This is a genomic window from [Pseudomonas] carboxydohydrogena, from assembly GCF_029030725.1.
Taxonomy (GTDB): Bacteria; Pseudomonadota; Alphaproteobacteria; order Rhizobiales; family Xanthobacteraceae; genus Afipia; species Afipia carboxydohydrogena.
In genome coordinates this window covers 1,698,935-1,756,605 of record NZ_CP113162.1, presented here as the reverse complement: position 1 = coordinate 1,756,605, position 57,671 = coordinate 1,698,935, and the positions used below count along the sequence as shown (strand labels likewise).

At 62.6% G+C, this 57,671-nt stretch carries 45 protein-coding genes and 1 tRNA gene (2 of these 46 running past the window's edge); 21 read left to right on the top strand and 25 right to left on the bottom strand.

All coding sequences use genetic code 11. The features are described 5' to 3' along the window. The 3 genes from AFIC_RS08625 to AFIC_RS08615 all read right to left on the bottom strand — a co-directional run. On the bottom strand, positions 1-603 hold the 5' portion of the coding sequence (locus tag AFIC_RS08625; RefSeq protein WP_275245844.1) for an MBL fold metallo-hydrolase. The gene continues 222 nt to the left of window position 1, outside the view; the window shows 603 of its 825 coding nt (coding positions 1-603); the start codon lies at positions 601-603; its stop codon lies beyond the left edge, outside the window. Between the two features lie 64 nt (positions 604-667). Further along, positions 668-2,905, bottom strand: a complete 2,238-nt coding sequence (locus AFIC_RS08620) for a CHASE2 domain-containing protein (RefSeq protein ID WP_275245843.1) — start codon at positions 2,903-2,905, stop codon at positions 668-670. A gap of 167 nt (positions 2,906-3,072) precedes the next feature. Beyond that, complete coding sequence (locus AFIC_RS08615; RefSeq protein WP_009339497.1) at positions 3,073-3,270, bottom strand: hypothetical protein; 198 nt, start codon at positions 3,268-3,270, stop codon at positions 3,073-3,075. Between the two features lie 153 nt (positions 3,271-3,423). On the opposite strand from AFIC_RS08615, the gene AFIC_RS08610 reads away from it, so the two are divergent. After that, positions 3,424-3,648: a hypothetical protein gene (locus AFIC_RS08610; RefSeq protein ID WP_275245842.1), complete on the top strand. Its 225-nt coding sequence runs from the start codon at positions 3,424-3,426 to the stop codon at positions 3,646-3,648. Between the two features lie 17 nt (positions 3,649-3,665). Here the strand turns inward: AFIC_RS08610 and AFIC_RS08605 are convergent, their stop codons facing one another. Beyond that, the gene (locus AFIC_RS08605; RefSeq protein ID WP_275245841.1) at positions 3,666-4,373 is read right to left on the bottom strand and encodes a ribonuclease activity regulator RraA; all 708 of its coding nucleotides are present in this window, start codon (positions 4,371-4,373) and stop codon (positions 3,666-3,668) included. A 131-nt stretch (positions 4,374-4,504) separates the two neighbouring features. Between AFIC_RS08605 and pxpB the strand changes: the two genes are divergently transcribed. From pxpB to AFIC_RS08590, 3 genes are read left to right on the top strand one after another with little or no spacing between them, the layout of a single operon-like run. Then, positions 4,505-5,242, top strand: a complete 738-nt coding sequence (gene pxpB, locus AFIC_RS08600) for a 5-oxoprolinase subunit PxpB (RefSeq protein ID WP_275245840.1) — start codon at positions 4,505-4,507, stop codon at positions 5,240-5,242. After that, on the top strand, positions 5,239-6,174 hold the full coding sequence (locus tag AFIC_RS08595; protein WP_275245839.1) for a 5-oxoprolinase subunit C family protein: 936 nt from the start codon (positions 5,239-5,241) through the stop codon (positions 6,172-6,174). The genes pxpB and AFIC_RS08595 overlap by 4 nt, the downstream gene beginning before the upstream one ends. A gap of 2 nt (positions 6,175-6,176) precedes the next feature. After that, on the top strand, positions 6,177-6,929 hold the full coding sequence (locus tag AFIC_RS08590) for a LamB/YcsF family protein (RefSeq protein WP_420833386.1): 753 nt from the start codon (positions 6,177-6,179) through the stop codon (positions 6,927-6,929). On the opposite strand, the gene AFIC_RS08585 is transcribed toward AFIC_RS08590, so the two are convergent. From AFIC_RS08585 to AFIC_RS08545, 9 genes are all read right to left on the bottom strand, one after another. Beyond that, on the bottom strand, positions 6,913-9,630 hold the full coding sequence (locus AFIC_RS08585; RefSeq protein WP_275245837.1) for a nitrate reductase: 2,718 nt from the start codon (positions 9,628-9,630) through the stop codon (positions 6,913-6,915). The genes AFIC_RS08590 and AFIC_RS08585 overlap by 17 nt on opposite strands. Positions 9,631-9,643: 13 nt before the next feature. Continuing rightward, positions 9,644-11,257, bottom strand: a complete 1,614-nt coding sequence (locus tag AFIC_RS08580) for a sulfite reductase subunit alpha (protein WP_275245836.1) — start codon at positions 11,255-11,257, stop codon at positions 9,644-9,646. After that, on the bottom strand, positions 11,257-13,011 hold the full coding sequence (locus AFIC_RS08575; RefSeq protein ID WP_275245835.1) for a NirA family protein: 1,755 nt from the start codon (positions 13,009-13,011) through the stop codon (positions 11,257-11,259). Before AFIC_RS08575 ends, AFIC_RS08580 begins: the two co-directional genes overlap by 1 nt. A gap of 3 nt (positions 13,012-13,014) precedes the next feature. Beyond that, a complete protein-coding gene (locus AFIC_RS08570; protein ID WP_275245834.1) occupies positions 13,015-14,229 on the bottom strand; it encodes an NAD(P)/FAD-dependent oxidoreductase in 1,215 nt (404 codons plus the stop codon). Positions 14,230-14,242: 13 nt separating this feature from the next. Continuing rightward, the gene (locus tag AFIC_RS08565) at positions 14,243-15,037 is read right to left on the bottom strand and encodes an ABC transporter ATP-binding protein (protein ID WP_275245833.1); all 795 of its coding nucleotides are present in this window, start codon (positions 15,035-15,037) and stop codon (positions 14,243-14,245) included. Positions 15,038-15,047: 10 nt separating this feature from the next. Further along, positions 15,048-15,947, bottom strand: coding sequence for a nitrate ABC transporter permease (ntrB, locus tag AFIC_RS08560; protein WP_275245832.1), 900 nt, complete (start codon positions 15,945-15,947; stop codon positions 15,048-15,050). Positions 15,948-16,005: 58 nt separating this feature from the next. Continuing rightward, positions 16,006-17,322: a CmpA/NrtA family ABC transporter substrate-binding protein gene (locus AFIC_RS08555; RefSeq protein ID WP_275245831.1), complete on the bottom strand. Its 1,317-nt coding sequence runs from the start codon at positions 17,320-17,322 to the stop codon at positions 16,006-16,008. Between the two features lie 231 nt (positions 17,323-17,553). Further along, positions 17,554-19,281, bottom strand: coding sequence for a bifunctional protein-serine/threonine kinase/phosphatase (locus AFIC_RS08550; RefSeq protein WP_275245830.1), 1,728 nt, complete (start codon positions 19,279-19,281; stop codon positions 17,554-17,556). Between the two features lie 61 nt (positions 19,282-19,342). Then, entirely contained in the window at positions 19,343-20,164 is an 822-nt protein-coding gene (locus AFIC_RS08545; RefSeq protein WP_275245829.1) for a formate/nitrite transporter family protein, read from the bottom strand. A gap of 360 nt (positions 20,165-20,524) precedes the next feature. On the opposite strand from AFIC_RS08545, the gene rimO reads away from it, so the two are divergent. After that, positions 20,525-21,847 (top strand): 30S ribosomal protein S12 methylthiotransferase RimO, encoded by a 1,323-nt coding sequence (gene rimO, locus AFIC_RS08540; protein ID WP_275245828.1) that lies wholly within the window; start codon positions 20,525-20,527, stop codon positions 21,845-21,847. Positions 21,848-21,935: 88 nt separating this feature from the next. Here the strand turns inward: rimO and AFIC_RS08535 are convergent, their stop codons facing one another. From AFIC_RS08535 to pcsA, 3 genes are read right to left on the bottom strand one after another with little or no spacing between them, the layout of a single operon-like run. Then, positions 21,936-22,910, bottom strand: coding sequence for a quinone oxidoreductase family protein (locus tag AFIC_RS08535; protein ID WP_275245827.1), 975 nt, complete (start codon positions 22,908-22,910; stop codon positions 21,936-21,938). Positions 22,911-22,962: 52 nt separating this feature from the next. After that, positions 22,963-23,718, bottom strand: a complete 756-nt coding sequence (locus AFIC_RS08530; RefSeq protein WP_275245826.1) for a TerC family protein — start codon at positions 23,716-23,718, stop codon at positions 22,963-22,965. Continuing rightward, entirely contained in the window at positions 23,715-24,446 is a 732-nt protein-coding gene (gene pcsA, locus AFIC_RS08525; RefSeq protein ID WP_275245825.1) for a phosphatidylcholine synthase, read from the bottom strand. Before pcsA ends, AFIC_RS08530 begins: the two co-directional genes overlap by 4 nt. 108 nt (positions 24,447-24,554) lie before the next feature. On the opposite strand from pcsA, the gene AFIC_RS08520 reads away from it, so the two are divergent. Together AFIC_RS08520 and hspQ are read left to right on the top strand one after the other, a co-directional pair. After that, on the top strand, positions 24,555-25,748 hold the full coding sequence (locus AFIC_RS08520) for a UbiH/UbiF family hydroxylase (RefSeq protein WP_275245824.1): 1,194 nt from the start codon (positions 24,555-24,557) through the stop codon (positions 25,746-25,748). Positions 25,749-25,821: 73 nt separating this feature from the next. Next, positions 25,822-26,151 carry a heat shock protein HspQ gene (gene hspQ / locus AFIC_RS08515; protein WP_009339517.1) on the top strand — a complete coding sequence of 110 codons (330 nt, stop codon included), beginning with the start codon at positions 25,822-25,824 and terminating at the stop codon, positions 26,149-26,151. 78 nt (positions 26,152-26,229) lie between these two features. On the opposite strand, the gene AFIC_RS08510 is transcribed toward hspQ, so the two are convergent. Further along, on the bottom strand, positions 26,230-26,988 hold the full coding sequence (locus tag AFIC_RS08510) for an invasion associated locus B family protein (RefSeq protein WP_275245823.1): 759 nt from the start codon (positions 26,986-26,988) through the stop codon (positions 26,230-26,232). Between the two features lie 290 nt (positions 26,989-27,278). Between AFIC_RS08510 and AFIC_RS08505 the strand changes: the two genes are divergently transcribed. The 4 genes from AFIC_RS08505 (at position 27,279) to AFIC_RS08490 (ending at position 32,414) form a co-directional block, all read left to right on the top strand. After that, positions 27,279-29,066, top strand: a complete 1,788-nt coding sequence (locus tag AFIC_RS08505; protein WP_420833385.1) for an extracellular solute-binding protein — start codon at positions 27,279-27,281, stop codon at positions 29,064-29,066. A 35-nt stretch (positions 29,067-29,101) separates the two neighbouring features. Further along, positions 29,102-30,574 (top strand): class I adenylate-forming enzyme family protein, encoded by a 1,473-nt coding sequence (locus AFIC_RS08500; protein WP_275248673.1) that lies wholly within the window; start codon positions 29,102-29,104, stop codon positions 30,572-30,574. 99 nt (positions 30,575-30,673) lie between these two features. After that, positions 30,674-31,915, top strand: coding sequence for a GGDEF domain-containing protein (locus AFIC_RS08495; protein ID WP_275245821.1), 1,242 nt, complete (start codon positions 30,674-30,676; stop codon positions 31,913-31,915). Positions 31,916-31,979: 64 nt separating this feature from the next. After that, positions 31,980-32,414 carry a PRC-barrel domain-containing protein gene (locus AFIC_RS08490; protein ID WP_275245820.1) on the top strand — a complete coding sequence of 145 codons (435 nt, stop codon included), beginning with the start codon at positions 31,980-31,982 and terminating at the stop codon, positions 32,412-32,414. An 89-nt stretch (positions 32,415-32,503) separates the two neighbouring features. On the opposite strand, the gene mfd is transcribed toward AFIC_RS08490, so the two are convergent. Together mfd and AFIC_RS08480 are read right to left on the bottom strand one after the other, a co-directional pair. Further along, positions 32,504-36,022, bottom strand: a complete 3,519-nt coding sequence (mfd, locus tag AFIC_RS08485; RefSeq protein ID WP_275245819.1) for a transcription-repair coupling factor — start codon at positions 36,020-36,022, stop codon at positions 32,504-32,506. Further along, complete coding sequence (locus AFIC_RS08480) at positions 36,019-36,306, bottom strand: FAD assembly factor SdhE (RefSeq protein WP_275245818.1); 288 nt, start codon at positions 36,304-36,306, stop codon at positions 36,019-36,021. The genes mfd and AFIC_RS08480 overlap by 4 nt, the downstream gene beginning before the upstream one ends. 212 nt (positions 36,307-36,518) lie before the next feature. On the opposite strand from AFIC_RS08480, the gene recG reads away from it, so the two are divergent. Further along, the gene (gene recG / locus AFIC_RS08475; protein ID WP_275245817.1) at positions 36,519-38,627 is read left to right on the top strand and encodes an ATP-dependent DNA helicase RecG; all 2,109 of its coding nucleotides are present in this window, start codon (positions 36,519-36,521) and stop codon (positions 38,625-38,627) included. Here the strand turns inward: recG and AFIC_RS08470 are convergent. The 4 genes from AFIC_RS08470 to glmU all read right to left on the bottom strand — a co-directional run bounded on the left by AFIC_RS08470 (position 38,624) and on the right by glmU (position 43,204). Further along, positions 38,624-38,968, bottom strand: a complete 345-nt coding sequence (locus AFIC_RS08470; protein ID WP_275245816.1) for a hypothetical protein — start codon at positions 38,966-38,968, stop codon at positions 38,624-38,626. The two genes, recG and AFIC_RS08470, sit on opposite strands and share 4 nt — an antisense overlap. After that, positions 38,969-39,739, bottom strand: coding sequence for a DUF502 domain-containing protein (locus tag AFIC_RS08465; RefSeq protein ID WP_275245815.1), 771 nt, complete (start codon positions 39,737-39,739; stop codon positions 38,969-38,971). 109 nt (positions 39,740-39,848) lie between these two features. Then, the gene (gene glmS / locus AFIC_RS08460) at positions 39,849-41,675 is read right to left on the bottom strand and encodes a glutamine--fructose-6-phosphate transaminase (isomerizing) (RefSeq protein ID WP_275245814.1); all 1,827 of its coding nucleotides are present in this window, start codon (positions 41,673-41,675) and stop codon (positions 39,849-39,851) included. Between the two features lie 176 nt (positions 41,676-41,851). Continuing rightward, entirely contained in the window at positions 41,852-43,204 is a 1,353-nt protein-coding gene (gene glmU / locus AFIC_RS08455) for a bifunctional UDP-N-acetylglucosamine diphosphorylase/glucosamine-1-phosphate N-acetyltransferase GlmU (protein ID WP_275245813.1), read from the bottom strand. Positions 43,205-43,408: 204 nt separating this feature from the next. On the opposite strand from glmU, the gene AFIC_RS08450 reads away from it, so the two are divergent. Next, positions 43,409-44,563, top strand: a complete 1,155-nt coding sequence (locus tag AFIC_RS08450; protein WP_275245812.1) for a hypothetical protein — start codon at positions 43,409-43,411, stop codon at positions 44,561-44,563. Between the two features lie 47 nt (positions 44,564-44,610). Next, the gene (locus AFIC_RS08445) at positions 44,611-45,039 is read left to right on the top strand and encodes a hypothetical protein (RefSeq protein ID WP_275245811.1); all 429 of its coding nucleotides are present in this window, start codon (positions 44,611-44,613) and stop codon (positions 45,037-45,039) included. Here AFIC_RS08445 and AFIC_RS08440 read toward each other — a convergent pair. Continuing rightward, complete coding sequence (locus AFIC_RS08440; RefSeq protein ID WP_275245810.1) at positions 44,987-46,615, bottom strand: glycoside hydrolase family 17 protein; 1,629 nt, start codon at positions 46,613-46,615, stop codon at positions 44,987-44,989. The genes AFIC_RS08445 and AFIC_RS08440 overlap by 53 nt on opposite strands. 278 nt (positions 46,616-46,893) lie before the next feature. Between AFIC_RS08440 and AFIC_RS08435 the strand changes: the two genes are divergently transcribed. The 7 genes from AFIC_RS08435 to AFIC_RS08405 all read left to right on the top strand — a co-directional run bounded on the left by AFIC_RS08435 (position 46,894) and on the right by AFIC_RS08405 (position 56,757). Then, positions 46,894-47,454, top strand: a complete 561-nt coding sequence (locus AFIC_RS08435) for a beta-1-3, beta-1-6-glucan biosynthesis protein (RefSeq protein ID WP_275245809.1) — start codon at positions 46,894-46,896, stop codon at positions 47,452-47,454. 183 nt (positions 47,455-47,637) lie between these two features. After that, on the top strand, positions 47,638-50,292 hold the full coding sequence (locus AFIC_RS08430) for a glycosyltransferase (RefSeq protein ID WP_275245808.1): 2,655 nt from the start codon (positions 47,638-47,640) through the stop codon (positions 50,290-50,292). 296 nt (positions 50,293-50,588) lie between these two features. Beyond that, on the top strand, positions 50,589-51,560 hold the full coding sequence (locus AFIC_RS08425) for an MFS transporter (RefSeq protein ID WP_275245807.1): 972 nt from the start codon (positions 50,589-50,591) through the stop codon (positions 51,558-51,560). Between the two features lie 256 nt (positions 51,561-51,816). Beyond that, the gene (locus tag AFIC_RS08420) at positions 51,817-52,089 is read left to right on the top strand and encodes a hypothetical protein (protein ID WP_275245806.1); all 273 of its coding nucleotides are present in this window, start codon (positions 51,817-51,819) and stop codon (positions 52,087-52,089) included. Between the two features lie 151 nt (positions 52,090-52,240). Next, positions 52,241-53,368 (top strand): efflux RND transporter periplasmic adaptor subunit, encoded by a 1,128-nt coding sequence (locus tag AFIC_RS08415; protein WP_275245805.1) that lies wholly within the window; start codon positions 52,241-52,243, stop codon positions 53,366-53,368. Positions 53,369-53,375: 7 nt separating this feature from the next. Beyond that, the gene (locus AFIC_RS08410; protein ID WP_275245804.1) at positions 53,376-56,579 is read left to right on the top strand and encodes an efflux RND transporter permease subunit; all 3,204 of its coding nucleotides are present in this window, start codon (positions 53,376-53,378) and stop codon (positions 56,577-56,579) included. Between the two features lie 102 nt (positions 56,580-56,681). Next, a tRNA-Lys gene (locus AFIC_RS08405) sits at positions 56,682-56,757 on the top strand. A 65-nt stretch (positions 56,758-56,822) separates the two neighbouring features. Here the strand turns inward: AFIC_RS08405 and AFIC_RS08400 are convergent. After that, positions 56,823-57,671, bottom strand: partial view of a methyl-accepting chemotaxis protein gene (locus AFIC_RS08400; protein WP_275245803.1) — the 3' portion only. 585 nt of this gene lie beyond the right edge of the window; only the last 849 of its 1,434 coding nucleotides appear in the window; its start codon lies off the right edge, out of view; it ends in the stop codon at positions 56,823-56,825.

Below are 57,671 nucleotides of genomic sequence, written 5' to 3'. Positions count from 1 at the left end.
GTCCATGACAAGACAATCGGCGCCTTTCGCCAGCGCAAGCATCGCAGGCGAGGCCCCGGCATCCATGGCCGTATCCGTCATGTAGCAAAACGAGCGTCCGGCGAACTCCAGCCGATAGCCGGTCGCGCCGCCCGGATGATCGAGCGCGGCCGTGCGAAGAACGATGCCCGGACGGGGCGTCAGCACATCGCCACGCGCGAAGTCATGAAACGTGACCTCGGCCTGGAATTGATCGAGGCCGATCGGAAACAACGGAAAGCTCATATACCTGTCGAGCGCAGCGCGAAGTCCGTCCGCCTCCTTCAGGCCCGCTGCCCATAACCGCAGACGATTGCCTTTCTCAAACGCCGGCAGAAAAAACGGCAGCCCGATCAGATGATCGATATGCAGATGGCTGAAGAACAGGTCGCTCTCGCCGGGCTGCCCCGCGAGCGCCTCACCAAGCCCGCGAAGGCCGGAGCCCGCATCGAAGATCAGCCGGTTCTCTCCGCAAAGCACCTCGACGCATGAGGTATTGCCGCCATAACGCACGGTGCCCGACCCCGGACAGGCGATGCTGCCGCGAACGCCCCAGAATTTGATCGTGATTGAATCTGACATCATCAACAGGCTCGAACGAAAGAACGGATCATATCGGAACGGTGCTGCATCGGCTCGCCGTTTCTGTCTATTTCATTGTCATCGCGTAAACGCCATTCCATTCGGGCGGCGGTGGTGCCGTCCGGAAGGCGTCGATCCGCCCCGCATAGAGGGCGAACAACGTCTTCAGACGATTGTCGTCGTCAAGCGCCCGCGCCTTTTCCATCGCATTCAGCGCGCCCTCCCAGTCCCGGCTGCGATAGCGCCAGATCATATCGATGGTGTGGTTGCGCAGCCTCTGAAAGCGTTCCGAGTTGGCGAGATCGGCCCGGCCGAGGATGGCGTAGATCACCTCCGGCTCCTGCTTGCCCTTCACGGTGACAAGGTCCATCTCAAGGATAGCCAGCCTGTCTTGCGCGGCCAGCGCGGTCTTCGAGCCGGCAATAATCGGCACGCCATAGGTCGCCGACTGGCTCTCCAGCCGCGAGGCAAGGTTCACGCTGTCGCCCAGCACCGAATAATCGAACCGCAGGCTGGACCCCATGTTGCCGACCACGCACAGGCCGGTATTGAGGCCGATACCGACATTCAGCGGCATGAACGGCTTGCCCTGCTCCGAAGCCTCCTTCGCCCGTGCGGCATTCAGATCGCCCACCTCGTCCAGCATGTCGAGCGCGGCCTCGCAGGCATTGATGGCATGCTCAGCATCGTCGAGCGGCGCGTTCCAGAATGCCATGATGGCATCGCCCATATACTTGTCGATGGTGCCCTTGCGTTCGATGATCGCATCGGTCAGCGGCGTCAGCAGGCGGTTCATCAGCGATGTCAGCCCCTGCGGATCGCGACGGAAGGATTCCGAGATCGCCGTGAAGCCGCGCACATCGCTGAACATCACCGTCATCTCGCGCTCCTCGCCGCCGAGCACCAGCCGCTCCGGCGCTTGCGCCAGTTGCTCCACCAGAGCCGGCGACAGATATTGCCCGAAGGCCGAGCGGATGCGGCGGCGCTGCGCCTGTTCGCGCACGTAACCGTTGAACACCAGCGTCAGATAGACGGCCGTGCTCGCAAGCAAGGGGAAGGTGAAATCGACCAGTAGCTTCTCGCGCACGAACAGATACCAGGACGTCCCCGCGAGCAACGCCGCGACCGCCCCGCCCAGCAGCAGCAGAGAGACGGGGGTGAGAATCGGCGCGAGCCAGACGATCAGAATCCCGAACAGGATGGCGGCAAGAATTTCCGCGCCGAATGCGTAATTCGGCTGCGACAGGACGGAATCCGTCAATACGTTCTCCAGCACCTGCGCATGAATTTCGACTCCGGGCATGACGCGATCCAGCGGCGTCGTCTTGGTATCGAGCAGCCCAATCGCCGACGTGCCGATAATCACCAGCTTGCGTGAAAACACATCGCTGCCGGCCTTGCCGTCGAGAACATCCGCCGCGGAGACATAGCGCGCCGGATCGTGCCTGCCGAAATAGACCCAGAGCTGGCCGTTGCGGTCGGTCGGAATCTCAAATCCCGGCACGCCCACGCTTTTCACGCCGGCCTCGTCCGACTTCACGAGGAGCGTGTCTGCCTTCACCGCCACCCGCAGCATGTCGAAGGTCAGCGACGGCATCAGGTCGCCCTGCGCCATCATGATGAGAGGAATGCGCCGGACGATGCCGTCGCGCTCCGTGCGGATCGTGAAAAGCCCGCGCCCCGGGGCCGCCTGCTCCAGAACCGGGACATTGCGTAGCCGTCCCGGGAAGTTCAGCAGATAGGGCGACGGATCGCCGCCGAGCGTGGCAAGACCGAGCGGCGGCGGAGCGGCGGCGGGGGCCGGCGTCACATATGGCAGCCCGGATTCGCCAAGTACCACGGGTGAGCGGCGCAGAACTTCAGCAAGAACCTGATCGTTATCCGGCAAGCCCTTGAGTTGCGTACGCATCGCCTCGTCGAGATCGCGGAAATTGTCTACCGCACGCGAGGGCGACAGCCGGTCGGGCTCGGCGAACACGACATCGAAGGCGATCACGGCCGCGCCCGCCTCTGTCAGGCGCGACACGAGATCGGCCACACGGGTGCGCGGCCATGGCCACTGGCCAAACCGCGCAAGGCTCGCCTCATCGAGATCGACAATCACGACAGGCCGCTCGACGGCCTTTCGCGGCTTAAGAATTTGATAGAAATCGAAAACCCTTAGGCGCAATTCTTCCAGCGGTACGGGATCAAGCGCCCGCAGGCCGACGGCAACCGCCAGCAGGCCAAGGCACAGAATTCGGGCGTAGCCAAACCGGCGGGCGAACCGAAGGGGGCGCCGGGGGAGGCTTCTTGAGAGGGACATGGCGGCGAACGTCAGGTTCCCGGTTGCTGAAAGCCCGCCGGCTGGCGCGCGGCCCGATATTGTCCGGTTCCCGCGACGAAATCCACCATCCCCGTGCCGCACGGCGCGGCAATACCTCGCTTCCGAGACCCGGAAGCCGGCCGGTCACCCAAGATCCAGACGCGACCTCACGCCTTCGACATATTGCGGACCATTTCGATCGCGATGGCGATACCGGCGGCGATCAGCACCCAATGGGGATTATCGCAAAGTATCGTGCCCTGCCGGCAGACCTCATATGACCAGGTCCAGCCCGAATTCTGCGTGGCACCCGCGAAGTAAAACAGGCCGCTTGCACCTAACAAACCAAGGATCAGCACAAACATCGGGATTTCTCCGGGTTGTTGCTGGTAGTCTCGGTGCGGGGATGTAAATCAAGGCTTGCGGCGATCTCCGAAACAAAGGGGCATCTTCTATTTTAACGGCCCGGTTCCGGAACCGAACCCGCCCGGCTCCGTTCCTTTCCGGGGAGATGACCCATGGCAACCCGTGCACAACGCTTGGCGGAGTTCGGCGAACACGGCACTCCGCCCTCAGGTGTGCCGGTGCAAGTCCTGTGCGAGGATAAAAGCGGGACCTATCAGCTTCCGTTTCCCTGCCGCTGGATCGGGAGCGGCTGGGAAAACTGCGAGTCAGGCGATCCCGTCGAGGCCCATGTCGTTGGATGGCGCTGGCCCGCGGACGCCGGCAACCGCCAGCATTGAAGGCAGATATTCCGGCCTTACTTTTGCGTCGCCTTCCACGCCTCATAGCGCGCCTTGGTATCGGCGTTCATCGGGTAAAGCCCCGGAAGCGATGCGCCCTGCTGGACCTCGTTGACGATCCACGCCTCGACCCGCTCCTGTTCCTCGCCCTGCTCCAGAATGAGCGGCAGGAATGCCTGCGGAATGACCACCGCGCCATCCTCATCGGCCACGATGATGTCGTCCGGAAACACCGCGACCCCGCCGCAGCCGATCGGCTCGCCCCAGTTCACAAAGGTGAGCCCCGCGACCGAAGGCGGCGCGGCCGCGCCATCGCACCACACCGGAAGCCCGGTGCCCAAAACGCCCTCGACATCGCGCATCACGCCATCGGTGACCAGCGCGGTGACGCCGCGCTTCGCCATGCGCATGCACAGGATGTCGCCGAAAATGCCGGCATCGGTGACGCCCATGGCATCGACAACCGCAATGCAGCCCTCCGGCATCGCCTCGATGGCGGTGCGGGTGGAAATCGGCTTCGACCACGATTCCGGGGTCGCAAGATCCTCGCGCGCAGGCACGAAGCGCAGCGTGAAAGCCGGGCCGACCAATCGTTTCTGCCCCGGGCGCAGCGGGCGCGTGCCGCGCATCCAGACATTCCGCAAACCTTTCTTCAAAAGCACAGTGGTGATGGTGGCGGTGGAAATGCGTTGCAGCAGTTGAACGGTTTCGGCGGGCAGCGACATCGGGAAATCCTGGTTTGAAAGAAGACAGCATCTTGCGAAGGAAGTGGCCTACGTCAAGCGCACCTCTTCGACATTGTTTTCGGCGAATAAATTCTCTGGACGCCATCAGCCTGCCCCGGCATCGTTTGTCCATGAACAGCCAGCCGTCCAAACCATCAAAACCGCGTGTTCTTGCTTGCGGCGACACCGCGCTCGCCGTCGAGTTTGGCGCCACCATGGATGCGGACAGCAACCGCCGGGTTTTCGCGCTGGATCGCGCGCTGAACAACGCAGCCATCGCGGGCATCACCGAGACGGTGCCGACCTATCGCTCGCTTCTCGTGCACTACGATCCGCTCACGCTCGGCTTTTCCGAATTGAGCGACCGCCTCTCGGCGCTGCTCGACCAACCGGACTCGCTGGAGAGCCCATCCCGCCACTGGCGCGTGCCGGTCGCCTATGGCGGCGCATTCGGCATCGATCTCGATGACGTGGCAAAGTCACATGGCCTGTCGCCTGACGAACTGATCCGGCGACACAGCGCCCCGCGCTATGAGGTGGCGATGATCGGCTTCACACCGGGCTTCTCCTATCTTCGCGGCCTCGATCCCGCCATCGCCACGCCGCGCCGCCCACAGCCCCGCCTCTCGACGCCCGCTGGCACGATCTCGATCGGCGGCGTTCAGGCCGCTCTGCAATGTCTCGCCGGGCCGAGCGGCTGGCATCTTCTCGGCCGCACGCCGGTGCGCACCTTCGATCCGCGCCGCGATCCGGTTTTCCTCATCGAACCGGGAGACACCGTGACCTTCGCGTCGATCGGCCCGGCCGAGTTCGAGCGGCTTGAGCGGCTCGCCGAACATGGCGGGGCGGTCGCGGAGTTGATGACGTGAGCGTGCTCGAAGTCATCGCCGCGGGACCGCTGACATCGGTGCAGGATATCGGCCGCTTCGGCGCGCAGCGTTACGGCCTGACGCCGAGCGGCGCGATGGACCGCCTGTCGCTGGCCGCAGCCAATGCGCTGGTCGGGCATCCGCTCTCCGCGCCTACCATCGAGATCGGGCCGCTCAAGGCTGTCTTCGCCGCGCGAGGCGGCCCGCTGTGCGTGGCGCTGACCGGCGCGCTGCGTTTCGCCCGGACCGATGACAAACCCTGCCCGCTCTATCGCTCGTTCCTGCTTCGCGACGGCGACACGTTGACCCTCGATGCAGCCCGCAAGGGCATGTTCAGCTATCTCGCCGTCGCGGGCGATCTAAAAGGCGAGGCGATGTTCGGCAGCTTCTCGGTCAACGCGCGCGCGGGATTGGGCAGTCCCTATCCGCGCCCGCTGCAAGGCGGCGACCGGCTGACGTTCGACAACGCGATATCACTGCCCGACCGCACCATGTCTCCCCCCGTCTTCGGCGAAGGCGCGATCCGCGTGGTGCCGGGACCGCAATATGATGAGTTCGGTGCTTCCTCTAAAGTCTTCTTCAATTCGCCATGGCAAATCTCGCCCACCAGCGACCGCATGGGCTATCGTCTGGAAGGATCACCGCTCACTCACGCCGGAAACTTCAACATCGTCTCCGACGGCACGGTAGATGGCAGCATTCAGGTGACGGGCAATGGCCAGCCCATCGTGCTGATGAGGGATCGCGGCACCACCGGCGGTTATCCCAAGATCGCGACCATCATATCCGCCGATCTTGGCCGCTTTGCGCAAACCCGTCCCCGGCATACATTCCGTTTCGCAGAGATCGACGTGGCCGCCGCGCAGCAGGAGGCACGCGCATTTCACGCGCTACTGCAATCCCTGCCCGACAGAATCCGGAACAGCACATGACGATGCAGATCGACATCAATTCCGACATCGGCGAAGGCATGGGCGACGACGAGGCGATGCTGGCTGTCGCCACCAGCGTCAACATCGCCTGCGGGTTTCATGCGGGCGATCCTGATACCATGCGCAACATTGCGGCACAGGCCCGCACGCGTGGCGTACATATCGGCGCGCATCCCAGCTATCGCGATCTTGCAGGATTCGGTCGCACGCCGATGCCCGGCCTCAGCGCCAGCGAGATCGAGAACCTTGTCGCCTACCAGACCGGCGCACTGTGCGCCGTAGCTTCGCTCGCGGGCCACAAGGTCACGCATGTGAAGGCACACGGCGCGCTCTCGAACGCCGCTTGCGCCGACGCCATGATCGCCAAAGCCATCGCGGCGGCCATCAAGGCTGTCGATCAGGATCTCGCATTCATGGTGCTGCCCCACACCGAACTGGCCCGCGCGGCGGATCGCGCAGGCTTGAGACCAATCCATGAAATCTATGCCGACCGCGCCTATCAGGACGACGCGCAGCTTCTGCCGCGCAGCCAGAACGGCGCGGTACTGCACGATGCCGGCGAGATCGCGCGGCGCGTTCTGCGCATGGTGACGGAGCAATCCATCATTGCGGCTTCGGGAAAAACGATTCCGACGCCCGTCGATAGCGTCTGCGTTCATGGCGACACACTCGGCGCTGTCGACATCGCCAAAGCCGTGCGCTTTGCGCTGGAGCAAGGCGGTGTGACAATCTCGCCGTTCAATTCTCGGCCATAGCCATCTCACGGTGGGCGGCCTGTTCCGTGTCGGGCATCGTTTCCGCAACCAGCCGGCGCAATTCCGGAATGCAGGAGCCGCAATTGGTGCCTGCCTTGAGCTGCACACCAAGATCGAGATGCGAGCGCGCAGTGCCGGACTTCAACGCATCGCAGATCGTGTTGCGGCCGACACCGAAACAGGCACAGACAATCGGCCCGGTGTTCGCAGCCGTATCCGCCGTCTTTCCAGACAGCAGCAACCTGCGCTGGTCGGCTGAAAGCGTTTCTTCCGCAAATAGGTCCTTTGTCGCATCCCATTCGGTCACATGATCTGCCGGTTCGACAAACAGACAGCTCATCAGCTTGTCGCCATCGAATGACGCCGCCCGGTAAACACCCCCAACCGCATCGACGTAATTCGCGACGTCGTGTCCCATCGAGCGTTCGCCAAACCAGGCCTGCCACGGCACGCCGTGCTTCGCGGCGAACAGATACCCATAGCCTCCGGTCACCGCGACGCGCGTCCACCATGTGCCCGCAGGGAACGACAGCCTTTCGCGCGACAGGACAAAACCCTGTTGCGGATAGTCGCAAGGAAACAGATTGGCCGGCGTGGCCTTGTTTTCAGGCTGACCTGAATATGGGTCGGTGTGAGGCGCAACCAACGCGCCGACCCGCGCGGAGGATGATGTTTCATCGCTCCAGTGGATCGGCGCAAACAACATGCCGGGCTGCTGGCAATCCGTCACGACCACTTTGAGCACGCAATGGCCGAAATCGGTTTCGATTTTGGCAAATCCAGCATCGGTGACACCGGCAGCACGTGCATCACGCGGATGGATTTCGACAAAGGGAAAGCGCAGGTGCTGCCCAAGGCGCGGGCTGAGACCCGTCCTCGTCATGGTGTGCCACTGGTCACGGATGCGGCCGGTGTTCAACAACATCGGGCGCGCTACGGATTTTTCACCGCGCAGCACCGGAATTTCGGTCACGACGAAACGCGCGCGCTTGTCGTTGGTGTAAAACCCGCCTTCGGCGAAAAACCGCTCCGACATGCTCGCATCCGCGCGAGCCGGCCACAGGGCTGGCGTGATTTGATCGAAATCGCTTTCGGTGATCTCGGAAAATGCGCCGAGATCGAAATCGCGGGTGCCTTTATTCTCGAATGCAGAGAGGCGGCAATGCTCGCGAAAGATTTCCGCAGACGATTGATAGGAAAACGCTCGCTCATAGCCGAGCCGCTTGGCGACTTCGCTGACGATCCACCAATCCGGCCTGGCATCGCCTGCGGGAGCCATGAACGAACGCTGACGCGACACCCGGCGTTCCGAATTGGTCACCGTGCCGGATCGCTCGCCCCATGCCTGTGCCGGCAGCAACACATGCGCGCCCACATTGACGCTGTCGTTCGAGCGCACGTTATCCGAAATCACGAGCAGATCGAGCTTCTGCATCGCGAACCGCACGGCATCGGCATTCGGCAGCGACACCGCCGGGTTCGTGCCCATCACCCACAGCGCCTTGATCTCCCCGCGCCCGATGGCCTCGAACATCTGAACAGCCTTCAGCCCTTCATGGGTCGCAATGTGCGGCGCCTGCCAGAACCGCCGCACCCGGTCGATGTCCGGCGGCGTGAAGTTCATGTGTGCGGCCAACTGATTTGCGAGTCCTCCAACCTCACGGCCGCCCATCGCATTCGGCTGGCCCGTCAGCGAGAACGGCCCCATGCCGGGCCTGCCGATCCGCCCCGTCGCAAGATGACAGTTGATGATGGCGTTGACCTTGTCGGTGCCCTGCGCCGACTGATTGACGCCCTGGGAGTACAGCGTCACCACCTTTTCGGTTGAGGCAAACAGGCGAAAGAACGCCTCGACATCGGCTTCGCTCAGTCCGGTCGCAAGTGCGGTCGCCGCGATATTGGCGGCAATCCGGCGGGCCTGCGCCAACGCCTCCTCGAATCCTGAAGTATGATCTTCGATAAAACGGGAATCGATCGCACCCTGCGCTGCGAGGTAAACCAACGCACCACTGAAAAGCGCAGTATCGGTCCCCGGCTTTAATCCCAGAAAAAGATCGGCATCGCTGGCGGTATCCGTCCGGCGCGGATCGATGACGATGATCTTCGCGCCTCGCTTCTGCTTGTTCGCCAACATGCGCTGATACAAGATCGGATGACACCATGCTGCATTCGAGCCAACGAGAACGAGAAGGTCGGCCTCGTCGAGATCCCGATAATTGCCCGGCACCGTATCCGAACCGAAGGCGCGCTTGTGCCCGGCAACGGCCGACGACATGCACAGCCGCGAATTGGTATCGACATTGGCGCTGCCGATGAATCCCTTCATCAGCTTGTTGGCGACGTAGTAATCCTCCGTCAGCAACTGACCCGAGAGATAGAACGCGACCGAGTGGCGCCCATGCTTGGCAATGATGTGACGGAGCCGCTGCGCCACATGATCGAGCGCATCGTCCCACGCGACGGCCTCCATCTGGCCGTTCGAGCAGCGCACCATCGGATGCAACAGCCGCTCGTGAGTACCCAGCGTCTCACCAAGTGCCGAACCCTTGGAGCAGAGGCGGCCATAATTGGCGGGATGATCCGGATCGCCCTTGATGGTCGCTCCGCCCTTGCCGTCGGGCGTCGCCAGCACACCGCAGCCGACACCGCAATAAGGGCATGTGGTCCTTACGGCCGCCGGCGGAATTTCCATCGCACTCATCAATAGCCTTCGGTCAGTAGACGTCCTGCTGGTAGCGGCCCTTCTTCTTCAGGTCTGCCACGAAGGCGACGGCCTCGTCGGTCGAACGCGCGCCGAACTGGGACGCGATATCCACCAGTGCGCGTTCAACATCCTTGGCCATCCGCTTGGCATCGCCGCAGACATAAACGTGTGCGCCTTCCGCGAGCCACGACCACAGCTCTCGGCCAACCTCGCGCATGCGATCCTGCACGTAGAATTTCTCCTCGCGATCCCGCGACCACGCCAGCGACAACCGTGTGAGATGGCCGGACGACTTCATCGCGTTGAATTCGTCTGCATAGAAGAAATCGCACTCGCTGCGCTGGTGGCCGAAGAACAGCCAGTTGCGCCCCGGCGCCCCGGTCGCCTGCCGGTCGTGCAGGAAGGCGCGGAATGGTGCCACGCCGGTGCCGGGGCCGATCATGATGACCGGTGTCTGCGGATTCTCCGGCAACCCGAAGCCATGGGCCTTCTGGACGTAGACCTTGAGCGTGTCGCCTGGATTGATCCGTTCAGCGAGGAACGTGGAGGCGACGCCGATGCGCTTGCGCTTGCCGATCATGTAGCGAACGGTATCGACCGTCAGCGACAGGCGGCCCGGCGTCGCATTGTGCGACGACGAAATGGAATAGAGCCGCGGCTGCAACGGCTCCAGCGCCTCGATGAAGGCTTCGGGATGCGGCCTGACGCCAGCGAACTTCTGCAACGTCGCCATCACGTCGAGATGGGCGGCGTCGCCATCCGGGTCGTCGCCTGAAGCGAGCGCCCGCGCTTTCTCGCGGGCAGCCCCGCCGGTAATGAAGGAAATCAATTCGAACAGCGAATCCGGCGCGGGCGACAGCGACACATCCTCGTGCAACACATCGCGCAGTTTCTTGCCGTTGATCATTGTCTCGTGCGAGACGCCAAGCAGCGCGATGATCTGGTCCACCATACCGAGATCGTTGTTGGCGAACACGCCGAAGGAGTCGCCGACGACATAATCAAGGCCAGGCCCCGACAAATCGAACTCGATGTGCCAGGTCTCCTTTTCCGATCCCGGCTTGTTCAAAAGGCGCCGCGACAGGAAGACCGCCTCGACCGGGTTATCGCGTGAACGGCCCGGCTCGCCGGTAGCTTTGGCAACAGGCTCCGCCGCAGCCACGTCCGCCGCAGGCGATGGCGCAGCTGACGGTGCGCTCTCCAACTCCTCATACAGCGTCTTCAGCATGCGGGCGGTTTCCTTACCCCCCGGCACGCACAGGTTCAGGCGGGCTTCTTTCTTGCCAGCGATCGCCTCGGAATAATCATGGCAGTTGTAGCCGCACTGGCCGCAATCCTGCTGCGCCATCGCCGCCATCATTCGGCGGCGCAGCGGGCGGCCCTCCGCCAGCTTCATCCGCTCCGCGATCGGCATCGTCTGGTCGTGCCACGGAGCCTCACCATCATCGGCGTCTCCAGCCCCTTTCATCACCGCGGCGCCCTGCTCGGGCGACAGTGGCGTGACCGCGTTATCGAGCGATACCAGCCCTGCGAAGAAGCCGTTCAGCCACGACCGCTGTTCATGCGAAAACGGCGCCGTCTCCGGAATGATCTCAAGCTGGCTCGGAGGAGTTCTCTGATTCATCAGGCCGCTTCCATTTCAGTCATGCGCTTGAAGGCTTCGATCTCGGTCCGCTTGGCGAAATCGAGGAAGGTCTCGTCTCCCGACGCACGGTTGGCGACATAGGCTTTGAGAACGCGCTCGACAGTGCGCGGCGCATCCTCCGCCTTCACGTTCTGGAACAGTTCGCGGGCGATGGTCGCATCTGCCCCAAATCCGCCGCCGACCAGAAGATGATAGCCATCAACCGTATCGCCATCGTCGTTGACTGGGACGCGCGCGCCGATCAGACCGATGTCGCCGATGTAGTGCTGCGCGCAGGAATGATGGCACCCGGTGAGGTGGATGTTGACCGGCGTGTTGAGCGGCACGCGCTCGTCGCACCATGCCGCGATCTCCTCAGCATTTTCCTTGGTGTGCGCGGCGGCGAAACGGCATCCCGTCGCGCCGGTGCAGGCGATCAGCCCTGCCCGCAGCGCGGAGACTGTCACCGCGAGGCCGAGCGCCTCGATGGCGGCGATCGCGGTTGCGACATTCGCATCGGCAACGCCCGGGATCAGCAGGTTCTGCCAAACGGTGAGGCGAATATCGCCGCCGCCGTATTCCGCTGCGATCTTCGCAAGCCCCCGCATCTGTTCGGGCGACAATCGCCCGAGCTTCAGCGCGACACCGATCCAGTTCAGGCCGCTCTGCTTCTGCGCATGAACCCCGATATGCGCGAGCCGGTCATAGGCCGGGCGCGGAGCAATGGCTTCCGCAGGTACGCGCGCCAGCTTGCAGGCGAGCTTCTCCTCCACGGCGGCGAGAAACTTGTCGAATCCCCACGCATCCAACACGTACTTCAGACGCGCCTTGTTGCGGTTGGTGCGGTCGCCGTTCTCAATGAAGACACGCAGAATGGCGTCGGCAACACCGATGGCCTCCTGCGGCTTCAGGATCACGCCGGTGTCGCGGGCAAAATCCTTGTGGCCGGTGATACCGCCAAGGCCGAGCCGGAAATAGATACCGGGTTCGACACCGAAACCTTCACGTACCTCGACTGCCTGAAACGCGATGTCGTTGGTTTCCTCAAGCGTGGCGATGCGCCCTGCGCCATCGAACGCGACGTTGAACTTGCGCGGCAGACCATACAGCGATCGGTCGTTGAGAATGTGGAAGTGCCACGCCTTTGCGTAAGGGCGCGTATCGAGCAATTCCTGCGGATCAATGCCGGCGGTCGAGGTCCCGGTGACGTTACGAATATTATCCGCACCGGAGCCGCGCGAGCACAGGCCGATATCCTGTAGCCCCTCGATCACCTTGATCGCATTCTTCGGCTCGATCTCGCGGAGTTGCAGATTAGCCCGCGTGGTCACGTGGGCATACGGACCACCGAAATTCTCCGCGAGATCGGCCACGCCCGCAAACTGCCAGTGCTTGAGGATGCCATTCGGAATCCGCAGGCGGCACATGTAGGACGACTGTGTGGGCGCGACATAGAAGATGCCGTAATAGCGCCAACGGAAATTGTCCGGCGGCTTCGGGGCTTCGTTCAACTCGGCCTGTTTCACAAGCCGAGGATAGGCATCGAACGGATGTTCCTCACGCTTGATTTTTTCTTGATCGCTGAGCTTGCCGCCCGCCGCAACGACACGATCCTGCGCCTTGATGTGAATGGCATCGGGGCCGACCGGCTCGCTTTTTGCGGGCGCATTGCTGCGCGCAACCCGCGATGCGCTGAGCCCCGAAACGAAGCCTTCGAGATAGCGCTTCTGGTCTGGAGAGAAATCGCTGGACATGACTTAAGCAGCCTTTAGTTGAGCAAGCGCGCGACCGAACATCATGTCGCCGCGAATTGTGTCGATCGGAGCCGTTGTCCGGATGAGGTCGAGATACCAGAGCGCGTCCTGGGTATCGCCCACCAGCACCGCGCCGGTGAGATGACCGTCGGCGACAACCAGTTTCTTGTAGGTGCCGCGCCGCTCATCGTTGAACACCAGCGTTTCGCCGCCTTCGGCCGCGAGAAAATCACCGGCGGAAAAGACGCTCACGCCCGAAACTTTCAGATTGGTGGCAACAACACTGCCGGAGTAATCCGTCGGATTACCGGCCAGATGAGCAGCCAGCACCTTCGCCTGCTCATAGGCGGGCTCTACGAGCCCGTAGCAGGTGCCGCGATGCTCCGCGCATTCGCCGAGCGCGTAGACATTCTCCACGCCGGTACAAATCCGATCGTCCACGACGATGCCGCGATTGACCGGCACGCCCGCCTCTCTTGCAAGCGCCACGTTGGGCCGGATGCCCGCCGCGAACACGACAGCATCCGCCGCGATGCTGCGGCCATTCGCCAGTTCGATGCCCTCGACCCGATCCGCGCCTATAATCTGCTTTGTGTCGGCATCCAGCACAATCTCGATACCCTTGCTCTCCACCAGCCGCTTCAGGAGCGCCGCCGCCGGCGTATCGAGCTGACGCTCCATCAGACGATCCATCAGATGCAGCAGCGTTACCTTCGATCCGGCCTTCGCCAGACCGTAGGCCGCCTCAAGACCAAGCAACCCGCCGCCGACCACCGCGACGCGACGCTTCTCACCGGCGAGGGCAAGGAGCTGATCCACATCCCGGCTGTCGCGGAAGGTGTGCACACCGGGCAGGTTCGCGCCCGGCACTGCCAGACGCAGCGGCGCCGAGCCTGTCGCGAACACCAGTTTCGAGAATGGGACTTCCGTACCGTTGGCAAGATGCACCTTGCGCGCGGCAAGATCGACCGAACTCGCCGCGCAGCCATAGGTCACGGTGACACCGCGATCGCGCCACCACGCGGCTGACCTCAGTTCGATCTCCTGCGAGGTCGCCTCACCTGCAAGCACCGAGGACAGCAGCACACGGTTATAGGCCAAGCGCGGCTCGTCGCCGATCACGGCAATCGCGTAGCGCCCCAATGCCCGCTTCGCCAATTCCTCGACGAGCCGAGCGGCGGCCATGCCGTTGCCGATAATGACCAGAGGTTCGCTCATGCTGCGCCCCTCCTCACGCCGCCTCGACGAAGCGATGACGCTCGTACAGGAATTCAAGCACGCGCTGCCGGCACTTGAGGTAGACCGGGCTGGCCGCCAGCTCGAGCCGCTTGCGCGGATGCGGCAGCGGCACGTCCAGAACCTCACCGATGCGCGCGCTCGGACCATTCGTCATCATCACAATGCGATCGGACAGCAGAACGGCCTCATCGACATCGTGGGTGATCATCATCACCGTGTTGTCGAGCTTCTGGTGCAGGGCCATCACGGTATCCTGCAGATGAGCGCGCGTCAGCGCGTCGAGCGCACCGAACGGCTCATCCAGAAGCAGAACCTTCGGCTCCATCGCCAGCGCACGGGCAATGCCGACGCGCTGCTTCATGCCACCCGATATTTCAGACGGGCGTTTGTCCTTGGCATGGGCCATCTGCACAAGGTTGAGATTATGCATCACCCATTCGTCGCGTTCGACACGGGTCTTGGTCCGGCCGAACACCTTGTCCACGCCAAGCCGCACATTGTCGTAAACCGTCAGCCACGGAAGCAGGCTGTGGTTCTGAAACACCACGGCGCGATCCGGCCCTGGCGCATTCACTTCACGCCCCTCGAGCAACACGCCGCCCTGCGTCGCGCCGGTCAGCCCGGCCACGATGTTAAGCAGCGTGGACTTGCCGCAGCCGGAATGGCCGATGATAGAGACATATTCGCCGCGAGCGATCGTGAGATTGATGTCCTTGAGCACCTCCGTCGAGGCAGAGCCACGGGTGAAGACCTTGTCCATGTGATCGAGCTTCAGATAATCCTGCATCGCGATCTCCTTAAGACACTGATGTGCCGCGCGTGAAAAAGGCACCGATCATCGCAATCGCGCGATCGAGGATGAAGCCGACGATTCCGACGTAAATCAGCGCGAGAATAATTTCGCTGATGTGCGAGGAATTCCACGCATCCCAGATAAAAAAGCCGATCCCGACACCCCCGATCAGCATTTCAGCGGCAATAATCGCGAGCCACGACAGGCCGATGCCGATGCGTAGGCCGGTGAAGATGTAGGGCGCGGCCGACGGGATCATGATCTTCCAGAAAAACTCGAACGGATTGAGCCGCACCACGGCTGCGACGTTGCGGTAATCCTGCGGGATGTTGCGGATACCGACAGCGGTGTTGATGATGATCGGCCAGATCGAGGTGATGAAGATCACGAAGATCGCCGACGGCTGACCGTCGCGAAACGCGGCGAGCGCCAGAGGCAACCAGGCCAGCGGTGGAATCGTCCGCAACACCTGGAAGATCGGATCGAGACCGCGCATCGCCCAGACCGACTGGCCGATGAGCGTTCCGAGCGCGATGCCGACAATTGCCGCCAATGAATAACCCAGCGCGACCCGCTGCAGGCTGGCCGACAGATGCCAGAACAAACCTTTATCGATGCCGCCATTGTCGAAGAACGGATCGAAGATCAGATCCTTGGTATCCCTGAACACCTTCAGCGGCGGCGGCAGCGTCGCACCTGCGTTGCTGCACAGCAATTCCCAGACCACGAGAAATAGCGCAACAACGATGAGAGGCGGCACAATGCGCGCCGCTGCGGACTGCGCCAGCTTCCATGCCTTGTCGCTCCTTGGCCGACGCTTGATCTCCATTTTGAATACGGGCGCTGACTCAGAAGGTTCGGAGACCTTCACCGCAACTTCAGATTTAACCGCAGGCATGTTCATTACGTGTCGTCTCCCGGATCATTCGATGGGCCGTCCGCGCACGGGCGGCCCGTTGACATCACGCATCCACGCGCTTGATGGTCAGCGACTTCAAATACGCAGCCGGATTTTCAGGATCGAAAACCTTGCCGTCGAAGAACGTTTCCTTGCCGCGCGAGGTCGATGCCGGAATGTCGGCTGCCGCTACGCCGAGAGTCTTCGCCGCGTCCCGCCAGATATCCTCACGGTTCACCTTCGCGATCAGCGCCTTGGTGTCCGTGTTCGCCGGAATTTTGCCCCAGCGGATATTCTCGGTCAGAAACCAGAGATCGTGGCTCTGGAACGGATACGAGGCGTGATCGCGCCAGAACTTCATCAAGAGTGGGCTGTTCTTCTCCACGCGGCCGGTGCCGTAATCGAAATTGCCCTTGATCCGCTCATCGATGTCGCCGACAGGCACATTCATCCACTGGCGCTTGGCGCTGATCGTAGCCAATTCATCCTTGTTGGAATCCTTGTCGCACCACTGCAGTGCTTCCATCACCGCCATCAGAAGCGCCTTGGCGGCACGCGGGTTCTTCTCAACCCACGCCGCGCGCATGCCGAGAACCTTCTCCGGATGATCCTTCCAGATCTCGCCCGTCGTCAGCGCCGAGTATCCGGCCTTCTGGTGGATCAACTGCTCGTTCCACGGTTCGCCGACACACAGGCAATCCATGGTGCCGACCTTCATGTTCGCCACCATCTGGGGCGGCGGCACCACGATGGTCTCGACGTCCTTGTCGGGATCGATACCGCCCGCAGCCATCCAGTAGCGGATCCACAGATCGTGCGTGCCGCCGGGGAAGGTCATCGCCGCCTTGATCGACTTGCCGGCAGCCCTCTTCTTCTCGAACGCCGCCGCCAGCGGCTTCGCATCGAGCCCGACTTTCAGATCGGCATATTCATTGGCGACCGAAATACCCTGACAGTTCAGATCGAGCCGCGCGAGAATGTGCATCGGCGTCGGCACGTTGTTCTGCGTCACCGTTCCGGCCGATATCTGGTACGGCATCGGCGTCAGGATATGCGCGCCGTCGATGCCGTTGCCTTCGGAGCCGAGCACGAGATTGTCGCGGGTGGTGCCCCATGAGGCCTGCTTCTCAACCGTGACGTCCGGCATTCCATGCTTGGCGAAGAAACCTTTTTCCTTGGCGACGAACAGCGGTGCGGCATCCGTCAGCGCGATGAAGCCGAGTCTGGCCTTGGCCGTCTCCGGACCGGCCGTCTGGGCGAATGCGCCGCCTGGAAAATTCAGGCGGACCGCCGCCATGAGCGCCGCCACCCCTGCACCTGCTTTCAGGACCGCACGGCGGCTGGTGGATTTTCCGGTGACGTAAGTGCTGGATTTGCTCATGTCGCTGCCTTCTGAAATCGCTCTGCGTCAGGCATCGACACTGGATGGGAGGCCCGGCCGTTCCTGACCACCTCCAATAATCAACTTCCATGCCAATCACTGGCATGATAAATTATCTTTATATTTCAACATTTTAATTCGATTTTAGATGCACCGTGCGATTTCCTGGAAAACGCACCGCTGCTCATCATTTCAACGGAACTGCTCACAATTTGCGCACTGCACAAACGTTCAGCGAGTCGCATGCAGCATGGCCAGAAGCGTCACGACGGCGATCGCCAGAAGCACCGACACGCTCTGCCAGAGCAGGACCGGATTTCGCTCCAGCAACGGCGTGGCAGATGCTTCGCGGAAAGCGGGGTTGGGGTGGCGAAGGTCGAACACAAAAGCCGACAGAGCGTCATATCGGGCCGCCGGATCGGACTGGACGGCCTTTCGCAGCGCGCCATCGACCCACAGCGGAATGCCACGCTCCTGATTGACCGCAGATCGGTATCTGAGTTTACGCTGCAAGGCGCGGGTCCGCGCCCGTCCCGCCGCCGGGCCGAACGGCAAATGTCCCGTCAGCATCTGATAGGCGATCACACCCAGAGAATAGAGATCGGACTGCGGCGAGCCTGCCGCGCCGAGAAAATATTCGGGTGCGGTGTATTGGACCGTTCCAAGGATTTCACCATCCAGTTCGGGCATCGTTTCGGCAACGCCAGCGACGCGGGTTGAACCGAAATCGATGATCCTGACCGTGCCGGTGGCATCGATCATGATGTTGTCAGGCCGCAGATCCTGATGCAGCATTTCCTTCTGATGGAAAGCGCCGAGGCCCTTGGCGATCTGCTCGACGATCTTGCGGACGGTTTCAAGATCGGGCCGCGGGTTGTCGATCATCCATTGCGAAAGACTCTTCCCCTCGACAAATTCCATCACGACATAAAGATAGTTTCGGGGCCGCGTTTGCGCCTCCGGTTTCAGCACATATGGGCTGTCGATCCGCCGCGCGATCCACCCCTCCATCGCGAAACGCCTGCGATAGGCCGGATTCTCGCCAAGATCGATGGATGGCGTTTTGAGAGCGACGAGGCGATCCGTCGTCATATCTGTCGCGAGATAGATGTGACTGCGGGCGCTGGCATGGATTTCGCGAATAATGCGATAGCCGTCGAACTCCGCTCTTGCCTGCAATAACGGCGGCAACGGCAGATCCGAGACGTGAAGCAATTCATCGGCCTGCGGTTCAGGCAACCGATCGACCCGAATAATCTGGATCGTCAGATTATCGTCGCTGCCGCGATCGAGCGCCGTCTGGCCTATGATGCGAGCTGCCGCATCGAGATCGCCCTTATTGGCCGCTATCATTTCAACGATCATGCGCGGAGGTACGCATTCATAAATGCCGTCCGTCGCCAGAACAAAGACATCGCCGGGCGTAAGCGGGACGGCACGGTAGTCGATCTCGATCTGCGGATTCACGCCGAGGGCGCGCCCAAGATAACTCTCGACCGACGACAGAACGACGCGATGATCCTCGGTCAGTTGTTCGAGCGCGGCTCCCGCAATCCGATAGATCCGGCAATCGCCGATATGAAAAAGATGCGCGGTGGTCGATTTGAAAACAATCGCACTGAACGTGCAGACATATCCCTTGTCGCTGTCGTAGGGGTGCAGCCCTCGCCGCGTCTGCGCATGAAGCCATGAATTCGTTGCGGCGATCACCCGCCGCGCCGATGTCTTCACCGACCATGTCTCGGACGTGCAGTAATAGTCGGTCAGGAAACTTTTGACGGCGGATTCACTGGCGATCCGGCTGACATCGCTGCTGCTGATCCCGTCCGCTATAACGGCGGAGATGCCCTTCATCGACAGCAGCGGCTCGTCCGGAATCAGGACGCCGTGAAAATCCTGATTGGAATCCTTGCGCCCCTTGTCGGAATACTGACCGATGGACAGGCTGAGGATCGACATGGGCGTTATCATAACCGAAAGAGCCTCCCCTGAAAAAGGGAGGCTCTTTCCTTCATCGCGATCAGGCGACGGCGCGAAGCTCACGCTTCGGCGCAGTCTTCACGTGGGTCGCATACAGCGTCAGGCCAGTGAAGGACAAGCCACCCACGAGATTGCCGAGTGCTGTCGGGATCTCGTTCCAGATCAGATAATCCATCACCGAGAACGGCGCATGCAGCATCAGGCCCGCCGGAAACAGGAACATGTTCACGACCGAGTGCTCGAACACCATGTAGAAGAACAGCATGATCGGCATCCACATCGCGATCACCTTGCCGCTGACGGTCGTCGAGACCATCGCGCCCACCACGCCGGTCGACACCATCCAGTTGCAGAGCATGCCACGCATGAACAGCGTGATCATGCCCATCGCACCATGCGATGCATAGCCGAGTGTGCGCGCCTCGCCGACATTCCCGATCACGGCTCCCACCTTATCGGGCGCCTGCGTGAAACCGTACGTCGTCACGAACGCCATCATGAAGGCGACCGTCACAGCGCCCGCGAAGTTTCCGGCGAACACCAGACCCCAGTTTCGCAGCACTCCGCCGAGCGTACAGCCCGGCCGCTTGTTGAGCCACGCCAGCGGCGCCAGCACGAACACGCCTGTCAGCAGGTCGAAGCCGAGCAGATAAAGCATACAGAAACCGACCGGAAACAGGATGGCGCCGGCCAGCGGCTGTCCGGTATTGACGTTGATCGTCACCGCGAACCACGCAGCAAGTGCGAGAATGGCCCCCGCCATGTAGGCACGGATCAAGGTATCCCGTGTCGACATGAAGATTTTGGATTCCCCTGCGTCCACCATCTTGGTGACGAATTCCGAAGGTGCGAGATAAGACATCGAAGCTCCTCTGTGGTTCATCGCTGGAACCGGCGCGGCCCAGCAGCAAGCCTCAACCGAACGGCATCGGCTCGCTGACAGGTCTCGATTGACCCACCCCTTGCAGAGCAATCACCGTGCCAAATGCTTCAAAGCGGCGCAGATCGCGAAATTGTGGGCGTCGAATTGGTCAAGGGCGCATGCTGATGCCCGTCTGACGTTTGGAGATGCACGATGTCGAAGCATTCGCCCATGCTTTGGGCACGGCACTTCCGGAGCAGAGGGCCGAAAACACGGAAAATGCCTATTTCGTAGGGAGATAGTGCCTTGAAATGACCCACGATCAGGGATAGCCATCCGCTTTCAACGGACCCCCTGATCATGACCACGGCCAGCGCGCCCAAAATCAGCTTCGTCTCCCTGGGATGCCCCAAGGCACTGGTGGATTCCGAGCGCATCATCACCCGCCTGCGCGCGGAGGGATATGAGCTTGCCCGCAAGCACGACGGCGCGGACATCGTCATCGTCAACACCTGCGGGTTTCTCGACAGCGCCAAGCAGGAATCGCTCGGCGCGATCGGCGAGGCCATGGCGGAAAACGGCAAGGTCATCGTCACCGGCTGCATGGGCGCCGAGCCCGAGCAGATCGAAAAGGAATATCCGAACGTCCTGTCGATCACCGGCCCGCAGCAATATGAAAGCGTGCTGGATGCCGTGCATCGTGCCTTGCCGCCGATGCACAATCCGCATCTCGATCTCGTGCCGCCGCAGGGCATCAAGCTGACGCCACGGCACTATGCCTATCTGAAGATTTCAGAGGGCTGCAACAACCGCTGCACCTTCTGCATCATCCCGAAGCTGCGCGGCGATCTTGTCTCGCGTCCGGCGAGCGACGTGCTACGTGAGGCAGAGAAGCTCGTCGCGGCCGGTGTCAAGGAATTGCTGGTCGTCTCGCAGGACACCTCGGCTTACGGCATCGACATCAAATATGAGTCGAGTCCATGGAAAGACCGCGAGGTCCGCGCCAAATTCCTCGATCTTGCGCGTGAGCTTGGCGAACTCGGCGCATGGGTGCGGCTGCAATATGTCTACCCCTACCCGCATGTCGACGATGTCATTCCGCTGATGGGCGGCAACATCCTTCCCTATCTCGACATTCCGTTCCAGCACGCCAACACCGAAGTGCTCAAGCGCATGCGCCGTCCGGCCGCGCAGGACAAGACGCTTGCGCGCATCCACAAATGGCGCGAGCAATGCCCCGACCTCACGCTGCGCTCGACCTTCATCGTCGGCTTTCCGGGCGAGACCGAATCCGAATTCCAGGATCTGCTCGACTGGCTCGACGAGGCGCAGATCGACCGCCTCGGCTGCTTCAAATACGAGCCCGTCGCGGGCGCCACCTCGAACACACTCGACAAGCCCGTGCCTGACGAGATCAAGACCGTGCGCTGGAACGCGCTGATGGCGCGCCAGCAGAAGATTTCCGCGCGTCGCTTGAAGCGCAAGGTCGGCACCCGCCAGCAAATCATCATCGACGAGATCGGGCCAAGCGTCGCAAAGGGCCGCTCTAAGGCCGACGCGCCGCAGATCGACGGTTCGGTCTATGTCGCGAGCCGCCGTCCGCTGAAGGTCGGCGACATCGTTACCGCGAAGATCGAACGCGCGGACGAATACGACCTGCACGGCAGCGTTGTGGGGTTTTAAATCGTCATTGCGAGCGAAGCGAAGCAATCCAGCGCCACAAGACAAAAGCTGGATTGCTTCGTCGCTGACGCTCCTCGCAATGACAAATTTACGGTTTGAGCACCGACGCGCCGGTCGTGACCCGGCTCTCAAGATCGATATGCGCCTTGGCAGCATCCTTGAGCGCATAGGCGCGGTTGATCGGCACATGCAGCGTGCCGTCGATCACGGCGGCGAACAGCGCATCCGCTCCCTCGATCAATTCCTTGCGCGTGCCGATATGATCGGCGAGCTTGGGGCGCGTGATGAACAGCGACCCATGCGTGTTGAGTTCATTGACCGAGAACGGCGGCACTGCGCCGGACGCATTGCCGAAGCTGACCATCAGGCCGCGCTTCTTCAACGACCGCAGCGAACCCTGGAACGTGTCCTTGCCGACGCCGTCATAGACCACGTCGCACAGTTCGCCCCGGCTGATCTGCTTCACGCGCTCGGCGAAATCTTCCTCCTTGTAGAGGATGACGTGGTCACAGCCGTTCGCCAGCGCGAGATCGGCCTTCTCCTTTGAACCGGCGGTTCCGATCACGGTTGCACCGAGCGCCTTGGCCCACTGGCACGCAAGCAGCCCGATGCCGCCCGCCGCTGCGTGAATCAGCACGCGGTTGCCCGGCTGAACATGAAACGTCTTGTGCAGAAGATACCAGACCGTCAGGCCCTTCAGCATCAAGACAGCACCCTGCTCGTAGGTGATGTGATCGGGCAACTTGACGAGCCTGTCTGCGGGCGCGTTGCGCTCGGTCGCGTATGCGCCGAGGTTGAGGTAATAAGCCACCCGATCACCGGGATGGAAATTCGTCACGCCCGGCCCGACCGCCGTGATTTCGCCCGCGCCCTCATGGCCGACCGTGAACGGCAGGCTCGGCGCCTTGTACAGCCCGGTGCGGAAATAGCAGTCGATGAAATTGATGCCGATCGCGTGATGGCGGATACGGACCTCACCCTGGCCGGGCGGAGGCAGTTCGACGTCCTCATAGGTCAGGACGTCCGGTCCCCCGAGTTTGTGCACCCGCACAGCCTTGATCATCGTTTTCTCCCTGCACTACTTGCGCAGACGGAAATGCATCGGGCGGCAAATGTCAACGTGGAGGATCGGCGGCCTGCCGGAACATCCTGTGCTTGCGCCGGTTGCGCTTCGCCAGAACATTGAACGTCTCCACCGCGGCGGAAAACACGATGGCGCTATAGATGTAAGCGCGCGGGATGTGAAAACTGAGACCGTCGGCGACGAGCGCCACGCCGATCAGCACCAGGAACGCCAGCGCCAGCATCTTGGTGGTGGGATATTCCGCGACAAACGCCGCCACCGGCCCCGACGAGATATACATCACCGCGCAGGCGATGATGACGGCCGCGATCATGATCCGCAGATCCTGCGCCATGCCGATCGCCGTGATGACGGAATCCAGCGAGAAGATGATGTCGATCACCACGATCTGCACGATCACCCAGGCGAACGCATTCGACGACCGCGACGCAACCACCTCGCCGTCGGTCGGGCCTTCCACCTCGGCGTGAATTTCATGCGTGGCCTTCGCGATCAGGAACAGGCCGCCGCCAATCAGAATCAGGTCGCGCCACGACAGATCGATGCCCTTCACTGTGAGAACCGGCGCGGTCAACCCGATCAGCCACACCAGCATCGACAAAAGCAGGATGCGGAAAATCAGAGCCAGGGCGAGGCCGATCCGGCGGGCGCTTTTCGCCTGCTCCGGAGGGATTCGTGACACAATCACCGACAGAAAGATCACGTTATCGATGCCGAGAACGATTTCGAGAGCTGTCAATGTCAACAATGCAGCCCATGCTTCGGCGCTGGTCAGTAAATCCATCATGATGTGATCCGGCTATAGGTTCGCACAACAAGATCGGAAAACAGCACATATCCGCCGATTGCGCACAGCGCGATCTTCACTGCGGCCGGCACGTTGAAATCCGCCACGATCGTGAAGATCGCCAGCACCGCCCAGACGCCGATCAGGACCAGCGTCAGCGGCCGCCAGCGCAACGTGCGCAGCGGATGCAGAGTGTGAAACGGCACGAATGTCAGGATGACAAAGACAGCCAACACAAGGGTCGCAACACCCGGCGATGGCTTGAGCAGCAGCAGATAGAACGCCGCCGCATTCCACAGCGCGGGGAAACCGCGAAAATGGTTGTCGTCGGTCTTCATGCGCCGGTCGGCGAAATACAGAGCGCCCGACATGACGATAGCTATTCCAACCAGCGGCCCCGCAATCGGCAACAGCAATTTGCTCGCCATGATCGCATAGGCCGGGACAAACACATAGGTCAGGAAATCCACGACGAGATCGAGTGTGTCGCCCGACCAGTCCGGCAACACATCGGGGACGCCGAAGCGGCGTGCAAGCGGCCCGTCGATGCCATCGATGACAAGCGCCACGCCCAGCCAGACGAACATCATCGTCCAATGCTCGCGGACCGCCTCCAGCAAAGCCAGCAGGGCCAGCGCCGCTCCCGAGGCTGTCAATAGATGAACCGCGAACGCGCGCGCCCGCATGGACGCGTCAGGGCTCCGGGACGGGTCATGCGAGTCGGTCATCCACCCCACAATTAACAGGATTGTGCTGGGCTTGCACTGCAACTCTTGCGCCCGGAAGCCGCCGTTCCCGACATCGACCCGCGCTAAAAAAGCTGTTATCGCACCCTCATGAACACGCCCGGTTTCCCTCATTTTGACGTTGCCATCGTCGGTGGCGGCCCTGTCGGCCTCGCCGCGGCCATCGGGCTTGCGCAGAACGGCGTTCCCACCACATTGATCGCCCGCAAGGTCGCCTATAGCGACAACCGCACCACCGCCCTGCTCGGCGGCTCAATCGATTTTCTGAGGTCGCTGGAGGTCTGGCCCCGCTGCGAACAGCAGGCGGCCGCTTTGCGGGTGATGCGGCTGATCGACGACACCGGACGGCTGGTGCGCGCGCCCGAGGTTCGACTGTCGGCTCACGAGATCGGAGAGGAGACGTTCGGCTACAACATCGAGAACCGGATACTTGTTGCGGCCCTTGAGGAACGCGCTTGTGAATTGACCAACCTCGTGCGTTACGATGACGACGCCAGCACCATCGATGGCGGCGATTCATCTGCCGGGATCGCGACAAAGAACGGTGCACATATCAATGCCGCGATCGTCGGCGGCGCGGACGGACGTAATTCGCTTGCGCGCCGCAGCGCGGGCATCGACCTGCGCACGCGCACCCTTGAACAGGCCGCCGTCACCTTCAACACCACGCATACACGCCCTCACGACAACATCTCGACTGAATTCCACACGCCTCACGGCCCGCGCGTGTTCGTGCCATTGCCTGGCCTTCGCTCGAGCATCGTCTGGGTGACGACGCCGGACGAGGCCGCGCAACTGCAATCGCTGTCCGACGATGAACTCGGCCTGCGCGCGGAGCGTCAGGCGCACTCGATTTTCGGCAAGATGCGCGCGGAGGGAGAGCGTCACGTTTTCCCGCTGACGATGCAAAGCCCGGCCGCACTCGCCGCGCACCGCATCGCCCTGCTTGGCGAGGCCGCTCATGTTTTTCCGCCGATCGGCGCGCAGGGCCTCAATCTCGGGCTGCGCGATGCCGCCGATTTCGTGCGGGTTATCACGGCGGCCCATCAGGCCGGCACAGACCCCGGCTCGGATGACGTGATGTCGCAATACTCGCGAAGCCGCAGCGCCGATATCGCAAGCCGCACGGCGGTGATCGATATCGCCAACCGCTCGCTGCTCTCCGGCTTCCTGCCCGTGCAGATGATGCGGGCGGTGGGCCTTCATCTTCTCAATATCGCCGATCCGCTGCGCCGTTTCGCCATGCGCGAGGGGCTTGCCCCCTGGTGGCGACGCTCGGCCTGACTGGTATCGGGGGCCGCGATTTGCGATATTTCACCCAGCAACAGCCACAATTTCGATCTACCGCAGACTCACGATGAAAGCACGAACCGCGAAATTCCAGATCGGCCAGGTTGTCCGTCACCGCTCCTTTTCATTCCGGGGCGTGATCTTCGACATCGATCCCGAATTCAACAACACCGAAGAGTGGTGGCTCTCGATCCCCGAGGAGATGCGTCCGCACAAGGACCAGCCATTCTATCATCTGCTGGCCGAGAACTCGGATTCCGAATACATCGCCTATGTCTCCGAGCAGAACCTGCTGCCGGACGAGACCGGCGATCCGGTTCGTCACTCGCAGGTGTCGGAAATCTTCATCAAGGACAAGGCGGGCGGATATCGCCAGCGCAATCTGTCCCTGAACTAGAGCCGACGCTCTCTTCTCACTGAGCCAATAAAAAAGCGCGCATTACTGCGCGCCTTTTCTTGACCGCTTTCGCCGCCGTTACTTGCCGGCGGGCGGGGTTGTGTTGGTCTGGCTCTCGAGCCGCTGGCGGGCTTCCGCCGCACGCTTCTGCAACTCGTCCTGCAATTTCTTCTGGTTCTCCTCGAACACCTTCGGGTCGGTCGGAGGGCCATCATAAGCCTTGGCGAACTCGGCCAGCGGCAGCGGCAGCGTCAGCGGCGCGCCATTGGAGTTGATCGCCTGCACGACGAGGTTCTGGCCCTTCTTCATGTGGTTCAGAAGATCGGCGGTGACTTCGTAATCGGACATACAGCCGTTGGCGAAGCAGATCACATAGGGGCTTTGCAGCGGCGGGTTGCTGTCGACGACAATGCGGGTGCCGTAGGCGAGCTGCATGCCGAGCGGCAGCGTCACGCGCAGGATCTTCTTGGGCTCGCCTTCCGGCTCGATGATGACGGCCGCGATGACGGGCTGGCCGGACTCGATGCGGCCGTCCTTGCCGGTGAAGCAGACCTGCTTGGCGTTGGCATCCTGACCCTTGAGACAGAACTTGGTCCACTGACCGTAAATGAGCTGAACCTGCTGCTCCGGCTGCTGCTGGCCCTGCGCGGGCTGCTGGGGCTGGGCGGGTGCCGCCTTCGGAGCCGCTTTCGGCGCGGCCTTCCCCTTGGGGGCCGGCTGTGCCTGGGCGCTCGCATCGGCCACCGGCAGGGCGATCATGGCCGCGGCGGCCAGAAATACTGCGGCGAACCTCCGTCCGCGCGGCGCGGCCTGCGCGGCCAAGTTCCGGAAATTCATAGTGAAAACCCTTTCTGACTAAGCGCTGCCACCCTTATGGAGAGCGTCGCCGATGAGGCGCTGTCTCGGAGCCAAATGAGGCGGATGCGTGACAACACACGCGACTGATCGGAATCGCCCGCCTTCATACAACGGCAGGCGGAAAGATCAATGCCAACAATGATTTTTTGGGTTTTTGTCCTGTTGCCGGAAATCGTCCGGACGCCTCGTGATAGCGTTCGCCATCGCCCGGCGAATCGCAAGGAACACGGGACCGGATGAAAGCCCTCGCGCTCCGACGCCTCCTGCTGATGTTTGTCGCCGTCCTTGGCGCAGCACTTGCCGGCGCGTGGGCGCAGGCCGAGCCGGCCCCCTCCATTGCCATGCACGGCAAACCGGCGCTGCCAAACGACTTTAAGAACCTTCCCTATGTCAATCCAAACGCTCCGAAAGGTGGCCGCCTGACCTTCGGCCTGCTCGGCACATTCGACAGCCTGAACCCGTTCATCGTGAGGGGCATCGCGGTGCAACAAATTCGGGGCTACGTGGTCGAGAGCCTGATGGCGCGCAACAATGACGAGCCGTTCTCGCTTTACGGCCTGCTCGCCGACAGCATCGAGACCAATGAGGCCCGCAGCTATGTCGCCTTCCATATCAATCCGGCGGCGCGGTTCTCGAACGGCACCCCGGTGACAGCGCAGGACGTGCTGTTCTCCTGGCAGTTGATGCGCGACCATGGCCGCCCCAATCACCGGCTGTACTATTCCAAGGTGAAGGATGCGCGCGCGCTCGACGCGCAGACCGTCCGTTTCGATTTCGGCGGCGAGGCGGACCGCGAACTGCCGCTGATCCTCGGACTGATGCCGGTGTTTTCCCAAAAGGCCGTCAACGTCGATACCTTCGAGGACACCTCGATGACCGCCCCGCTCGGCTCCGGCCCCTACCGCGTCACGGAGGTCCGGCCCGGCGCCAGCGTCACCCTGACGCGCAACCCGGATTACTGGGGGCGCGACCTGCCGGTGGCCCGGGGCCTGTGGAATTTTGACGAGGTCCGGCTCGACTTCTACCGCGAGGCCAATGGCGCCTTCGAGGCGTTCAAGCGCGGACTGTACGATTTCCGCAACGAGAACGAGCCGTTGCGCTGGCACGAGGGTTACGACTTCCCCGCCGCCCGCAACGGCGAGGTGATCCGCGACACGGTCAAGACCGGCACTCCGCGCCCCTCGGAATTTCTGGTGTTCAACACTCGCCGCCCGGTGTTTGCCGATATCCGGGTCCGGCAGGCGTTGACGCTGCTGTTCGACTTCGAATGGATCAACCGCAATTACTTCTTCGGCCTCTACAGCCGCTCGCCGAGCTATTTCGCGGGGTCGGAGCTGTCCGCCGAAGGCCGCCCCGCCTCCGCGCATGAACGCGAGATCCTCGCGCCCTATGCCGCGAGCGTTCGGCCCGACATCATGGACGGACGCTATCGCCTGCCGGTCACGGACGGCTCCGGGCGCGACCGCAAGGCGCTGCGCGCAGCCCTGACGCTGCTGGAGCAAGCCGGCTACGAGTTCAAGGGCACGCATCTGCGCAACCGCGAGACCGGCGAACCGCTGAGCTTTGAAATTCTCGTCAGCACCCGCGATCAGGAGCGGATCGCGCTGGCCTATTCGCGTGACCTCAAGCGCGCGGGCATCGAGGTGTCGGTGCGGGTGGTCGATGCGGTGCAGTTCGACCAGCGCCGTCTCGCCTACGACTTCGACATGATCCAGAACCGCTGGGACCAATCGCTGTCACCCGGCAACGAGCAGGCGTTCTACTGGGGCTCGCAGGCCGCCGACACGCCGGGCACCCGCAACTACATGGGCGCCCGCGACCCCGCGATCGATGCCGCGATCAACGCCATGCTGGAGGCAAGGGAACGGCCGGACTTCGTCGATGCGGTCCGTGCCCTTGACCGTGTCCTGATGTCCGGGGCCTACGCAATTCCCTTGTACAACCCGCCGGCGCAATGGATCGCGCGCTGGAATCGTATAAAATCTCCTTCCCGTACTGCGCTTTCCGGCTATCTTCCGGAGACGTGGTGGTTCAACTTACAGAAACAGACTCCGTGACCGACGCGACGGACACTCCCGACACCAGCGTATCGATGCCGGACAGGTCCCCGACGCTGTACGACCTGTTCTCGCGCACGGCCGAGCGCACGCCCGATGCGCTTGCTCTGTGCGATCCGCCGAACAAGCGCCGCATCACCGGCGAAGAGCCTGTCGAACTCACCTACGCGCAGTCTGAAGCCGCAGTCGCCTCGCTGTCCTCGCAATTCATCCGCGCGGGGCTTCCGGCCGGGTCCATCGTCGCGGTGCAACTGCCCAACACCGTCGAATTCCCGCTGACGCTGCTCGCGGCATGGCGCGCGGGGCTGGTGGTGGCGCTGCTGCCGCAGCTCTGGCGGCAGGCCGAACTGGCAGAAGCCTTGAACCGCGTCGGCGCGCGCGCCATCGTCACCGCCGGGCGGATCGAACTGATCGACCATGCCGACCTTGCGATGAACGCCGCCGCCGAGGCGTTCTCGATCCGGCATGTGATGGGCTTCGGCGAGGCGCTGCCCGACGGCATGACGCCGCTCGATTGGCGGCAGCGGGAATCCTTCGCGCCCAATCTCTCGATCAACGCCCGCAAGGCCGCCGTTGCCTCGTTCGACATCACCCGGAACGGGATGGTCGCGGTGCCGCGCAGCCATGTGAACCTGATCGCGGGCGGATTGGCCATCTACATGGAAAGCGCCCTTCCCTCCGCCGCGCGGATCATCTCGACGGCGCTGCTGTCCTCGTTTGCGGGGCTCACGTCATCCGTCGTGCTGTGGTTGTTGAGCGGCGGCTCGCTGCGCCTGCATCATCCCTTCGATCCGCAGGTGCTGGCCGAGCAGATCCGCGCAGGCAATTGCGACACGCTGATCGGGCCCGCCGAACTCGCATTGCGGATGTCGGAATCCGCAGCCATCGACGCACAGCCATCGCTGCATCATGTCATCGGGCTGTGGCGGACGCCGGAACGTGTTTCGGCCAGCCCGGACTGGAAGGCGAAGTCGGCGGCACTCACCGATGTCTATCTGTTCGGAGAAATGGGCCTGTTCGCGCTCAACCGCCTCGACGACGGCACGGCCGCGCCGGTGACGCTGACCCACCACGACGCAGCCCGCGCGGGTGAATTGCTGCTGACGCCGAAAGGCACGCTCGGCCTGCGGGGGCCGATGGTGACGCTCGCGGCCTATCGCCCTCCGCCAAAGGCCGACACCTCCCTGATGCGGGCAGAGCCCAGCGCCGACTATGTCGATACCGGCTATCCCGCCAAGCGCGCGAACCCGGACGGGCACATCACGCTGACCGGCACGCCCGCCGGCATAGCCAATGTCGGCGGCTATCGCTTCCGCGAGGACGATCTCGAACAATGGGCGCGTCGGCTATCGCCCGGCACGGTGATGATGGCCCTGCCCGATCCCATTAACGGCTTCCGCCTCGCCGGGCGCTCGAACGAGAATGCCCGGGCGCGCGGCGCCCTCGCAGAACTCGGCCTCAATCCGCTGATGACGGAAGCTTTCCGCCAGCGCGAGCGTCAAGCGTAAGTATTCATTACATTTTCGGGATTCGTGGCAATCGGCGTTGACGGCGCATTAAGGCCGCGTCCGGTAGGATGGAGGCTGATTTTGCGACCTGAGTAAAAAATGTCCCAGTCCGGCCCCATCGTCGTCGTCTCCAACGGAACATACGCCCCGCTCTACAAGGCTCTGTCGGCCGCGAAGATCTTCCCCGCCGTGGACAGCACGTGGCAGGAAGCGGAAGCCGCAATCGCGCGCGTGAAACCATGCGCAGTGATCGTCGCGGGAGCGCATGAGCCCGCCGCGATCAAGGACATCGCCCGCCGCGTCGAAACCTTAAGTCCCTACGTGCCGCTGATCGCGATTGATCCAGGAAGCGCAACTCTACCTCACAACGCACTGCCGCTGACAGAGATCGGCGGCCGCGGCGCGCGCCGTCTGGCCTCGCGCCTGAACGCCGCGCTGCGGCTGCGCGCCATGCACGCGACCGTTTTGCGGCGGGCGCGCGATATCCGTCTCACCGACTTGCAGATGCCCGCCGACGATCCCTTGCAGGACGCAACCGTGCTCCTGGCCGGACGCGGGGGCTCGTTTCCCGCGTTGTCCGTTGCGCTGGGTGAACGGATGGGCATCGTCGGGGCTCTCAGCATCGAACAGGCGGCTAAGCATCTCAATGCCCGCACGCTCGACGGCATCGTGATCGGCGGCGGTTTCACGCAGCGCGTTGTCGAAGCATTCCTGCAAGTGCTCTCGGAGGATTCGCGCCACCGCAACCTGCCGGTCATCGTCTCGGGCGTGCCGTTGCCGCTCCATCCTTATGACCTTCCCAACCTTGAAGCCGGCGGCGCGGATGCCGCAAGCACGGTCGCTATCGCGGTTCCGCTGATCCGGCAAAAGGCTTTCGAGGCACGGCTGGAGCGAGCCTCGCGCTCGATCGAGGCCGGCGGCCTGCTCGATCCGCGCACCGGACTTCTGACCGAAGGCGCTTTCACCCGCGATCTTACACGCTCGATCGAAGACGCTCATGCACAAGGCGCGGGCCTGTCGGTCGCAAGTTTTACCCTATCCACCCACAACGACCGCTCGCGCTTCGACGCGGCGCGCATCGTCGGCCAACTGATGCGAAGGATGGACTTCGGAACATTGCAGGGCGATGGAACCATCGTTGTCGCATTCGCCGGAACGAGCATCGTCGATGCACGTTCCATCGCACGGCGCCTTGCCAGCGTTCTGAAACAAACTGTCGTCGGACCGAAACCGAACGGCAAGCTCACGCCCGATGTCGCAGTAACATCGCTCCTGCCCAATGATTCCGAGGCATCGCTGCTTGCGCGCCTGCGCCTGGCCGATGCACAGGCCGCATCGTAACGGCGCGGAACGAACACAACCCCTCCGCATTGGGCCCTCGTTAATCCAATTGAGGAGGTTGTCCATGAAGAAAACTGTATTGCTCGGTCTCACCGCCGCATTGATCGCCGCACCGGCTTTCGCCCAGTCGACGATGAGTCCTTCGGCCACTTCGCCCGCGGCGACGACCGGCAGCGCGCCGTCTTCAACGCCGGCGTTTGCGCGCGTCTCCAGCGACGAGATGTTCACATCCAGGCTGAAGGGCCTGAACGTCTATAACCAGAACAATGAATCGATCGGCGAAATCTCCGACATCGCCATTACCAAGGACAATCAGGTGCAGGCGCTGATCCTGTCGGTCGGCGGCTTCCTCGGCATGGGCGAGCACTACGTCGCGGTCGCTCCGTCCTCGGTGCATGTGGCCTACGATCAGGCCAGCAAGAAGTGGAAGGCCACGATGAACACCACCAAGGAGGCGCTCAAGGCCGCGCCGGAGTTCAAATATCCGACCACTGGCTAAATCCAGCTTGCCGTCATTGCGAGCGAAGCGAAGCAATCCAGTTATCTGGATTGCTTCGTCGCATGCGCTCCTCGCAATGACGAAAAAACTCACGCTGCCTTGCGGCCTTCCGCCAGAGTAGCCAACTGGCGAAGGATGTCGGTGACGCCTTCCATGCGATCCTCCGGCGTCGCCCACTCTTGCAGGAATACCACCTTCATATCCGGCCGCACTTTCGCGGCCTGTCCGTATTGCCGGATGAAATAGACGAGGCGCTCCGGCTCCGCGAAGCTGTTGTTGCGGAAGCTGATGGATGCGCCCTTCGGGCCCGCATCGAGCTTCTCGATGTTGGCACGGCGGCAATAGTTCTTGATCGACGCGAGCCTGAACAGGAAACGAACCTCGTCCGGCAATGGCCCAAAGCGATCGCGCATCTCCGCGCCGAAATCGGCGATCTCGTCGTCAGTCTCCAGATCGGCGAGCCGCCGGTAGAGCGACAACCGCACCGCGAGGTCGGCAACGTAGTCTTCCGGAATCAGCACCGGCATGCCAAGCGTGATTTGCGGCGACCAGCGGTCCTCCGCGGGCGCGGAGATGCCGGCCTTGAGATTGAGGATCTCCTCCTCCAGCATCTGCTGGTAAAGCTCGAAGCCGACTTCCTTGATGTGACCGGACTGCTCCTCGCCGAGCAGATTGCCCGCGCCGCGAATATCGAGATCGTGCGAGGCCAACTGGAATCCCGCGCCGAGATTTTCCAGCGACTGCAAAACCTTCAGGCGGCGCTCCGCCTGCGCCGTGATCGCGCGTTTTGCGGGCAGCGTGAACAGCGCATACGCACGCAGCTTCGAGCGACCCACGCGGCCGCGCAACTGATAGAGCTGCGCGAGGCCGAACATATCGGCGCGATGAACGATAAGCGTGTTTGCGTTGGGGATATCGAGCCCCGACTCCACGATGGTGGTCGAGAGCAGGATGTCGAACTTGCCATCGTAGAACGCCGACATAATGTCCTCGATCACGCTCGGCGGCATCTGGCCGTGCGCGACGGCGACCTTCATCTCCGGCACGTTCTTGTCGAGAAATTCCTTGGCTTCCGCCAGATCGTCGATGCGCGGGCAGACATAGAACGCCTGCCCGCCACGATAACGCTCGCGCAGCAAAGCCTCGCGGATCATCAGCGGATCGAACGGCGCCACAAAAGTGCGCACCGCGAGACGATCCACCGGCGGCGATGCGATGATCGACAGATCGCGCACGCCAGTCAGCGCCAGTTGCAGCGTACGCGGGATCGGCGTCGCCGACAGCGTCAGCACATGCACCTCGGCGCGCAACTGCTTCAGCCGCTCCTTGTGCGAAACCCCGAAATGCTGCTCCTCGTCCACGATGATGAGCCCGAGGTTCTTGAACTTGACGCTCTTGCCAAGCAGCGCATGGGTGCCGACGACGATATCGACGCCACCTTCCGCCATTTCCTTCTTCGTCTCGCGCAACTCCTTGGCGGTGACAAGACGCGAAGCCTGCGCGACCTTGACCGGAAAGCCGCGAAACCGCTCGGTGAAATTCTTCGCATGCTGGCGCGCGAGCAGCGTGGTCGGCACCACCACGGCGACCTGCTTGCCCTCCAGCGCGACGGCGAACGCCGCGCGCAACGCGACTTCCGTTTTGCCGAAACCGACATCACCGCAAATCAGCCGATCCATCGGCTTGCCGGCATTGAGATCGTCCAGCGATGCCGTGATGGCGCCAAGCTGGTCCTCGGTTTCGTCGTGCGAAAAGCGCGCGCAGAATTCGTCGTACAGCCCCTGATGCACCGGGAATTTTGGCGCTTCGTGAACCTGCCGCTCGGCCGCGATCTTGATGAGATCACCCGCGATCTCGCGGATGCGGTTCTTAAGTTTGGCCTTGCGCGCCTGCCATCCGCCGCCGCCGAGCCTGTCGAGTTCGACGCCGCCCTGCTCCGAACCATAACGCGATAACAGTTCGATATTCTCGACCGGCAGATAGAGCTTGGCGTTGTTGGCGTAATGCAGTTCGAGGCAATCATGCGGCGCGCCGGACACATCAAGCGTCTGCAAACCGATGTAGCGCCCGATGCCGTGCTCGACATGGACGACGAGGTCCCCCGTCGCCAGCGACGTCACCTCGGAAATAAAATTCTCGACCTTGCGGCTCGATTTGCGCGCGCGCACCAGCCGATCGCCGAGGATGTCCTGCTCGGTGATGACCGCGATGCTCTCGGTCTCAAAACCGGATTCAAGACCGACCACCGCCAGCATGGTTTCGTTGCGCGGCGTCGCCTGCACCATTCGCCATGTATTGACGTTGGTCAGCGGCACGAGCTTGTGGTCCTTGAGCATGCTCGCCATGCGTTCGCGCGAGCCTTCGCTCCACAGCGCGACCACCACTTTCTTGCGCTCGACATGCAAATGATTGACGTGGGCGACCACGGATTCGAATACGTTGACGGCGGCGTCCGCACGCTCGGGCGCGAAATCGCGGCCCTGACGCGCGCCGATGTCGATCACGGTCTCGGCTTCCGGCATCGCGAACGGCGTCATCCGCGCCAGTGCCTGCGCGGCGAGCCTCTCGTTCCACTCGTTTTCTGTCAGATACAATTTGTCAGGCGGCAGCGGCTTGTAGACGGCACCGCCGCCGGGCTGCTCCATCGCCTCGCGCCGCGCCTCGTAATAATCGCCGATCTGCTTGTAACGCTCGCGCACCGCATCCTCGGCCTGCGCCTCGATCGCAAGCGGCGTGCCGTGAAGATAATCGAACAGCGTGTCCATTGTCTCCACGAACAGCGGCTGCCAATGCTCCATGCCGGGATGGCGGCGGCCTTCGCTTACCGCCTCGTAAAGCTGGTCATCGCGGTCCGGCGCGCCGAACTGCGCGACATAGCCCATGCGGAAGCGTCGGATGGTTTCGGTCGTGAGTTGGAATTCCGACACCGGCACGAGATCGAGCGCGCGCATGTCGAGCAATGTGCGTTGCGTCTCGGCATCGAATGTACGGATCGATTCCAGCGTGTCACCGAAGAAATCGAACCGCACCGGCTGGTCGAGGCCCGCTGGAAACAGATCGAGGATGCCGCCGCGCACGGCGTATTCACCAGGCTCGCGCACCGTCGAGGTGCGGCTGTAGCCGTTATGTTCGAGCCATGCGGTGATGGAATCCATCGGCACGCGATGGCCAGGCGCGACCGACAGCGCCTGCGCCGCCATCGCATCGCGCGCGGGCACGCGCTGCACGATGGCGTTAACGCTGGTAAGCACGATCAGAGGCTTCTCGCCGCCGCCTGCGAGACGCGACAGCCGCGCCAGCGTGGTCAGGCGTTGTGCGAGTATCCCGCCATGCGGCGACACGCGATCATAAGGCTGGCAATCCCAGCCCGGAAACTGCATCACCTCGACATCGGGCGCGAAAAATTCCAGCGCGCGGGCAAGCTGCGCCATGCGCGCGCCATCGCGGCACAGCACCGCGAGGCTCACGGCGGGAGCGTCCTTGCGCGCGGCCACGGCCCGCGCGAGATCGGAGACGATCAGTCCCTCCGCGCCTTCGGCAGTATTGGCCAACGTGACGGCACGTCCGGGCGCGAGCAGCGCGGCGGGCGAGCGAACCGGAGACTTCATGCCGCGCGTCCGCCGGTGAACGCCTTGATGCGCCGGAAAATACCGTCGGCGTACTCCGCGTCGAGCGACGCCTTGTCGTTGAAAGCATCGTAGAGATCGGGATCCGGCAATTCGATCAGGCGCTCGAAATCGGAGATCTCGTCCTCGCTCAGATCCGCGATATGGGCATCGGCAAACCTTCCGAGGATGTAATCCATCTCCTTGGTGCCCCGGTGCCAGCAGCGGAATAGGAGACGCTTGCGCCGGTCGTCGAGGCCATCGCTGGAACGGGTGGAAGCGGACATTTCATGCCTTTCGTCAACGCCAAAAGCCCGGACGTGCCGGGCGAGGTTGATATAGCGATGCTGCGGCCCAATGTCAGCACCTTCCGCGAAAGAAGGCCGTCATTGCGAGGAGCAAAAGCGACGAAGCAATCCAGTTCTTTTTACGTTCCACTATTGTAAGGTCTGGATTGCTTCGCTTCGCTCGCAATGACGCCGGAGAGCTTTAGGCATTCATGCGCCCTCCCATTCTCAATCCGCTGTTCGCGCCGGTGACCAGCCTCTCAGGTGTCGGGCCGAAGCAGGACAAATTGTTCCGCTATCTGCTCGACCGCAGCGAGACGCCGCGCATCGTCGATCTGTTGCTGCATCTGCCGTCCAGCGTCATCGACCGCCGCGCGCAGCCGGACATCCGCGATGCCGTGCCCGGCACGGTGGTGACACTGAAGGTGACGGTGGACCGGCATCGCGCGCCGCCGCCCGGCCGCTCCCGTGCGCCATATACGGTGTTCGCCAGCGACGATACCGGCACCGTGATGCTGACCTACTTCCGTCCGCAGGGCGGCTATCTCGACAAGCTCTTGCCGGTCGGTGAGGTGCGTTACGTCTCCGGCACTGTGCAGTTGTTCGACGGCACCTTGCAGATAGTGCATCCCGATCGCGTGGTCGATGAGGAAGGTTTCGCAAAACTTTCCGGCATCGATCCGGTCTATCCGCTGACCGAAGGGCTCGCGATCGGCGCGGTGCGGCGCGCGGTGGCGCAGGCGCTGACAAAGCTGCCGCAACTGCCGGAATGGATCAGCCCCGAAGTGGTGCGACGCTGCTCTTTCCCGGATTTTTCAACATCGCTGCACCGTTTGCACCAGCCGGACGAAATCACCGATATTCTGCCTGATGGCCCGTTCTGGTCGCGGCTTACGTTCGACGAACTGCTCGCCAACCAGCTCGCGCTGGCTCTGGTGCGCGCGCAGTTGCGGCGGCCCGCAGGCACGCGCCATGCCGGTGACGGCCACCTGCGCGCAAAAATTATCGACGCGCTGCCCTTCGCGCTGACCCCTTCGCAGCAGGACGCCGCGCGCGCCATCGCCGAGGATCTCGGCAAGCCGCTGCGAATGTTACGCCTCCTGCAAGGCGATGTCGGCTCGGGCAAGACCGTGGTGGCGCTGCTCGCCGCCGCAGCCGTCGCCGAGGAAGGCCGGCAATCGGCCCTGATGGCGCCAACGGAGATTCTCGCGCGCCAGCATATCGCCACCATCACGCCGCTGACCGAGCGTGCCGGTTTACGCGTCGCCATTCTCACCGGACGCGACAAGGGCAAGGACCGCCGAGACATTCTTGAAAGGCTCGCGAACGGTGAGATCGATCTTCTGGTCGGCACCCATGCGCTCATTCAGGACGAGGTGATCTTCAAGTCGCTCGCGCTCGCCATCGTGGACGAACAGCATCGCTTCGGCGTGCGCGAACGGCTGCTGCTGACCGGCAAGGGCGAAGCGGTCGACATGCTCGTGCTGAGCGCCACGCCGATCCCGCGCACGCTGGTGATGACCTATTTCGGCGACATGGACATTTCCGAACTGCGCGAGAAACCCGCCGGACGCCAGCCGATCGATACCCGCGTGGTGCCGAACAGCCGCCTCGGCGAGATCGTCGATGCCATGGGCCGCGCGCTCCATGCCGGCAAGCGCATCTACTGGATCTGTCCGCTGGTCGCGGAATCCGAAGCGGAGACTGCCCTTCCCCTTGTCGATGCCACCCAGCGGTTCGAGAGCCTGCACAAGAAATTCGGCGACACGGTCGGGCTGGTCCACGGTCAGATGAAGCCCAGGGAGAAGGACGCCGCGATGGCGCGCTTCGCGTCCGGCGAAACGCAACTGCTCGTCGCAACCACGGTGGTGGAGGTCGGCGTCGATGTGCCGGAAGCCACCATCATGGTGATCGAGAACGCCGAACGCTTCGGCCTGTCGCAACTGCACCAGTTGCGCGGGCGCATCGGGCGCGGCCATGAATCCTCGACCTGCATCCTGCTGTATCATGAACCCGCTGGCGAAATTGCCACGGCACGGCTACGTGTTATCCGCGAAACCACGGACGGCTTCCGTATCGCGGAGGAGGATTTACGTCTGCGCGGCGAAGGCGACGTGCTCGGCACTCGCCAAAGCGGCCTGCCCGGCTTCCGCATCGCGCGGCCCGAAATCCATGGCGGCCTTGTCGCGCAGGCCCGCGACGAGGCGCTGCGCATCATGCAGGACAATGCAAAGCTCGAGGGCGAGCGTGGCGAAGCCCTGCGCTGCCTGCTCTATCTGTTCGAGCGTGACGAGGCGATCCCGCTGATCGGCGCGGGTTAACGCGCGAGCAAAACCCGCCCGGCGGTCCAGAGCGCGCTCGGGATCGTCGGCGCGCCGATGAGCGACATGGTCGCGACGCTCACGCCGACATTGCCGAGCCACCACATCCGCTCCGGCGTCCGGAATCCGAACCCGGAACATGCAATGTTCAGGAAGAACGCCGCGTAAGCCGCAACAGCCGATATCCAGAAGCTGCCATACCCCGCGATCCGCAGTTCGGTCACGGCCGTTACTGCGATGCTGATAAGGACGATGGCCCAGATCAGATTCGACGTGGTGACGATCTTGCCGCGTTCGATTTGCTCGCTGCGAGAAACCGTCCGATTATCCTTGCGGGTCAATTACTCGACCTTCGCCGGGCTGGAGATTTTGGCAGCATTCGCGACATTCGCCGCCTGCGCCGTTTCGGCGAGTGCCGCGATTTTCTTCTGCGCATCGTTGCCGCCGGGCTGAACGACGCCCGCCGACATGATGAGGGTCGCCGCATCCTCGGCGCTGATGTCGATTTCGATCAGCTTGCTCTTCGGCACATAGAAGAAGAAGCCCGTGGTCGGGTTCGGCGCGCACGGAAGGAACACCGCGACATGCTCCTCCTCGCCGGGCAGCGCGTTCGACATCTGCTCGTTCGGCGCATGAGAGATCAGCACCACCGACCACATCCCCGGCGATGGAAATTCCACGAGACCGACCTTGCGCAGGCCCGAGCCGTTGCTGGAAAAGATCGTCTCGAACACCTGCTTGAGGCCGCGATAGATCGCGCGCACCACCGGCATGTGGCCGAGGATGGTTTCGCCGAGAGCGACAAGCTGACGTCCGATCAGGTTCGCGGCGAAGAAGCCGAGCAGCGTCAGTGCGATCACCGCCACGATCAGGCCCGAGCCGGGAATCCCCCACGGCAGATAGGTTTCCGGGCGGTAATCGACCGGCACGAACGGGCGGACCATGTTGTCCACCCAGGTGACGAACCACCATGTCAGGTAAAAGGTGATCGCGATCGGGCCGGCGACGATCAGGCCGGTGAGGAAATAATTGCGCAGGCGCGCCATCAGGCCGCGCGGAGCATCTGGCCCGCCCGTGAGGTCGCCCGGAAGTTTCGGCGTATTCTCTGTCATGACCTATCCGTATCGCCCCGACCGCGCGGCATGCAAGGGCTTGCGGGGGCAAGCCGCCGCCTCATTGCCCGGAAAGTCTTTAAATCCATGTGTCATCTGCGTCAGTTTGTCATTCGACGGTGACGGATTTTGCAAGGTTCCGTGGCTGATCGACATCGGTGCCCATGATGACGGCCGTATGATAGGCCAATAGCTGCACCGGCACCGCATAAACGAGCGGCGTCACGGTCGCGGGCATATCCGGCAGAACGATGGTTTCGAGCGATTGCACCGTCGCCTCGCGCGCGCCCTGCGCATCCGTCATCAGCACGATGCGGCCTCCGCGCGCGGCGACCTCTTGCATATTCGAGACGGTCTTCTCGAAAACGCGGTCGTAAGGCGCGATCACCACCACCGGCATTTTCTCGTCGATCAGCGCGATGGGACCATGCTTGAGTTCGCCCGCCGCATAACCTTCGGCATGAATGTAGGAGATTTCCTTGAGTTTCAGCGCGCCTTCCAGCGCCAGCGGATAGCTCGTCCCGCGTCCGAGATAGAGCACGTCCTGCGCCTTGGCGATGTCACGCGCCAGTTTCTCGATCTGAGGCTCCAGCGCCAGAGCCGCGCTCATCAGGCGCGGCACCTCGATCAATGCGTGAACGAGCTTTGTTTCGTCCTCGGCATTCAATTCGCCCCTTGCCCTCCCCGCCGCGACCGCGACCGCCGCCAACACCATCAACTGGCAGGTAAACGCCTTGGTCGAGGCGACGCCGATCTCGGGGCCCGCCAATGTCGGCAACACCGTTTCGCTTTCGCGTGCAATCGTCGAGGTGGTGACATTGACCACCGAGATAGTGTGCAGGCCCTGCGCCTTGGCGTAGCGCAACGCCGCAAGCGTATCGGCGGTCTCGCCCGATTGCGAAATAAAGATCGCAAGGTCGCCCTTGCGCAGCGGCGCTTCGCGATAACGGAATTCGGAGGCCACATCGAGTTCGACCGGCAGACGCGCGAACCGCTCGAACCAGTATTTGGCGACGAAGCCCGCATAGCTCGCGGTGCCGCAGGCCGTGATCGAGACGCGGCCGATGTTGGCGAAGTCGAACGGCAGCTTGGCGGGCAGCGAAACCTGCTCCGTCGCCATATCGACGTAGCGCGCCAATGTATGGCCGACGACTTCCGGCTGCTCGTGGATTTCCTTCGCCATGAAGTGACGATAGTTGGCCTTGTCCACCATGAAGGTCGAGGCGCCGGACTTCAGCACGTCGCGCTTCACGGGCTCGTTCTTCTCGTTGAAGACGCTCGCGCCCTCGCGCGTCAGCACCACCCAGTCGCCGTCCTCGAGATAGCTGATGTCGTCGGTGAAAGGTGCCAGCGCAATCGCGTCGGAACCGAGATACATTTCGCCATCGCCGTAGCCGATCGCGAGCGGCGAGCCCTTGCGCGCGCCGATCATCAGATCGTCCTCGCCCTCGAACACGAAAGCGAGCGCGAACGCGCCGCGCAGTTTCGGCAGCGCTTCCTTCACCGCGTCCTGCGGTTTAAAACCCTTGGCGAGATATGAATTGACGAGATGCGCAACGACCTCGGTGTCGGTCTCGCTGTCGAACCTGGCGCCCTGCTTTTCCAGTTCGGTGCGCAACTCGCGGAAATTCTCGATGATGCCGTTGTGAACCACCGCGACCTTGCCGCTCGCGTGCGGATGCGCGTTGTTCTCGGTCGGCTTGCCGTGGGTCGCCCAGCGGGTGTGGCCGATGCCGACGCGCCCGAGCAGCGGCGAGGATTTCAGCCGCGCTTCCAGATTCTTCAGCTTGCCCTCGGCGCGGCGGCGCTCGATATGCGCGCCTTCCAGCGTGGCGACGCCCGCGGAATCGTAACCGCGATATTCCAGCCGTTTCAGCGAATCCACCAAAAGGTCCGCCACGGGCTGGCGGCCCAGAATTCCGACAATGCCGCACATGCGGTTTTATGCCCTTCGACGATCGAAAAGAGGAAATCTCATAACCAAAATCTCTTAGCCAAGTATCGCACGAACCGTGGCTCAAGAATTGTTGCGAATTCCCACATCCGATTCATGATTAACGCCTGGCCACAGGACGCTCGATGAATCCCCGTCACGTCCCGGTCTTTTTCGCATCAGCCCTTCTTTTTCGCATCCGCCTTGCGCTCGCGATAACGCTTGGCCCAGCCCGGCCGCGTCACCTGCTCGTTGCGCTCGACCACCAGCGCATCAGGGGGCACCTCGCGGGTGATGACGGAGCCAGAGCCGATATAGGAGCCCGCGCCGATCTTCACAGGCGCGACCAGCGAGGAATTCGAGCCGACGAATGCGCCCGCGCCCACTTCGGTGCGGTGCTTGTCGAAGCCGTCGTAATTGCACATGATCGTCCCCGCGCCGATGTTGGCGTTGGTGCCGACATGCGCGTCACCTACGTAGGAGAGGTGATTGACCTTCACGCCGCTCTCCAGCACCGCAGCCTTCGTCTCGACGAAATTGCCGATCCGCACGCCTTCACCGAGCGTCGTGCCGGGACGAATACGCGCGTAAGGCCCGACCGAGACCTTCTTGCCGATCGAGGATTGCGTCACATGCGAGAACGAATGGATCACCGCGCCATCGGCGATGCTGACGCCGGGGCCGATCACCACGAACGGCTCGATCACGACGTCGCGGCCGAACGTAGTATCGCTTGAGAGAAACACCGTCTCCGGCGCGACCAGCGTGACGCCCGCCTCCATCGCCTCGCGCCGCAGCCGCTGCTGCATCACGCTTTCGGCCTCGGCCAGTTGGGTTTTTGTGTTGATGCCGCGCACTTCGTCCTCATGGGTTTCGATCACGGTCGCGCGCAATCCCATTTCGCGCGCGATGCCGACCGCGTCTGTCAGATAGTATTCGCCCTTGCTGTTTGCATTGCCGATCCGGTCGAGAATTTGCAGCGCGGTCTTGCCCGCGAACGCCATCATCCCGGCGTTGCAAAGATCAACACTGCGTTCGGTCTCGGACGCATCGGCCTGCTCGCGAATGGCGACGAGTTGATCGCCCTCGACCAGCAGGCGGCCGTAGCCGGTCGGGTCCTTGGCGCGGAAGCCGAGTACCGCCATCGCAACATTCCCCGCCAGCGCCGCACGCAGGCGGGCAAACGTCCCTGCGGTCACCAAAGGCGTATCGCCAAACACGATCAGCAAATCATCCGCGCCCTCCGCGATGGCCGCGCGCGCCGCCAGCACCGCATGGGCCGTGCCCTTGCGGTCGCTCTGGACGAACATTTGCGCCTGCGGCCGCAGCTTGCGCACTTCATTCGCCACCGCCTGATGGTCGGGACCGACGACGACGGCGAGACGATCCTGCTTGCCTGCGGGGGCCGCGAGCAGCACATTGGCGAGCAATGAGCGTCCCGCGACCTCGTGCAGCACCTTGGGCAGCGTGGAGCGCATCCGCGTTCCTTCGCCGGCTGCAAGGACAAGAGTGAGGCTGGAGCGGTCGGTCATGGGCGTCCCGGGATCACGATAAGGAGCCGCTCCCGGATTCGGAACGGCACGGTGCGGTTGTCATAGAGCCTTTCCGGGCGGGATGGAATTCACCGGCAGGGTACAAATCGGGCTGAATCAAGGAGTGGCGCGCATCCAGAAGATGTTCCTGTTAAAATTGTAAGGCTGATTCGTGGGGGAATCGCGGGGGGCCGTTACCTGACCATGCGGAATGATCGCGCCAAGCTCGATCAGATCGACGATGACGCCGAGTCCGGCGGCTGGCTGTCTCGTCTTTTCGCCAACGAGGAAGAATTCGACCGTCGCGCGGTGTGGCGCCTCGGGTCATGGGGTGCGGCCTCCGTTTGCGCCGTCGCCGCTGCGATGATGGTGGTGCATTATTCCAGCGGCCGCGAGCACGAGCGCATGGCCGAGGTCTCCCGCCAGAGCCAGCAATTGCAGGCGGTCGAACGGGAGACAAAAACCGAAAGCCGCCGTCTCGCAGCCGCCATCGACACGCTCAACAACGACCGCGACCGCCTGTTCGCGCGCGTGACCGTGGTCGAGCAAAGCCTCGATTCCGTCACCGGCGCGCTTGCAAAGCCCTCTTCCGCGTCCTCATGGCCGAAGGCAGGCGCAGCAGCGCCGATCATCGGCACACCGGCAGTCGTGGCAAGCGCCGCGCCAATCCCCGCCGCGCCTGTCGCAACCGTTCCGCCCGCGCTGCCCGAAGTCAATCTGCCGGTGACGGCAGCAGCCCATTTGCCGTCTCTCCCCACGACAAAAATCGAACCCGCGCCGGAACCGGATGCCCAGCCGAAAACTCCCGATGTCCCTGTTCCGCTGCCGCACGAGGAAGGCGGGTTCGGGCCGCTCACGGTCGCCTCGCTCGCGCCGCCCAATCCCGAGACTGCGGAGGCGGCGGCGGAAAAGATCGTGCGACCGGTCGAGTTCGGCATCGATCTGGGATCGGCCAACTCGGTCGAAGGATTGCGGGCGGTCTGGCGGGGCGCCCTCAAAAGAGTCCCCGGCCTCGTGGGATCGCTTCAGCCGCTGATCGTCGTCCGCGAGGGCCAGAACGGACTCGGCCTTCGTCTCCATCTCGTCGCCGGTCCGTTGAATGACGCGGCCGCCGCGGCAAAGCTCTGCGCCAGCCTGATCGCGAACCGGCACCGTTGCGAAACAACCCTGTTCGATGGGCAGCGGCTTGCGCTGGAGTCCCCTCTGGGAGCTCGGGTTCCGCGCGAGAAACCGCGCCGCCAAGCTCGCAGTCACGTCGAAAAGCGAGTAGAAGAACACCCGCAACCGCCGCAGCAGCCGCAACCCCAGCCAGCCCCGGAAGCGGCTGCGAGCCGCGGTTTCTCGTTCTTCAACCGTTGATCCGCGGGGTCCTTCCCGCGATCCCTGAACCCCTATTGAGAGACCTCATGGCCGACCCCCTTCCGCCCGGCGACCCGACCCAGCTTCGGGAGATGGAAAAGAAGTGCCCGTTCCGCCCGAGCGCGGTGCAGGTCCAGTGGCTCCTGGTCGTCGGCTTTCTCAGTGTCGGCTATGCGCTGTACCTGCGCTATTTCGCCATCGAATATTCGCCGGTGGCGCTGGCCTGCGATGGCGGCCTGCCGACCCTGCTCTGCAAGACGCGAGCGACGGTCACCTATCTGTTCAAGAACGACGTGTTCGGCCTCGCCGCGCTGGTCGTCGCGGTCCTCCACATCATCCGGCCCTCGATGGTCACGCTGACCGCTGGCCTCGTGGCCGCCGGTTTCGGCATCGTGCTCTACAATATCGGTTTAGCAGGCGTCGCTATCGCGTTGATGATTTTGGGGTTCGCGCGACCCGCGCCAGCGACAGCGTGAACGCCAGAACCGCGTAGGCCCCGCAGGTCCACAGCGACTGCCAGTTCGCCGACCCCTCGTTGAAGCCGATGTAAACCACACTCAACGCCAGCAGCGATGCGAAGGTCGTCTCCGCGATCGGCCGCCGTCCGTTGAGCGAGGGGCCGTTCAGGAGCATCAGCAGCAGCGCCGGAACGGCAGCGATCGTCAGCGCCGCGAAGGGGAAATCGCGGTAGCGCGGATCGAACACGAAGCCCAGCGCCGTCTCCGTCGCCAGCACCACCACCACAGCCAACGCGAAGCCCAGCGCACGCAGCGTCTTGGAATCGGTGCGTCCCTCCCGCGGACCGATCAGTTCGATGAAAGTCGGCAGGCAACGGCCCGTCACCATCGCCATCGCCGCGAGGATCGTCGTCACAAGAGCAGCGCCCAGCAACGCGCTGTTGGCGACCCAGCCGCCGATGCCGAAGCTCTCGATCTGGACCTTTTCTACGCCCCAGCCCGCCAGTACGCCGCCGACCGTGGCGCTGACCGCCACGAACAACCATGACGGCCAGCGTGGCCGCCAGGGCCTGCGCCGCAGCGCCGCGAACGCCACCAGATAGACCAGCACGCAGAAGGCGAGCCCGCCGCCCATCTGATACTTCCACATCGGATGATTGGTGATCGGCTGGTCCGGCCCATATTTCGGCTGCCGGGTTTCGTTGCTGAACAGCCCCCAATAACCGCCGACGGTACCCTCGAGCTGACGCTTCCAGGGCTGGTCATAGGCCTCGATCAGATTGACGCGGAATTTCTCCGCCTTCGCCAGAGCGAGAATTTGCGACACCACGAATGCCTGGTTGGCAAACGAGGGAAGCGCGCCGTCGCGCATGCGCCCTGCGCTCGGCCAGCCGGTTTCGCCGATCAGGATTTCCTTGTTCGGGAACGCCACCGCCACCCGCTTGCGAATCTGATCGACATGGCCCGCCGCGTATTTCGCGCGCACCGGAAAGTCTTCCCAGTACGGCAGGATGTGGATGGTGACGAAATCTACCGCATTATAAATCTCGCGGTTGCGCAGCCAGAACTCCCACACGTCCGCGTAGGTCACCGGCATGTTTTCGACGCGGGATTTAACGTAGCGAATCGTCGCAACCAGATCGGTCGCCGTCATCTCCCCGCGCAGCAATACCTCGTTGCCGACCACCAGCGACTGGATCGTGCCGGGGTAGCGCTTCGCCAGCGCCACGGCGGTGTCGATCTGAAGGCTGTTCCTGAAGCGGTTGCTGCCGAGCCAGATGCCCTGAATAACCTTCAGCCCGACCTTCGCCGCCTCGCCCGGCACCTGATCGAGGCCGCTGTCCACCGAATAGGTCCGGATGCAATTGGTGATCTTGGCAAGCTGGGCGAGATCCTGCGCGATCTGCTGAACCGGCACATGCAGCGAGGGATCGAGCGGGCTCTGCGCGCCTCGGAACGGCGTGTAGGATACGCATTCCAGTTTCTGCGCGGGATCGAGCGGCGCGCGCGCGCGCGGCACCGGCTCGCCGAGCCAGATCCATGTCCCGGCAATCACGCAAAGCGAGAGGACCAGAAGCGCTAGCGGCGTTCGCAACGAAATGTGTTCACCCTCCGAAGCTGTCGATTAGCCGCTTGGGCCTGCGCTGCCAAGAGCCGCCGCCCCTTGCCCACCGACTTTGATGGTATTCCGGCCTTGCCGGGCAGGTTTTCCGCGACGCGCTGGACAAAATCGCGATTGTGTTTCATGGGAATCCGGGCCGGAAATGATCGCCGCATTGGGGGCTCATTTGCGCGTCAACAGGGGGCTCGCCTTCAAGTTGGAGACTCCCTTCAACATAAGGCCCGCGCGAACGGGTTCTGATCGGGGAAATCATGGGTCATCACTTCGCTTTCCTGAAGACTACGCCGTTTCGTGGCGCAACCATGTCGGCGTTATTGCTTGCTACAAGCCTTGGTTTCACAAGCCTTGGTCTCGCAACCGCCAGCGCCCAGACCGGCGAGAAGCCTCAGGATCAGAGCAAAGCGGCTCCCGCCGCCACGGCACAGGACAATCGGGACGCCCAGAAGCGCACCGATGAGTTCGCCGAGGCGGCCAAGGCCATCAATGGCCCCGCGGGCAACCCTGAATGCGTCTGGCTCGGCCGCCGCGTTGTCAACCTGATGTGGCGCGACGATCTCGACACCGCCTTCCGCCACCTCGACCTTTACGACCGCTTCGGCTGCCCCGGCGGGCACGTGCAGGCGACCTTCCGCTGCCTCGTCCGCTTCGGTGCGACCATCGACAACAAGATTCCCGATACGCTGAACACCCGTATCCAGGCGTGCTGGATCAACCCGTCCGCGCAGCCGCAGAACAGCAACTTCCCCCCGCCGACGCCGCCCGCCCCGCCTGCGGCGGCCGCCCCCGCGAAACCCGCCGCACCGGCCAAGTAATCCGCTGCTGCGGCGCGGCGCGGAATCGCCCCATATCGGTCCGCGCCCATAAAAACGCCACGACGCCATACCAGATGTTAAAGCGCGTCATGTAAAAGCGTGATTGTATAAGGCGTCTGTCTTCGCCACGGCCGGACCTGGGACCGATCCGGCGTCTTGCCATGTCGGTCTCAAGGGTTTGCGATGCGCGCGGTAATCGCCGTTCTGATTTGTGTGGCCGCGGCTCATGCCGCCCTCTGGGGTCTGCTCGAAAAGAAGGAAACCGCGCCGGATTTCCGCGGCCTGCTGCCGAGCGTCTCCTACGCCCCGTTCGAAGGAAGCGGCCACCCCGACGTCGATAACATCCCGAGCGTCGAGAAAATCCGGGACGATCTCCGCAAGCTGTCGAAAATCACCAAGGCGATCCGCCTTTACTCATCCACCGGCGGCGTCGAACTGGTTCCGCCGATCGCCAACGAGTTCGGGTTGAAGGTCACGGTCGGCGCCTGGCTCGACAAGAATCTCGACCGCAACGAACGCGAAATCGCGGCCGCCATCGATCTCGCCAAGCACAACAGCAACGTCGTCGCCGTCGTCGTCGGCAACGAAACACTTTACCGCGCCGATCTGAAGGTCGATGAGCTGATCGATTACGTCCAGCGGGTGAAGCGCCAGGTCAGCGTTCCGGTGACGACCGGCGAAATCTGGAGCATGTGGCGCGACGAACCGAGATTGTCATCGTCTGTCGATTTCATTGCCGCGCACGTCCTGCCTTACTGGAACAATATCCCCGCCGGATCGGCCGTCGATTATGCCATGACGATCTCCAAGCTGCTGCGGGACAGTTTCCCCGGCAAGCGGGTGGTGATCGCGGAATTCGGCTGGCCGAGCCAGGGCTACAACCTGAAGAGCGCGGACCCCGGCCCGTTCGAGCAGGCATCGATCCTGCGCAATTTCGTCACCCGCGCCGAGTCGATCGGGCTCGACTACAACATTGTCGAAGCCATCGACCAGCCGTGGAAGTTTTTCGAAGGCGGCGTCGGCCCTTATTGGGGCATTCTGAACGCTTCGCGTGAACCCAAATTCCCCTGGACCGGCCCGATCGTCGATCCGGATTACTGGAAGGTCGCGGCAATCGCGGTGCTGGTCGGCATCCTGATGTCGCTGCCGATCTTCCGTCTGGTGCATCCGACGATCCCGCAGGTCTTCGTCCTGACGGTCGCCGCCAATGGCGTCGGTGCATGGATGGCCACCGTGTTTTCCTACTGGAACACGCATTACTTCGTATTCGGTTCCGCTTTCGCACTGACGCTCGGCATGATCCTGCTGGTGCCGCTCATTCTGATCGCGATGGCGCGCATCGAGGAGATTGCCACCGTCGCCTTCGGCCGCCGCCCGCAACGGCTGATCGACAGGCCCCTGCCCGCGCCCACAGACGGCAAATTCCCGAAAGTCTCGATTCACATCCCGGCCTATTTCGAGCCGCCGGAGATGCTCAAGCAGACGCTCGATGCCGTCGCCCGGCTCGACTACCCGAATTTCGAGTGCGTGGTCATCATTAACAACACACCCGACCCGGCGTTCTGGCAGCCGATCCAGGATCACTGCCGCACGCTGGGCGAGCGATTCATTTTCATCAACGCGGAGAAGGTGATCGGCTTCAAGGCGGGCGCGCTGCGCATCGCGATGGAGCGCACCGCAGCCGACGCAGAGATCATCGGCATTATCGACGCCGACTATGTGGTGACGCCGAACTGGCTGAAGGATCTCGTGCCCGCCTTCGCCGACCCGCATGTCGGACTCGTGCAGGCCCCTCAGGATCATCGCGACGGCAACCAGTCGCTGATGCATTACGCCATGAACGGAGAATATGCCGGGTTCTTCGACATCGGCATGGTCCAGCGCAACGAACAAGACGCCATCATCGTCCACGGCACGATGTGCCTGATCCGCCGCGCCGCGATGGAAATGGCGGGCGGCTGGGCCGGCGACACCATTTGCGAGGACACAGACCTCGGCCTCGCCATCATCGAGCATGGCTGGAGCACGCATTACACCAATACGCGCTACGGCTTCGGCCTTTTGCCCGATACCTATGAAGCGTTCCGCAAGCAGCGCCACCGCTGGGCCTATGGCGGCTTCCAGATCGTCAAGAAGCATTGGCGGCGCTTCCTGCCTGGCGCGAGCCGCCTCTCCCCCGGACAGCGGCGCGAATTCACCCTTGGCTGGCTGAACTGGCTCGGCGCAGAAAGTCTCGGCGTCGTGGTCGCGATCCTCAATCTGATCTGGGTGCCGGTGGTGTCCTTCGCCAACATCGCCATCCCCGACAAGATCCTGACATTGCCGATCATCGCCGCGTTCGTGGTCTCGCTCGTGCACTTCGTCGCGCTCTACCGGCTACGCGTCAAAGTCACGCTCGGCCAGTTGCTCGGTGCGATGATCGCGGCGATGTCGGTGCAATGGACCGTCTCTCGCGCCGTCGCCAATGGTCTGATCACCGAGCATTTGCCGTTCGCACGCACATCCAAGGGTGGCCTCTCCCGGATGTCGGTGGAATTCCAGGCATTCTGGGAGGCGGTGATCGGTGCGCTTCTGCTGGTGGGCGCGGTGGTCCTCGTCGCCTTCAACAAGGATCATGTCCGCGAGATTTACGTCTTCGCCGCAGTACTGGTCCTCGAAAGCCTGCCATTCCTCTCGGCGGTCGGGATCGCGATTCTGGAGACATCCCGTGCCAACCAGTTCGGATTCTGGAAGCAATCGGCCATTCGGGCGGCTGAACTGATCGGCCTGCGCCGTGAGGCCATGCCGATGGTCGGTGCCCCATCTTCCGTGCGCACGGACCTGACCCCGAAAGGGTGACAGATTAGGTCTCTCGCCAGATGCGACGATAAATCACATACTATGCGACAATCGGTCATCACGACTTTTTGTATATTTCATGAATTTAATTTTTAATCACAATTTCCACCAAACCTGATTTTGTTTAAAAATTTCCAGTAAGTAATTGAATAATATAATAATTATTATTCCATCACGTTGCGATATCCGCCGACATAATGTTGCGGCGCACTATTGAGAATTGGAATATTATATACCAGAGTTTTCGCCTGCGAACGGGGCTGCGAGCCCAACAACAGTTCACGGCAGGAGGAAACATGACGACGAATTCGGCGGCAGCCCACGCCCCCACGACGAACCGCTGGGGAATGCTTTTTATCGGGGTCCTTTGCATGATCCTGATCGCCAACTATCAATATGGCTGGACTCTGTTCGTGCGCCCGATGGCGCAGGCACACGGCTGGACCATTGCCGGCATCCAACTCGCCTTCAGTGTCTTCATCGCCCTTGAAACCTGGGGCACGCCGGTGACCGGGTGGATTTCAGATTATCTGGGCCCGCAGCTTGGGCCGAAAATCGTGGTGGCGGCGGGGGGCCTGCTGGTCGCCATTGGCTGGATCATCAATTCCTATGCCGATACGCTGACGATGCTTTATGTCGGCGCGGTGCTTTCAGGCATCGGCGCGGGTGGCGTCTACTCGGTCTGCGTCGGAAACGCCGTGAAGTGGTTTCCCGACCGTCGCGGTCTCGCCGTGGGCCTGACGGCCGCCGGTTTCGGCGCGGGAGCGGCGCTGACCGTTATTCCCGTGCGCATGGTGATCGAATCGCACGGCTACCAGTCCGCATTCTTCTGGTTCGGCCTGGTCCAAGGCGCGATTATCTTTGTGGTCGCATGGTTCCTCCGCGCTCCGCTTCCCAATGAAATGCCGGGTGCCGGCGGCGCGCCGGTCCGCGTTGCGCAAACCAGCACCAGCTTCACGCCGGGGCGGGACTTCATGCATCAACGGATCGACAGGCACCATAACGATACTTTCCACCATTCAAGGAAGGGCCGGCTCGCCGCCATGTTCCTGGGATGTATCGTCAGCATCAGCGCAGTGGTCAATTTCATCAGCGCGTTTCGCAGCAGGCAGGTTCTGTATGGCGGCCGGATCGCCCCCACCGGCTGGATCTCGTATCACGCCCACCCGGTTTTGTTTACGTGGGTTCTGGCTATTGAAGCCTGCGCGACGATTGTCTGCATCGGCGTGATCTACGCTGTCTTCTTCAAGGATATCGATCAGGCTTAAATTCCAGACCATCGCGATGGAAGGCCGCATCACCCCAGCGGATTTGCCGGCGCGGCCTATCCGGTTTTTTTGAAAGCGGCGCCGTGTTCCTTTGAATTGCTCACTCCTGGGCAATGTTAGAACATCACACTTTCGATGGGTGACAGACAAACGCCGGCACGATAAAAGTGCGGCCGTGAGAGCGAGACAGGCGAATACATCCATCCGCGCTTTTAGTGTACTGCGAACCATGTTTGCGGGCCTGCTTTCGCTTGCGATGCTGCTGTCCTGCTTTCATGGCTCGGCATGCGAAGCCGATATTCGCAACGCGTTGCCCGGCACCGTGATTGCCGAGCAATCTCAACCGGCGCCACACCCGCCCGCCCAGCATCAGTTGGCAGACCACTGCCTGTCACACCTCGTCGGCGACCTCAGCCATCCGGCGGCGACCTTCACCGTGCAGGTTGCGAAGGTGAAGCTGACCTGGCACGATGAAACCAATCGGCCCCTCGCCTCGGCCGATTCTCCGTTCAAGCCCCCGCGCGCCTGAGGTCCAGGCGGCGCCCCGGCGAACCGCCTCTCCAAACCTCAACGCATCAATCAACTGCACAGGCTTGGCCTGCCGCGGGCGGAACGGACTCATGAAACGAACATATTTTTGGGCGGCGCTTGCCGCGGCTGGCCTGATTGCGGCTGCCGGAATGATGAATTGGCGATCGGCACCTCTCGCACCCGCAACTGCGTCTCAAACCGCCTCATCGGAACACGCCGATGAACGCATCAAGCTGAGCGACGAACAGGTGGCGGCCGCGCAAATCAAACTTGCTCCTGTTGAGACCACGCAACTGGCCGAACATTTTCTTGCGACCGGCACCATCGTGCCGGATGCCGACCGTATCGGCAGGGTTGCTGTCCGCGTATTGGGCACCGTCACCGAGTTACGCAAGCGCGTCGGCGATCCGGTTGAGAAGGATGCGGTTGTCGCCGTGCTGGAAAGCCGCGAGCTTTCCGAGGTGAAAAGCGAGTTTCTTGCGGCCCGTTTGACCAACGATCTCCAGCAGACCCTGGCCGCGCGCTACAAGATGCTGTGGGAGTCCCGCTCCTATCCCGAGAATGAATATCTCAAGTCACGCCTGACGGCGCAGGACGCACGAATACGTCTCGATTCCGCGCGCCAAAAACTGCTCGCGCTTGGCCTCAATGAGGCTGAAATCGAGGAACTGCCAAATCTCCCCATCGAGGAGTTGCGCAAGCAATCACTGCGTTCGCCCATCAAGGGCCGCATCGCGGAGCGCCGCGTCGATCTCGGTGCGCTCGTCGGACGGGAAGGTCAGGAGAGCGAATTGTTTGTGATCGTCAATCTCGACACCGTCTGGATCGACCTCGCGATCTCCCCGACTGATCTGAGCAAGGTCGCCGAGAACGCCAGCATCAACGTGACGGCCGGGCCCGACGGCCCCAATGGCGTGGCAAAAATCATTTTCGTCAGCCCCCTGATCGACAAGGACACAAGGTCCGCAAAAGTAACCGCCTCGCTCGATAATGCTGAATCGAAATGGCGGCCGGGCATGTTCGTGACGGCGGAGATCCCGGTGCCGGGCCGTGGCGCCGTGCTAGCCGTGCCGAAGGCTGCCGTGCAGACGATCGAAGGCGCGCCGACGCTGTTCGTGCGAGAGGGGCAGGAATTCGTCGCCCGCAAGGTGCAGCTCGGCCACGAAGACGATAACCAGCAGGAAATCGTGGCGGGCGTGAATGCCGGAGAGGTCATCGCCGTTTCCAACACCTTCACGCTCAAGGCCGAACTCGGCAAAAGCGAAGCTGAGCACTGAGGCCGCCATGATCAAAGCAGTGCTTTCCTTCTCGATCGCCCAGCGATGGGTGGTGATGGTCATAAGCGCAGTCGTGATTGCGTTCGGCGCTCTCGCCCTCGCCCGCTTGCCTATCGATGCTGTGCCGGACATCACCAACAATCAGGTTCAGATCAACACGCTGGCTCCGGCGCTCTCGACCGTCGAGGTCGAGAAGCAAATTACCGCGCCGCTTGAAACCGCCCTGGCTGGCATGCCGCAACTGGAGAGCACACGCTCCCTCTCCCGCAACGGCTTCTCGCAAATCACCGCGATTTTCGACGACAAAGCCGACATTTATTTCGCGCGGCAGCAAGTCAGCGAACGGCTCAGCGAGGCACGCTCGTCGCTGCCGTCGAATAGCGAGTCGCATATGGGGCCGATCTCCACCGGCCTTGGCGAAATCTACATGTGGAGCGTGCAGTACGCGGACCCGGCAAAAGTATCGCGCGGGCATAGCGGCCCCCAAAGCGACGGCAGCTATATGACGCCCGAGGGCCAGCGGCTGATCACGCCGGTGGAACGCGAGGCTTATTTGCGCACGGTGCAGGATTGGATCGTGCGGCCGCAGATCAAATCCGTCTCCGGCGTGGCCGGTGTCGATGCCATCGGCGGCTACACCAAACAATATCAGGTGCAACCAGACGCGGCACGTCTGGCATCCTACGGGCTTTCGTTCGCGGATGTCGCCAGGGCGCTCGAGGAAAACAATGTCAGCCGCGGCGCGCGCTATATCGAACGCAACGGGGAAGGCATCGCGGTCCGATCAACCGGGCGCATCCAGACGCTCGACGATCTGGCTAACGTCGTCATCACGACCCGCGGCGGAAAGCCCATTCGCATCGCCGACATCGGGACCACGAATATCGGCGGCGAGTCCCGGACAGGCAGCGCGAGTGTCAATGGCCATGAATCCGTGATCGGCACGGCTCTGATGCTGGTCGGCGGCAACAGCCGCACGGTTGCGGCGGCAGTTGATGCGCGGTTGAAACAGCTAGCCGCATCATTGCCGCCCGGCGTCGAAATCAAGCCGCTGTTGAACCGGACCCAACTGGTCGATGCCACGATCCATACCGTCGCCAAGAACCTGCTGGAGGGCGCCGTCCTCGTCATCATCGTCCTGCTGGTTCTGCTTGGCAATTTGCGCGCCGCCGTCATCACCGCCGCCGTGATTCCGGTTGCCATGCTGATGACCTCCATCGGCATGGTTGAAAGCCGCATCAGCGCCAACCTCATGAGTCTCGGCGCGCTTGACTTCGGGCTGATCGTCGATGGCGCCGTCATCATCAGCGAGAACTGCCTGCGTCATCTCGCCGAGCGCCAGCACAGGCTGGGGCGGCTGCTGACACAGCCCGAACGGCTCGAGGCCGTGCGGGACGCCGCGCAAGAGATGATCCGGCCCAGCGTTTACGGCCAGGTCATCATCATCCTCGTCTATGTGCCGCTGCTGTCGTTTACCGGCGTCGAGGGCAAGATGTTCGAGCCGATGGCGCTGACGGTCATCCTCGCACTGGTGAGCGCCTTCATCCTGTCGCTGACACTCGTCCCGGCCGCGATTGCGATCTTCGTCACCGGCCGCGTCACCGAAAAGGACAATGCCGCTGTCGGCTGGCTGAAACGGCGCTACGAGCCCTTGCTGCGAAAGGCCGTCGCCCGTCCGACCCCGGTCATCGCCGGCGCAGGTTTGCTGATCTGCCTGAGCCTTGTGTTGTTCATGCGGCTGGGTCAGGAATTCATCCCATCGCTGGATGAGAAAAACATCGCGATCAATGCATTGCGCATCCCCAGCACGGCGCTCGCCGAATCCCAGCGCATGCAGCTGGACATTGAAAAAGCGATCACGCACCTGCCGGAAGTGCAGACCGTCTTTTCAAAAACCGGCACGGCCGAGGTTGCATCCGATCCGATGCCGCCGAACGCTTCGGACACGTTCGTCATCTTAAAACCGGCCGACCAATGGCCCGACCCTTCATTGTCCAAGGATGAACTTCTTCGGCGGATTTCAGGCACGCTCGAAAAGCTCCCCGGACAGATCTACGAGTTCACCCAGCCGATCCAGATGCGTTTCAACGAACTGCTTGCGGGCGTTCGCGGCGATATCGCGGTCAAGGTTTTCGGCGACGAGTTCGAACCGATGTTGCGCGCGGCCAATCAGATCGCCACGGTCCTGCGGAGCACGCAGGGCGCAACGGACGTCAAGGTCGAACAGATCAATGGTCTGCCGACCTTGGACATCGCCATCAACCGCGGTGAGATCGCGCGCCTGGGAGTCTCGGTCGCGGCTATCCAGTCGGTGATCGGTGCAGCCGTCGGCGGGCAGGAAGCCGGGACGGTCTTCGAAGGCGACCGTCATTTCGCGATTGTCGTGAAACTGCCCGAGGACCGCAGAGCGGACATCGAGGTTCTTCGCAATCTGCCGGTGACGCTGCCTCCTTTGTCACCCGGCGCCTCGGTGCAAACAGTGCCGCTCAACCGGGTGGCCGATTTTCGCTTTATCGAAGGGCCGAACCAAATCAGCCGCGAACAGGGCAAGCGCCGCGTCGTGGTCACCGCCAATGTTCGCGGCCGTGACATGGCGTCCGTTGTCGATGACGCAAGGTCGGCGATCGGGCAATCCGTCAAGCTGCCGCCGGGCTACTGGGTCACATGGGGCGGGCAATACGAAAACCTTGCAAGCGCCCGCGCGCGCTTGATGCTCGTGGTGCCCGGATGCTTTATCCTGATCTTCCTTCTCCTGTTCAGCGCGCTGGGCACCGCACGCGACGCCGCGCTGGTGTTCAGCGCCGTGCCTTTGGCCCTGACCGGCGGCATCGTCGCGCTTTGGCTGAGGGGGTTGCCATTCTCCGTCTCGGCGGCAGTGGGCTTTATTGCCCTCTCCGGCATCGCAGTCCTGAACGGCCTCGTCATGCTGAGCGCCATTCGCCAGCTTGCGCTGACGCGTGAAGGCACCGCCGCGACCATCGAGGGTGCGCTTGTCCGCCTGCGGCCAGTGGTAATGACTGCGCTGGTGGCAGCGCTTGGATTCGTCCCCATGGCGCTTGCCACCGGGACGGGCGCCGAAGTGCAGCGGCCGCTGGCGACCGTCGTGATCGGCGGCCTAGTCACCGCGACGTTTCTGACCTTGCTGGTTCTGCCCGCCCTGATCACACGCTTCGGCAACAGGGCATGCAGGCATTCGGGCCTAGAAGATTGAACTCACTGACAAAAAAGCCGTTGAGGACACTCGCGAAAAGGGCAGTTTTCGGTTCTCATGGCTTGACCCTCGGGAGTGAGACCCCTACACACCGCCACGAGTGAGCGCGTAGCTCAGGTGGTAGAGCACGTGACTTTTAATCATGGGGTCGAGGGTTCGAGTCCCTCCGCGCTCACCAATTCTATTGGCCCTGCGCCGCGCCTATTGGCTCCGCCCGCGAGTGATGCCCGTCTGGCCGGGCGATCAGGACTGGCGAAACCCGATCCGGAAGCTGCCCCAATGGCGGCCGCGAATGCGGATCGGCGCCGAGGCGTCCTTGAGCAGCACGAAACTGCCATTGCCCATGTCGCGGCGATAGGTCTGCAACAGGAACGGCGCCGTGCTGTTGGCCACCTTCTCGGCGGCACGATCCTTGAAAATGCGCCGGTTGCGGCAGTTGGCGGCATTCCAGACCGGATCGTCGCCCTGCGGATGCCGGTAGTTCGGATTGTGGGTGGGCAAATAGCCGTCGCGCGCCCACGCCACACTAAACATCACGCGCGGGTCCATCTTCTGCACCGGGTCCTGGATCGGCGGCAGAATCCGGTCCGTGATCTCGACATAGGCGCTGATGTATTGCTTCGGATCGGTGCCTTCGATTTCGCGATAATTCTGATCGAAGAACTGCTGCTCCGTGATTTCGCCGCGCTCGATCGCGGCCTCGAACGCCTTGCCGACCCTGGCGGCCGTCTCGACCGCCGCCTGAATGAAAGGCGTGTCCGATGTCTCGACACCGCTTTCGGCGATGGCCTTGATGAGCGTCTCGGAGGCACCAAGCAGCCCCTCGACGCGATCATCGGCATGTTTCAGATCGCTGGACGACAGATCGACGCCCTTGGCAAGATCGCCCAATTCGGCGAGCACCACGTCGCAGTGCTCCATGTTGGTCGCGGCGGCGGTTGCAATCGCGCTGATGTCACGTTCCACGGTGGCAAAACCTTCGTGGACGCGATTGATCGTCCCCTGAATATGGTTGGCGCCCTCGCCCGCCTCTCTGGCGAAACGGGTCGCAACGCCGCTATCCTCGATCAAATGCCCGATCTCGCCGTCCAG

What these genes read in the sequence shown, in the direction of transcription:
- AFIC_RS08620 (WP_275245843.1), bottom strand. Translation starts at nt 2,905, where the DNA reads ATGTCCCTCTCAAGAAGCCTCCCCCGGCGCCCCCTTCGGTTCGCCCGC.
- AFIC_RS08615 (WP_009339497.1), bottom strand. Translation starts at nt 3,270, where the DNA reads ATGTTTGTGCTGATCCTTGGTTTGTTAGGTGCAAGCGGCCTGTTTTAC.
- AFIC_RS08610 (WP_275245842.1), top strand. Translation starts at nt 3,424, where the DNA reads ATGGCAACCCGTGCACAACGCTTGGCGGAGTTCGGCGAACACGGCACT.
- AFIC_RS08605 (WP_275245841.1), bottom strand. Translation starts at nt 4,373, where the DNA reads ATGTCGCTGCCCGCCGAAACCGTTCAACTGCTGCAACGCATTTCCACC.
- pxpB (WP_275245840.1), top strand. Translation starts at nt 4,505, where the DNA reads ATGAACAGCCAGCCGTCCAAACCATCAAAACCGCGTGTTCTTGCTTGC.
- AFIC_RS08590 (WP_420833386.1), top strand. Translation starts at nt 6,177, where the DNA reads ATGCAGATCGACATCAATTCCGACATCGGCGAAGGCATGGGCGACGAC.
- AFIC_RS08585 (WP_275245837.1), bottom strand. Translation starts at nt 9,630, where the DNA reads ATGAGTGCGATGGAAATTCCGCCGGCGGCCGTAAGGACCACATGCCCT.
- AFIC_RS08580 (WP_275245836.1), bottom strand. Translation starts at nt 11,257, where the DNA reads ATGAATCAGAGAACTCCTCCGAGCCAGCTTGAGATCATTCCGGAGACG.
- AFIC_RS08575 (WP_275245835.1), bottom strand. Translation starts at nt 13,011, where the DNA reads ATGTCCAGCGATTTCTCTCCAGACCAGAAGCGCTATCTCGAAGGCTTC.
- AFIC_RS08570 (WP_275245834.1), bottom strand. Translation starts at nt 14,229, where the DNA reads ATGAGCGAACCTCTGGTCATTATCGGCAACGGCATGGCCGCCGCTCGG.
- AFIC_RS08565 (WP_275245833.1), bottom strand. Translation starts at nt 15,037, where the DNA reads ATGCAGGATTATCTGAAGCTCGATCACATGGACAAGGTCTTCACCCGT.
- ntrB (WP_275245832.1), bottom strand. Translation starts at nt 15,947, where the DNA reads ATGAACATGCCTGCGGTTAAATCTGAAGTTGCGGTGAAGGTCTCCGAA.
- AFIC_RS08555 (WP_275245831.1), bottom strand. Translation starts at nt 17,322, where the DNA reads ATGAGCAAATCCAGCACTTACGTCACCGGAAAATCCACCAGCCGCCGT.
- AFIC_RS08550 (WP_275245830.1), bottom strand. Translation starts at nt 19,281, where the DNA reads ATGTCGATCCTCAGCCTGTCCATCGGTCAGTATTCCGACAAGGGGCGC.
- AFIC_RS08545 (WP_275245829.1), bottom strand. Translation starts at nt 20,164, where the DNA reads ATGTCTTATCTCGCACCTTCGGAATTCGTCACCAAGATGGTGGACGCA.
- rimO (WP_275245828.1), top strand. Translation starts at nt 20,525, where the DNA reads ATGACCACGGCCAGCGCGCCCAAAATCAGCTTCGTCTCCCTGGGATGC.
- AFIC_RS08535 (WP_275245827.1), bottom strand. Translation starts at nt 22,910, where the DNA reads ATGATCAAGGCTGTGCGGGTGCACAAACTCGGGGGACCGGACGTCCTG.
- AFIC_RS08530 (WP_275245826.1), bottom strand. Translation starts at nt 23,718, where the DNA reads ATGATGGATTTACTGACCAGCGCCGAAGCATGGGCTGCATTGTTGACA.
- pcsA (WP_275245825.1), bottom strand. Translation starts at nt 24,446, where the DNA reads ATGACCGACTCGCATGACCCGTCCCGGAGCCCTGACGCGTCCATGCGG.
- AFIC_RS08520 (WP_275245824.1), top strand. Translation starts at nt 24,555, where the DNA reads ATGAACACGCCCGGTTTCCCTCATTTTGACGTTGCCATCGTCGGTGGC.
- hspQ (WP_009339517.1), top strand. Translation starts at nt 25,822, where the DNA reads ATGAAAGCACGAACCGCGAAATTCCAGATCGGCCAGGTTGTCCGTCAC.
- AFIC_RS08510 (WP_275245823.1), bottom strand. Translation starts at nt 26,988, where the DNA reads ATGAATTTCCGGAACTTGGCCGCGCAGGCCGCGCCGCGCGGACGGAGG.
- AFIC_RS08505 (WP_420833385.1), top strand. Translation starts at nt 27,279, where the DNA reads ATGTTTGTCGCCGTCCTTGGCGCAGCACTTGCCGGCGCGTGGGCGCAG.
- AFIC_RS08500 (WP_275248673.1), top strand. Translation starts at nt 29,102, where the DNA reads ATGCCGGACAGGTCCCCGACGCTGTACGACCTGTTCTCGCGCACGGCC.
- AFIC_RS08495 (WP_275245821.1), top strand. Translation starts at nt 30,674, where the DNA reads ATGTCCCAGTCCGGCCCCATCGTCGTCGTCTCCAACGGAACATACGCC.
- AFIC_RS08490 (WP_275245820.1), top strand. Translation starts at nt 31,980, where the DNA reads ATGAAGAAAACTGTATTGCTCGGTCTCACCGCCGCATTGATCGCCGCA.
- mfd (WP_275245819.1), bottom strand. Translation starts at nt 36,022, where the DNA reads ATGAAGTCTCCGGTTCGCTCGCCCGCCGCGCTGCTCGCGCCCGGACGT.
- AFIC_RS08480 (WP_275245818.1), bottom strand. Translation starts at nt 36,306, where the DNA reads ATGTCCGCTTCCACCCGTTCCAGCGATGGCCTCGACGACCGGCGCAAG.
- recG (WP_275245817.1), top strand. Translation starts at nt 36,519, where the DNA reads ATGCGCCCTCCCATTCTCAATCCGCTGTTCGCGCCGGTGACCAGCCTC.
- AFIC_RS08465 (WP_275245815.1), bottom strand. Translation starts at nt 39,739, where the DNA reads ATGACAGAGAATACGCCGAAACTTCCGGGCGACCTCACGGGCGGGCCA.
- glmS (WP_275245814.1), bottom strand. Translation starts at nt 41,675, where the DNA reads ATGTGCGGCATTGTCGGAATTCTGGGCCGCCAGCCCGTGGCGGACCTT.
- glmU (WP_275245813.1), bottom strand. Translation starts at nt 43,204, where the DNA reads ATGACCGACCGCTCCAGCCTCACTCTTGTCCTTGCAGCCGGCGAAGGA.
- AFIC_RS08450 (WP_275245812.1), top strand. Translation starts at nt 43,409, where the DNA reads ATGCGGAATGATCGCGCCAAGCTCGATCAGATCGACGATGACGCCGAG.
- AFIC_RS08445 (WP_275245811.1), top strand. Translation starts at nt 44,611, where the DNA reads ATGGCCGACCCCCTTCCGCCCGGCGACCCGACCCAGCTTCGGGAGATG.
- AFIC_RS08435 (WP_275245809.1), top strand. Translation starts at nt 46,894, where the DNA reads ATGGGTCATCACTTCGCTTTCCTGAAGACTACGCCGTTTCGTGGCGCA.
- AFIC_RS08430 (WP_275245808.1), top strand. Translation starts at nt 47,638, where the DNA reads ATGCGCGCGGTAATCGCCGTTCTGATTTGTGTGGCCGCGGCTCATGCC.
- AFIC_RS08425 (WP_275245807.1), top strand. Translation starts at nt 50,589, where the DNA reads ATGACGACGAATTCGGCGGCAGCCCACGCCCCCACGACGAACCGCTGG.
- AFIC_RS08420 (WP_275245806.1), top strand. Translation starts at nt 51,817, where the DNA reads ATGCTGCTGTCCTGCTTTCATGGCTCGGCATGCGAAGCCGATATTCGC.
- AFIC_RS08415 (WP_275245805.1), top strand. Translation starts at nt 52,241, where the DNA reads ATGATGAATTGGCGATCGGCACCTCTCGCACCCGCAACTGCGTCTCAA.
- AFIC_RS08410 (WP_275245804.1), top strand. Translation starts at nt 53,376, where the DNA reads ATGATCAAAGCAGTGCTTTCCTTCTCGATCGCCCAGCGATGGGTGGTG.